Here is a 55,544-nt window from a genome sequence, read left to right as displayed (position 1 = left end):
GCCGCTGCCGCCATCGCCGTCATCGTCGCCGCCGCATCGGCGTCATCGAGTTCGCGCACGAGGTCCAGCATCAGGGAAAAGTCGTCCCGGTCCAGCGACTTGGGCGGCATCTTGAGGAAATACCCCTCGTCGAGGAAGAGCTCGAGCGCGCCGTCCACCACCTGCCCCGTCGCCGCCAGGGCACCGTCGCGGTCGCAATCGAGGCCGCGGCGCTCTGCCATCAGGTCGTTGAGCGGAGCGTTGGCCGGCCCGGTGTCGAAGGCCAGGAGCGCGCCCGGCTCTTCGGGCGCGGCATGGCGCGGGTCCACCCAGGTGAGGTTGCCCACCCCGCCGAGGTTCAGGAACGCCAGCGGTGCGTCGGCGCCGATCCACTTGGCGCAGGCGAAGTGATAGAACGGCGCCAGCGGCGCCCCCTCCCCGCCCAGCCGCACGTCGTTGCTGCGGAAATCCCAGACCACCGGCACCCCCAGCGCCTGCGCCAAAGCGTCGCCGTCGCCCAGCTGGTGCGTGCCGCGACCGTGCGGGTCATGCGCCAGCGTCTGACCGTGAAAGCCCATGAGTTCGGCCCCCTCATGGCCCGAGAGCGCCTCGATATGCGCGCTCTGGATCACCTCCAGCGCTGCCTCCAGCCCCGGCCCTGGCCAGCGCCCCAGAACGGCGCGCAACTCGGCGCGCTCGGCCTCGGAATAGGGGCGGTAGTCGGACGGGCCGAAGTCGGCGATGGTTTCTCCGTCGGTGCGCAGCATCGCCGTATCCACACCGTCGAGCGAGGTGCCCGACATCGCCCCCAGCGCCCAGATCGCCCCGCTGCCCAACATGGTCTTTTCCTTCGCCCGTCCGGTCACTATAGCTTTGCGCGACAGTAATGCGTTTCGACCGGGGGGTGAATCCCTCTTCGCAGCATCCGGCCACACTGGCCGCCCCGGTCCGAGTCGCCTCACGCACCACCCCGAAGGGAACCGACCATGACCTACCATCCCAAATCGGACTTCATGCGCGTCATGATGGAGCGCGGCTTTCTGGCCGACTGCACCGATTACCAGGGCCTCGACGAGGCGCTGTCGAAAGGCGTGGTCACCACCTACATCGGCTACGACGCCACGGCGAAATCGCTGCATGTGGGCCATCTGCTCAACATCATGATGCTGCGCTGGCTGCAGAAGACCGGCCACCAGCCGATCACCTTGATGGGCGGCGGCACCACCAAGGTGGGCGATCCGAGCTTTCGCGCGGACGAACGCCCGCTGCTGACGCCGGCGCAGATCGACGAGAACATCGACGGGATGAAGCAGGTCTTTGCCAAGTACCTGACCTACGGGACCGGGCCGACCGATGCCCTGATGCTCAACAATGCCGAGTGGCTCGACGGGCTCAACTACCTCGAGTTCCTGCGCGACATCGGGCGGCATTTCTCGGTCAACCGGATGCTGAGCTTCGAGTCGGTGAAATCGCGGCTCGACCGCGAACAGTCGCTGTCGTTTCTCGAGTTCAACTACATGATCCTTCAGGCCTACGATTTCCTCGAGTTGAACCGCCGCTACGGCTGTCTTTTGCAGATGGGCGGGTCGGATCAGTGGGGCAATATCGTCAACGGCATCGACCTCACGCGCCGGGTGCTGGACCACGAGATCTACGGCCTGACCTCGCCGCTGCTGACCACCTCGGACGGCCGCAAGATGGGCAAGTCGGCGGGCGGCGCCATGTGGCTCAATGCCGACATGCTGAGCCCGTATGAATTCTGGCAGTTCTGGCGCAATACCACCGATGCCGACGTGGGCCGGTTCCTGAAACTCTACACCGAATTGCCGGTCGAGGAATGTGACCGGCTGGGCGCGCTCGAAGGGTCCGAGATCAACGACGCGAAGATCCGGCTGGCCAACGAGGTGACGACACTCTGCCACGGCGCGGTCGCGGCGGCGGCGGCCGAGGCCACGGCGCGCGAGGTCTTCGAAAAGGGCGGCGTGGGCGACGACCTGCCGACGCTGGAACTGACCCCGGACGAGGTGTCGGACGGCATTTCAATCGTGCAGGTGCTGGTGCGCGCGGGGTTGGCGAAGTCGGGCAAGGAGGCCAAGCGCCTCATCGCCGAAAACGGCGCGCGCATCGACGATGCACCGCTCAGCGATGCGGGGCTGATGCTGGACGCGGGCACGCTGGCGGCGCCGGTCAAGCTCAGCGCCGGGAAAAAGCGCCACGCGCTGGTCAAGCTCGCGGGCTAAAGCAGAAGCTCGGCCAGCGAAAGCAGAACGAACGGCACCGACAGCACCGCCGCCAGCAGCAGGGCGGCGGCGCGGGTCGGGCGCGGCGGTGTGATGTTGCGGGGCATGGCACCTTTTAACCATACCTTAGCTTTTCATCCGGTTAATCCCGGCATGTCTGCCGCGTCCCCGCCCCCGCGTCCCCTGCCGCAATCGCCCGAATATGCGCGCCTGTTGCACCACTTGCGCGTCGAGGCACAGTGGCGCGATCTGCCCGGCGGCCGTTGCCTCGTGCAATCCCGCCGGTTCGGGCCATTGGGGCATGTGTCGCTGATTTCGCGCGGGCCGGTGACCGCGGCGCCGCAGGCGGCGCTCGACGGGCTGCGCGCCCTCGCCGCCACCTGCCCCGGCCCGCTGGTCGTGAACGCCCCGGCGCTTGACGCGGACGGGCTGCGCGATGCGGGCTTCTGGCCGCTGCTGACCCCCGCCACCGTGGGCCTGGTCCGCCTCGGCGCGCAACCGCAGATGCGCGCCCGCCTCAAGGCCAAGTGGCGCAACCGCCTTCGCCGGGCCGAAGCGGCCGGGCTGCAGGTGACCCTCCGCCCCCTGCCCGACCGGCATTGGCTGCTGGAGGCCGAGGCGCGGCAGCAGAAGGCCCGCCGATACCGCGGCGCGCCACCGGACCTCTGGACGGTCTACAACCGCGTCAATCCCGGCCAGGCGCTGGTTGTCGAGGCGCAGCGCGGGTCCGAGCCGCTGGCCGCGGGCCTGTTCCTGCTCCACAACACGACCGCCACCTACCAGATCAGCGTGACCCTGCCCGAGGGCCGCGCCGCCTCGGCGATGACGCTGATCCTGTGGCAGGCGATGACCGCGCTCGCGGCGCGCGGGATGCACTGGCTCGACCTCGGCACGCTCGACACGGTCCACGCCCCGGGCCTTGCGCATTTCAAGCTGGGCACGGGCGCGCAGGCGAAGACCTTGGGTGGCACCTGGCTGCACCTGCCCTGGCTCGCCCCGGTCGCACGCCGGCTGCCCACCGCGCTTTGCCACTGATACCGCTGCGGACGCTCCTTATGAATGTGGCGCGACACTTTTCGACTGTTGGGCCGGGAGGCCCGGACGCCCCAGGTCCGAAGCTGCGAAGCGCGCAAGTCCAAGGAAGACCCATGCCATCCAGGGCCGCAGAACGCATGCACATGCAATAGGGCGATGCGCCGCCTCCCATCTCCCCTTCATCTTGCCTCCCGCAAGTTTTGCTTTGCAAAACTCGCGGTAAAACCTCCGGGGAGCGCGAGGGGCTGGCCCCTCGCTTCTCCGGGGGGAAAATCGCCATCCACCGCGACCGGCCGGGACCGCGCGGCACGACGTCACTCGGTGACGGTCACCGTCTCCATGACGTCCGGCGCGCCGATCACGGCGCCGTTCCGGCCCTCGCCGCGCTTTATCGCGTCGAGCACATCAAGCCCCTCGGTCACTTCGCCGACGACCGTGTAGTCGCCGTTCAGGAACTCCCCGGGCGCGAACATGATGAAGAACTGCGAATTGGCCGAGTCGGGGTCCTGCGATCGGGCCATGCCGACCACGCCGCGTTCGAAGGACAGATCCGAGAACTCTGCCGGCAGGTCCGGCAGGTCCGATCCGCCGCGCCCGGCCATGCTCATGTCGCCGCCCGAGCGGCCGAATTCCACGTCGCCGGTCTGCGCCATGAAGCCGTCGATCACCCGGTGGAAGACGACACCGTCATAGGCGCCCTGCTCTGCCAGCGTGGTGATGCGCTCCACGTGCTGCGGGGCCACGTCCTCGAATAGGTCGATGGCGATGGTGCCGTTGGCCTCGCCCGCGACCTCGATCTCGATACCCGTGGCCAGCGCCGGGGTGGCGGCGACCAAGGCGGCTGCACAGACGAGATTACGCATCGGCGGCCACCTTGACCGAAATCATCCGGTCGGGCTTTGCGGGCGGTTCGCCCTTGGTAATGGCATCCACGTGCTCCATCCCGGAAATCACCCGGCCATAGACCGTGTATTGCCCGTTGAGGAAATGGTTGTCCTTGAAATTGATGAAGAACTGCGAATTGGCGGAATTCGGGTTCTGGCTGCGGGCGGCCCCCAGGGTGCCCCGATCGTGCGGCAGCTTGGAGAATTCCGCCGGCAGGTCGGGCAGCTCGGATCCGCCGGTGCCCGCCGCGCGCAGGTTGAAATCCTTTTCCATGTTGCCATTGGCCACGTCGCCGGTCTGCGCCATGAACCCGTCGATCACCCGGTGAAAGCAGACGTTGTCGTATAGACCGGCGCGCGCCAGGTCCTTCATGCGTTCGGAATGCTGCGGCGCCACTTCGGGCAGCAGTTCGATGACGACGGTGCCGCCGCTCAGTTCCATCAGGATGGTGTTCTCGGGGTCTTTGATATCGGCCATGTAATGCTCCTTGGCGTTGTCTGGACCTTAGGTAGAGGCCACCGCGGCGAATGCCAAGCCGTGCATTGACCTCTGCGCCGCGACCCGCCACACCTGTCCCGACCGCAGACAGACCCGGAGAGACGACATGGCCTGGAAAACGCTCGACCAGATGGACCTGAACGGCAAGCGTGTGCTGACCCGCGTCGACATCAACGTGCCGGTCGAGGATGGCCGCGTCACCGACGCCACCCGGATCGAGCGCATCGCGCCCACCGTGAAGGACATCCTCGACGCGGGCGGCATCCCGGTGCTGCTGGCGCATTTCGGGCGGCCCAAGGGTGAACGCAACCTCGACATGTCCCTGCGGCCGCTGGTGCCCACGCTCGAGTCGGTCTTCGGCACCTCCGTGGCCTTTGCCGCCGATTGCGTCGGCCCCGCCGCCGAAGCCGCCGCCGGTGCCCTGCATCCGGGCGAGGTGCTGCTGCTGGAAAACACCCGTTTCCACGCGGGCGAAGAAAAGAACGACGCGGAGCTGGCCCAAGCCATGGCCAGGCTCGGCGATGTCTACTGCAACGACGCCTTCTCCGCCGCCCACCGCGCCCATGCCTCGACCGAGGCGCTGGCGCGGCTGCTGCCGTCCTGTGCCGGACGGCTGATGCAGGCGGAGCTCTCGGCGCTCGAGGCCGCCCTCGGCAATCCCGACCGCCCGGTGCTGGCGGTGGTGGGCGGCGCCAAGGTGTCGACCAAGCTCGACCTGCTGTCGAACCTCGTCGAGAAGGTCGACATACTGGTGATCGGCGGCGGCATGGCCAACACCTTTCTCGCCGCACAGGGGCTCGACGTGGGCAAATCGCTCTGCGAACACGAGATGACCGGCACCGCGAAAGAGATCGCCGATAAGGCCGCTGCGGGCGGCTGCGAGATCCTGCTGCCCCGCGACGTGGTGGTGGCGCGCGAGTTCAAGGCCGGTGCGGCACACGAGGTGGTCAAGGCCGAGGACTGCCCGGCGGATGCGATGATCCTCGACGCCGGTCCCGATTCGGTTGCGCATGTGGCACAGGCGCTGGACCGCGCGAAGACGCTGATCTGGAACGGTCCGCTCGGCGCCTTCGAGATCGCGCCTTTCGACGCGGCCACCAACGCCGCGGCGGCCCATGCGGCGGACCTCAGCCGCGCCGGCGAGCTGGTGTCGGTCGCTGGCGGCGGCGACACGGTGGCGGCGTTGAACAAGGCCGGGGCGGCGGAGAGCTTTACCTATATCTCGACCGCCGGAGGGGCCTTCCTCGAGTGGATGGAAGGCAAGACGCTGCCGGGGGTCGCTGCCCTCGGCTGATCGCCGATTGCAGGCGCCGGGATGCGAGGGGCGCCGCCCCTCGCGCTCCCCGGAGTATTTCCGGGCAGATGATGCTGCGGCGGTGCAACGCTTTGCTACAAATTTCCGACCGAGGATTCCCCCCGGGTCGGAGCTGTGCAAATCTGACGCGCAGGCCCCGACAGAGGCGCCGCAACGAGGCAGAGCATGACCCACCGACGCACCCGCCCGCCCTATGGCGCGCTGTTCTTCTTCGCCATCTGCTTCATGCTGGCGAGTTATTTCACCTTTGCCGCCGTGCAGGGCGATTATGGCGTCTTCCGCCGCGCCGAGATCTCGGTCGAGGCCAAGGATCTGCGGGCCGAGCTCGACGGACTCAACGCCGAGGTCGCGCGGATGGAGAACCTGACGCGGCGGCTGTCGGACGATTACCTCGACCTCGACCTGCTGGACCAGCAGGCCCGCGACGTGCTGGGCCTCATCCGGTCGGACGAGATCGTGGTGCGCTGAACGCCACGCCGCTGCCGCCGACCCCGGTCCGGCTGCGCACCGCCGATCACCGACTTTTGCCGCTTTGACAGGACCGCCGCGCGCGCCTAGGCTGATCGACACGGTTTAACGGTAAACGACCCCCGGGGAGGAGCGGCATGGCGGCCCGCAAGAGCACTTCGAAACCCGATGCCACAGCGGAGGAACTGACCGGCTACTACCGCGACATGCTGCTGATCCGGCGGTTCGAGGAAAAGGCCGGCCAGCTTTACGGGATGGGCCTCATCGGCGGGTTCTGTCACCTCTACATCGGCCAGGAGGCTGTCGTCGTCGGCCTCGAAGCGGCGGCGAAGGACGGCGACAAGCGCGTCACCTCATATCGTGACCACGGCCACATGCTGGCCTGCGGCATGGACCCGAACGGCGTGATGGCCGAACTGACGGGCCGCGCCGGGGGCTATTCCAAGGGCAAGGGCGGGTCGATGCACATGTTCTCGAAGGAAAAGGACTTCTACGGCGGCCACGGCATCGTCGGCGCGCAGGTGCCGATCGGCGCGGGCCTCGCCTTTGCCGACAAGTACAGGGGCACCGACAATGTCACCTTCACCTATTTCGGCGACGGCGCGGCGAACCAGGGCCAGGTCGCCGAGACCTACAACATGGCCGAGCTTTGGGACCTGCCGGTGATTTTCGTCATTGAGAACAACCAGTACGCCATGGGCACCAGCGTCAGCCGGTCCACCAAGAGCCCGGATTTCTGGGAACGCGGCGCCGCCTACGGCATCCAGGGCGAGGCGGTCGACGGCATGGACGTGCTGGCGGTGCGCGATGCCGGGCGAAAGGCCGTGAAGCACTGCCGGTCCGGCAAGGGTCCGTATATCCTCGAAATCAAGACCTACCGCTACCGCGGTCATTCCATGTCCGACCCTGCCAAGTACCGCACCCGCGAAGAGGTGCAGAAGATGCGCGAGGAACGCGACTGCATCGACCACGTCCGCAACCTGCTGCTCGAGGGCAAGCACGCGACCGAGGACGACCTCAAGGCCATCGACAAGGAGATCAAGGCCATCGTCAACGCCGCCGCCGAGTTTGCCCGCGAAAGCCCGGAACCGGATCTGGACGAGCTCTGGACCGATATCTATGCGACCGGGGAGGCGTCCTGATGGCAACCGAAATCCTCATGCCCGCCCTGTCCCCCACGATGGAGGACGGCACTCTGGCCCGCTGGCTGGTCAAGGAAGGCGACACCGTCAGCGCCGGCGACATCCTGGCGGAAATCGAGACCGACAAGGCGACGATGGAGTTTGAGGCGGTGGACGAAGGCACCATCGGCAAGCTGCTGGTGGCCGAGGGCGCGCAGGCGGTGAAGGTCAACACGCCCATCGCCCTGCTGCTGGAGGAGGGCGAAGACGCCGAAAACGCGACCGTCGACACCGCGCAGTCGCAGCAGCCCGCGCCGGCGGACAAGACCCTGACCTCGGAAAGCCAGCCCGCCGTCGGCAAGGACCACCCCTCGCCCGCGAAGGTCGCTGCCGCCACGCCCGAACCGGACTGGCCGCAGGGCACCAAGGTGAAGAAACAGACCGTGCGCGAGGCGCTGCGCGACGCCATGGCCGAAGAGATGCGCCGCGACGACACGGTATTCCTCATGGGCGAGGAGGTCGCCGAGTACCAGGGCGCCTACAAGATCAGCCAGGGCCTGCTTGAAGAGTTCAAATCGAAGCGCGTCATCGACACGCCGATCACCGAACACGGCTTTGCAGGGCTGGCGGTCGGCGCCGCCTTCGGCGGGCTGCGGCCCATCGTCGAGTTCATGACCTTCAACTTCGCCATGCAGGCGATGGACCAGATCGTCAATTCCGCGGCCAAGACGCTTTACATGTCCGGCGGCCAGATGGGCGCGCCCATGGTCTTTCGCGGCCCCAATGGCGCCGCTGCCCGGGTCGCCGCGCAGCACAGCCAGGATTACGCCGCGTGGTATGCGCAGATCCCCGGGCTCAAGGTGGCGATGCCCTATTCCGCCTCCGACGCCAAGGGTCTTCTCAAGACCGCGATCCGCGATTCCAACCCGGTGATCTTTCTCGAGAACGAGATCCTCTATGGCCGGTCCTTCGAGGTGCCGGTGCTCGAGGATTTCACCGTGCCCTTTGGCAAGGCGCGGATCTGGCGCGAGGGGTCGGACGTGACCATCGTCAGCTTCGGCATCGGCATGACCTACGCGCTGGAGGCCGCCGAAAAACTGGCACAGGAGGGGATCGAGGCCGAGGTCGTGGACCTGCGCACCCTGCGCCCGATGGATACCGAAACGGTGATCGCCTCCGTGCAGAAGACCAACCGCTGCGTCACCGTCGAAGAGGGCTGGCCGGTGGGCAGCATCGGCAACCACCTCTCGGCGGTGCTGATGACCGAGGCCTTCGATTACCTCGATGCGCCGGTGCTCAACTGCGCCGGCAAGGACGTGCCCATGCCCTATGCCGCCAACCTCGAGAAACACGCGCTGGTCACCACCGAAGAGGTGATCGCCGCCTGCAAGAAGGTCTGCTACCGGTGAAGCTCGACGTACAGGGACGTGACGTGGTCCAGGGCGCCTACCGGATTGAGACCGACGCGGGCCGCGTGCTGGTGCCCGAATGCCTGATGGAGGGCCTGCGCCCCGGCGAACGTCCGTCGCACCAGGAAGCCTACGAATGGATCGCCGCCCACAGCCGCCAGATTTGCCGCGCCATCGAAACCCTGACGGCCGGTCGACCCCCGCGACCGCCCTATGACCTCATCACCCTGCTTCATCTTGCCGAATAAACCTCCGGGGGTCCGGGGGCTGGCCCCCGGTTGAACAGTGCGTCCGGGGCCGGTCCCGGATGTTCCGGCCTCCGGAGGCTGACGCCCCGGCCCGTCGAAGATCACAAGGACCAGACAGATGCCGACCCAGATCCTGATGCCCGCCCTCTCTCCGACGATGGAAGACGGCACGCTCGCCAAATGGCTGGTGAAAGAAGGCGATACGGTCCAGGCCGGCGATATCCTCGCCGAGATCGAGACCGACAAGGCGACGATGGAATTCGAAGCGGTGGACGAAGGCACGATCGCCACGCTGCTGGTGGCCGAGGGCACCGGCGGGGTGAAGGTCAACACCCCCATCGCCGTGCTGCTGGAGGACGGCGAAAGCGCGGACGAGACAACGACGGACATCCCGCCCGCCGCAGCCTCCGCCGCCGCCACGCCTGCCCCCGCCGAACCGACGCCCGCAAGCCCTACATCGAAAGACACGCCTTCCGCGCCGCCCGCCCCTCACAAGGACGGCGACCGGATCTTCGCCTCGCCGCTCGCCCGCCGGATCGCCGCGCAGAAGGGCATCGACCTCGCGCAGATCGCCGGCTCGGGCCCGCGCGGCCGCATCGTCAAGGCCGACCTCGACGGCGCCGCTCCGACGACGCCCGCCCGGGCGGAGGAGGCCGCGGCCCCCGCCGCGGCGGCCCCGAAACCCGCCCCCGTGTCCGCCAGCCAAGTCGCCGCCGCGTACGAGGGCCGGCCTTACGAAGAGGTCCCGCTCGACGGCATGCGCCGCACCGTGGCCGCGCGTCTCACAGAGGCCAAGCAGACCATCCCGCATTTCTACCTGCGGCGGTCGGTGCGGCTCGACGCCCTGCTGGACCTGCGGACCCGCCTCAACGCGCAGCTTGAAACGCGCGACGTGAAGCTCTCGGTCAACGATTTCATCATCAAGGCCTGCGCCCTGGCGCTGCAGGAGGTGCCCGACGCCAACGCGGTCTGGGCCGGCGACCGCATCCTGCGGCTGGCGCCCTCGGACGTGGCCGTCGCCGTGGCGGTGGATGGCGGCCTCTTCACCCCCGTGCTGCGCGATGCCGAGGCCAAGACCCTCTCGGCGCTTTCCACCGAGATGAAGGACCTCGCCACCCGCGCCCGCAGCCGCAAGCTTTCACCCGCAGAGTATCAGGGCGGCAGCTTTGCCATCTCCAACCTCGGCATGATGGGAATCGAAAGTTTCGACGCGGTGATCAACCCGCCGCATGGCGCAATCCTCGCAGTTGGCGCCGGGATCAGGATGCCCGTGGTGCAAAAGGACGACAGCCTCGGCGTCGCCACGGTGATGTCCCTGACGCTGAGCGTCGATCACCGCGTCATCGACGGCGCGCTCGGGGCCGAACTTCTGGCCGCCATCGTCGCACATCTGGAAAATCCGCTGGCCATGCTTGCCTGAACCGCGTCGGCCTGCACGCGCCAGCATCCCTGCATCTTCGGTTTGAAAATMCCCTCGGGGGTGTGGGGGCAGAGCCCCCACGCGCGCCATGAGGCACGCCCGGTCTCAGGTGCCGCCGCGGATGAGGTGATCCATGCTGATCGACGGCTGCGCGCAGCCCGCTTCTCCGACGATGCGCGCGGGCACACCCGCCACGGTCTTGCAGGGCGGCACCTCTTCCAGCACCACCGACCCGGCGGCCACCCGACTGCAATTGCCGACGCGGATATTGCCCAGCACCTTGGCGCCCGCTCCGATCAGTACCCCGTCGCCGATCTTGGGATGCCGGTCCTCTTCTTCCTTGCCGGTCCCGCCCAGGGTCACCGAATGCAGCATCGACACGTTGTCGCCCACCACCGCGGTTTCGCCGATGACGATCGAATGCGCATGGTCGATCATGATGCCGCGCCCGATCCGCGCCGCCGGGTGGATGTCGACGCCGAACACCTCGGAGCAACGCATCTGGAACAGATACGCCAGATCGCGCCGCCCCTCGCGCCAGAGCCAGTTGGCGATGCGGTAGCACTGCACCGCCTGGAAGCCTTTGAAGAACATCAGCGGCTGCAGGAACCGGTGGCAGGCGGGATCGCGCTCGTAGACGGCGACGATATCGGCCCGCGCCGCCATGGCCAGTTCTGGATCGGCGGCATAGGCCTCGTCGCAGATCTCGCGCAGGATCTGCTCGGACATCTCGCCCGAGGCGAGCTTGAGCGAGATCCGATAGGCCAGCGCGCCTTCTATGGTGGGATGGTGCAGGACCGAATAATGCACGAGCCCGCCCAGCAGCGGTTCCTCGACCACCGCCTCCTCGGCCTCGCGCATGATGCGGGCCCAGACCGGGTCCAGTTCTGCGACTTTCGCGCGTGTCTTCGCCATGGCGCCTCTCCTTTGACAGCCGGAGTTTAGCAGATAGGCTCCAGAGGTGAAAACGCAAACCTTTGATGGGGTCCATGTCGGATTTCGATGACAAGACGCTGGCCGGGTTCCGGGCCCTGATCGCCGGGAAACTTCGGGACCTTGACGGCGAAGACGCGCGCGGCCGCGACGGCCAGGCGGTGGTGACGCTCGATCAACAATCCGTGGGACGGCTCAGCCGCATGGACGCCCTGCAAAGCCAGGCCATGGCCAAGGCCGGACAGGCCCGCCGCGACGGTCAGCGACGGGCGCTGATCGCGGCCCTGGACCGGATCGGCACGGGCGACTACGGCTATTGCGACGACTGCGGTGAGATCATCGCCCCGGCCCGCCTGAGACTCGACCCGACCGCCACACGCTGCATCGACTGCGCCTCGGGCCACTAGCCGTCATGAGACATCCGCACTCAGGAGTCGCCATCGTGGCGCCCCGGACTCTTCGCCCCTGCGCCCGCGCCGCTCCAAAGCCCCGCGCTGCCCTCACGCCCCTTCTTCGGTTCAAAATAACCCTCAGAGAGCACGAGAGACAGCGTCTCTCGTATCGCCCGGTCCGGGCGATACTGCTACGCCGATGCGCAAGCGCTTCGGGAGGTGTCTCTCGAACCGTCGTCTAAAAGCGATCCACCGTACGTGCTGCATCGACCTCGGGCCGACGATCCGTCCAGAAGATCACGGCGCGGCGTCGAAGGACATCCGCGCGAAGGGACCCGGACCGTAGCGCGCCGATATCTGCGCCACCGCGATCTCGACCGCGCCCTGCGCCAGGTCGGCCGCCTGCTGTGTCGCGCCGTAGGTCCAGGACGGTGCCGTGACGTCGACCTCGCGCAGCACCGTCTGGCCGCGCCGCACCCGCACCAGGTAGGCCTCGCGCTCCTCGCCCAGCGGCACTTCGGCACCGTCCCAGCTGTCGCCGTCGAGCCGCGTGCGGCGGATCCACTCGATGCGGTGGCCCTCCCCCACCGGCGTCGCCCGCAGGTGTGCCGGCGCATAGGGGCGCAGGCCGTTTCCGTCGAAGGCATGCACCTGGTAGGTGTAGCTCGGATCGTCGAAGCTGCGCCGCGCCGGACCAATTCGGAAATGCCGCGCCACCCGCCGCATCGCGGCCGCAAGGTCGATCTGCACCGGCACCTCGTTCAGCTGCACGACAGTCGACCCCGGCGCCCAGACCTCGGGCATCAGCCCGTCCGACCCGAACTGCCCGCGCAGCCGATGGCTGAGCTGCCACAGCCCGTCATCCACCATCTGCGCATCGCGAAACTGGAAAATCTCCCAATTGTCCGGGCTGCCGTCGCCGATGGCCGCCATGTTGCGCCCCGCCAGAAGCCCTGGATCGGTCGTGCTTTCCATCTGCCCATGCAGCATCCGCACCTGCAACCGGTCACCGCGGTCGATCCGCCCCGCCGGCGCATGGAAGAGCGCGGTTTCGGTCACCCCGACGCTGGCCTGCGCGGCGATGATCTGGTTCAGCGCGTAATCCGCATCGAGCGGCGCGTCGTAGACCGCGACGCTGCCGGGCCAGGGGTCGGCCAGGATCGCCAGATGCGGCGCATGCGGCACCTCGTCCCCGGTCATCAGCGGCAGGTCCAAAAAGATCGGTTCGACCGGCACTGCTGGGATAAAGGACCGGAGGTCTGCGCCCTCGTCGGGAAAGGTGGCGGGCAGGTAGGTGTCGGGCTCGATCCGAACCGCCTCGATCAGCTGCTGCCCGGTGACCTCGACCCGGTCGATGCGCGCCAGCGTCGGTCCTCTGTCCGACGGCAGCGACACGATGTCCCCCGCCCCCAGCGCCAGCTGCGACGGCGGCAGGGCGAATTTCAGCGTGTCGCGCGCCAGCCGTGCTTCGCTCAGCCAGCGTTCCAGAGTTTGCCGCCCCTCGGCGCGGGTCAGCGACAGCGCCAGGTCGCTTTCGGCCACGGCATGGGTCTCGTCGTCGGGCAGCACCGTTTCCTCGGCGACGATCCGGTGATCGCCGTCCGCCTCGACGAAGCGCAAGCGCACGCGGCCCGCCATCTCGGCTTCGGGGCCTCGGGTTTCCTGGATGCGACCCTCCACCTCCGGCGTGACCGCCAGCAACTCAAGATCAACCGGCGTCGCCCGCAGGCCGGTGCGCATGCGAAAGACCAGTTTGCCGCCGCGTTCGATCGCGTCGAAGCCATAGGCCAGCATCAGCGGCTGGATCGCCCGCCGTGCATCGGCCACCTCTGTGACGGCGTAGCCGCGTACGAATCCGTGCAACTGGCTCACGTCATAGTCTCGCAGGCCCGCCCGTTCGCAGATCTCGGCCACGACCGAAGCCAGCGTGCGCCCGGCAATGCGCCCGGTGATCCAGTGCCCGCGACGATAATTTCCGCCATCGCTCCAGAGCGTGTCGTTGCCCGGGAACCACGGATAGGGCCGCGCGTCCCAGGTCCAGACGAAGGCGCGCGACATGTCCAGCATCCGGCCTTCGTAGAGCTCGGCCGCCGGGTTGTTGGCCGGGTCGGACCAGTGGCTCAGCATCGCGCGCAGATATTGCCGCTGGATCAGCGGATCGCGCTGGCCGTCCGAGAAATACGGCAGCGCCGATTCCGAGGATTTGGGATCGACGAACTTGTTGGGCTGGTTGGTGCCCTTGTCGACCGCCGGGCAGCCCAGTTCGGTGAACCAGATCGGCTTCGACCCCGGCAGCCAGTCGGTGGGCTGTGCCTGCCGCACACCGCCGATGCGCTCGTAATGGCTTTGCGACCACCAGTTGCGGATGTCCTTGTAGCGGAACACCCACGCCTCGTCATGAGCGCCGTCGGTGATCGGGTCGCGGCGCTGGAAATCCCGTGCTTCGGGAGAGCTGTAGTACCAGTCGAACCCCTCGCCGCCCTCGATATTGGCGCGCAGGTAGTCGGCGTTGTAGATCGACTGCCAGCCGGCATCCGCATGGGCGTCGCCATCTCGCCAATCCGACAGCGGCATGTAGTTGTCTATGCCGACAAAGTCGATTTCCGGATCGGCCCAGAGCGGATCGAGGTGAAAGAAGACATCGCCCGACCCGTCCCGCGGCTGGTGGCCGAAATACTCGCTCCAGTCCGCGGCATAGCCGATCTTGACCTCCGGCCCAAGGATCGCGCGGACCTCGGCGGCAAGATCGCGCAGCGCGGCAACCGCGGCAAAGCCCGCGGCCCCACGGATTTGTGTCATGCCGCGCATTTCCGACCCGATGCAGAACGCCGCGACTCCGCCTGCCGCACGGCACAGGGCCGCGTTGTGCAGAATGAACCGCCGGTAGCTCCATTCCTCGGGGCCGGTGTAGCCCACGGTGGTCTGCCCGACAGCGCCGGGAAAATCCTGCGCCGACGCGCTGCCGAAAAACGCCGCGACCTCGGCATCCGCGGCGGCCGTGCCATCGGGCGACCCGTCACGCCCGGGCGCCACGCTCAGCGTGATGCGCCCGCGCCAGGGCAGCGGCGGCTGGTCCGCGGCGCCGGTATAGGGGTCCAGCAACCCGTTGCCCGCCATTTGATCCATCAGGATGAACGGATAGAACATCACCGCCTGGCCCTGCTCGGTCATCCGCCGGATGGCCTGGATCACCGACTGGTCCGTGGGCGTGCCACCATAGACCGGCCGGCCGCCCTGCTTCGGCACATCCTGCGCCGCCGCGCGCGTAAGCCCCGACACTATCCAGGGCATGTTTGCGCCGTCGAACTGCTTTTGTTCTACCTTCGGACGCAGGCGGCATTCGCCCACGCGCAGGTCGTCGCCGAACCAGCTCACCACCAAGGACACCGCGCCGCAATTCGGCGCCTCGTCCTGCAACTGGCGCAGCGAGACGTTGAAATCCGGTTCTTCGGCGGGCGAATTGACATTGGCCAGCCCGCTCGAGCCCTTGCCGTACTTGATCACCGCCGGTTCCGTGGCCAGCGCATATTCGCCGGTGCCTGGGATCATCGCCACGCCGCGCACCGCGCGGGTGACATCCTCGGGGTCTGACTGGTCGGGCCGGGTCACTTCGAAGTTGAACTGCGGGATGCGGTTGCCGAAGGCCGCGAGCTGCAGATCCTCTATCACAACATAGGCCGTGCCGCGATACGCCGGGACCGTACCGGTACCTTCGACCGCCTCGATCTTGGGATCGGGCAGCTGGTCGCGACTGCCGGTATAGACCCGCATGTTGAGGTCGCGCAGTGGGATCTCTGCGCCATCCGCCCAGACCCGGTTGACCCCGGTGATCTCGCCCTCGCAAAGCGCCAGCGCCAGGCTCACAGAATAGCTGTAGCTCTTGACCTTGGGCTGGCTCGGCGCGCCCTTGCCGCCGCCGCCCCCGCCGCTCTTCTTCACATGCTCGCGAAACTCGGTGGACCAGATCACGTGGCCGCCGACCCGCATCCGCCCGTAGACCTGCGCGATGGCGGTGCCTTCGCCCGCGCCCGTGAGGCGGAACCGGTCGACCCGGCCGGTCTCGACCGTCTCGGCGCCCTGCCCCATCAGCCGCTGGTCCAGCGCCCGGCCCAGCGTCGCGCCGACGAACCGGCCCACCGCGACCGAGGACAAGCCCAGGACCGAACCGCCCAGCGACCCGCCGACAGCCGCGCCAACCGCGGAAAACAGGATCGTCGCCATTCAAAGAACCTCCGTTGGAAAGGCGAAGCGCGCCGCGATGCGCCGCCGCCAGGGCGCGCTGAGCGCGCTTTCGATCACCCCGTGGCCGGAATAGGCATGCACAAAGGCCGCCGCCGCCCCGGTGTCGGATTGCAGCCCAAGGTGCTTGGCCACCGACCCGTCGCGCATCCGGAAGAGCAGCACGTCACCGGCCGCCTCGTCCCCGCGCGGCTTGGGCCGCAGGTGCCGCCGGGCCGCGATCCACAGACGCTCTTCGCCCTGCGGTTCGGACCAGTCCATGGTGTAGGCCGGCACCGCCTCGGGCTCCGCCCCCAGCACCTCGCGCCAGACGCCGCGCAAGAGCCCAAGGCAATCGCTGCCCGCCCCACGCCTCGAGGCTTGGTGCACGTAGGGCGTGCCGATCCAGCCGCGCGCAGCGGCAACGATGCGTTGGCCTTGACTCATCGGCGGCTCCCACCGGACTGGCTCTTGGCATTGGTGGGGTGGACCATCAGCCAATCGTCTTCGGGAATGTCCGGGAAGCCCTGAAAATTCAGCAAGTTGTTGAACTTGAGCCGACAGGTCTCGAACCGCTTGTCGCAGCCCGCAACGATCCGCACCACGTCACCCGCCTGCAGGTCTGCCCGCAGCGGCTCCCAGAGCTCGATCACCCGCGCGCCGGTGCCATCGACCCGGTCGCGTTTGATCGTGCCGCTCAACCCCTTGGCAGCGCCGCTCAGCACCTCGGCCCGCCCGCGCTGGAACCAGTCGGCCTCGAAACCGCTCAGCGGCCCGAAATTCAGCACACGCGCGCCATCGGTCTCGACCAGGGCCGCCTCGTGCGTATAGCCCGGCACCGTCACGGCAAAGCCGCAGCGCGCATCCCCCAGCACGGCGGTGCAGGGTTTCTGGAACACCCGCCCCACCGGCCGGTTCAGCGCCTCGGACAAACCGCGCAACTCGGCGTGAAACGCCCCGCCCGAGCGGCGGATTTCCCCGATCGTGCCGCGAAACAGCACCTGCCGCTGCGCCACGTCCTGCCAGTTCACCAGCCAGGCGGTGACCGTCGCACCGTCGAACCGCCCGGCCTTGATATCGTCCTCGCGGATCGCATCGGAGCTCAGGCCGCCCATCGCCTCGGTATTGTCCACCGACAGGCCGGTGCTCTGCTGCAAGGCCATCGCCGTGAGGCCGGTGTCGGCACGAAACGTCAGCCCGTCGAAGACAAGGTCGCCGTCGTGATCGGTGAAGCCCAGCCGCAGCCCGTCGGTGCGGGTCACCTCCCAGGCCCGGGCCACGCTGGTCAGGCCGGTCCGCAGATGCGCGGCGAGATCGCTGTTCATCTCCATCAGACCCGCACCTCGACCACCGGCACGTCCGGAACCTCGCCCGCCTGGAAACTGGCGACGCTGGTGCGGATGCGGTCGGCGTCGAACCGCACCGGCACGTCGAATTCGAACCCGGCGCTGATCTCGACTTCGGCCACCGGCGGATGCGCGAAGGTGATGACGCCACTGGAGGTGTCGACCTCGTAATCGAAACCCTCGCGCTGTTCGTCCGACTGGATACCGGCCCGCACCGTGCCTGCCACCGGCTTGGTGATCGGCCGCTGGTAGGCCACCCCGCCCGAGCGATAAATCTTGGTGAGCTGGAACTCCGTCCGCACCCCATCGGCGATGGCGATGACCTGGTCGTCGTAACGAACCTTCCCCGACGGCTTGCAGGATTTGAAGTCCGACCAGTCTTTCCAGCGGAACCCGTAAAGCTGCCCGCGCCGCGCCTCGAAAAAAGCGATCAACTCGGCAATATCGTCGAGCGAGCGCATCCCCAGCCCGGCGTCATAACGGCGGCGGGCGTGTTGCCACGGCGTGTTGCGCTCTTCTGAACCGTTGGTCAGCGTCACCACGTCGGTGCGCCGCTCCGGGCCGCCCATGGACCCGAAGCTCAGGCTCGCCGGGAATTGAACTTCGTGAAAATTCATGCCTGTCTCCTTGGCTCGGCCGTTGGATCGGATCAGCGGTTGCGCGCGCCGCGGCTCAGCGCCCGGCCCATCTGCGCCGCGATCTGGCTCTGGCTGCGCTGGAAACCCTGCACATCCGGCGTCTGTATGTTCATCACCACGGTCACCGGCCGTCCGCCGCCCTGCGCGCGCACGCCCAGCGACCCGTCCGGTCCACGGCTCAGCGGCATGATCGCCTCGGGCCCCGCCTCGCCCATCAGGCCCATGCCGCCACGCATTGGAAAGGTCGTCGGGCCGCTGACCACGCCACCCGTGGCAAACGGCACCACCCTTCCTTGCGAGAAGCCGCCGCCTTTCTCGAACCCGGTGAACCCGCCGAAGAGCGCCGACGCACCGGCGCTGAACAGCCCGCTGACGTGATCCGCCACCGGCTTCACCGCCGCGCGATACGCCGTGTCGATCAGCGACTTCGCCACCAGGTCCAGCGCGCCCGACAGCTTCATGCCGTCCAGGACCACCCCGTCGATGGCCCGGCTCAACCCGCGGCTCAGGCTGCTTTCCAGCTTCGACACGTTGCGCCCGGTGTCGGAAAATGTCTGGTGAATACGCGTGAGTTCAGCATTGAACCCCTGCGCCATACCCGCAGCGCCACCAAGCGCGGTCTCCAGCGCCTGCACCTGGTCTTCCATGGTCTCGACTTCAGTCATCGCCCGTTTCCTTGATCCTGTCCGGATAGGCCGCCACAAGCTCATCGAGCCGCGCCCGTCCCATCGGCGCCGCGCCCGAGCTTTCGCCCAGCAACAGCTGCAATTCCGCCGGTGTCAGCGCCCAGAACTCTTCCGGGCGCAGACCCAGCCCGCGCATTCCAGCGCGCATCAGGACGGGCCAGTCAAAGCCCGTCATCGGCCCCTGCCCCAGGCAGCATGAAGGCCCGCGCCAGCAGCTCCGCCGCCGCCCGCGCTGCAGCCATCGGCCCGCCAGCGATCTCGGCCTGCAAAAGGTCCGTGCCGCGCCCCTGCCAACCCGCACCGCGCAACCCCGCGACCACCAGCGCCAGCACATCGCGGCTGCTGAACGCGCCGGACTCGAACCGCTGCACCAGATCGACAAGCGACCCGCTTTGCAGCTCCGCCTCCAGCTCCGCCAGCGCGCCCAGCGTCAGCCGCAGCGTCTGCGGCTTGCCGTCGATCACCAGCTCGACCTCTCCGCGCCAGGGGTTGACCATGGCTCAGACCGCCTCCACGAAGACCAGCTGCCCCGCCGAGGCCAGCGACACCTCGTATGTGGCCTCGCCGTTGTGCGACCCGCCGTATTCGATGCTGGTCAGCTGGAAAGCGCCCTCGACGGTGCCGAAATTGGGGATGATGATCTGGAAATCCGGCGTCTCGCCGTCGAAAAAGATCTGCCGGGCGCGTTCGTCCGTGTCGGCATCGCGAAAGACCCCCGAGCCCGAGATCGCGGCGCTCTTGACACCCGCCCCGGTCAGCAGCTCGCGCCAGCCCCCGGCGCTGTCGAGGGTCGTCACGTCCACGGTCTCGGCGTTGAAGGTCACGCGCGTGGCGCGCAGCCCCGCCATGGTCTGGAACTGCCCGTCGCCGGTCAGGTCCACCTTGACCAAAAGGTCCTTGCCATTCTGTGCAGGCATTGCGTCTCTCCTCGAGTGCAGGGCGGACGATGCCGCCGGTCAAAATCCTCCGCCACGCGGATCAGTCGTCGCTCACGCGGGCGCGGAATGTCATCTCGATCCGCCGCAGCCCGCCGCTCTCTCGACGTGCCCGAGCGCGCAGGAACCTCAGACTCACCAGGCTGCCGCGGCTCAGGCTCAGTGGCGCATCGACCAGCGCATCGCTGACCTCTGCGGCCGCGTCCTTGGCCGCCTGGAACCCCGCGCCTTCCGTGATCACCGCGACGGTGAAGTCGTGCCAGGCGCCGCCGCCGCTGCCGTCCGAGGCGTCGCGGACCTTTTCGGCACCCAGCGTGACGTAAAGCTCGGGCGGCGTCCCCGCCGGCAGCGCATCGTAGATATGCCCGCCCGTCAGCGTCATCAGCGCATCGACGGACGCCAGGCGCTGATAGACCGCGGCCTGCAGCGCCGCCGTGTTGCCATAGCTCATGCCGCCACCTCCTCTTGCGCATAGCAGGTCAGGTACCGGCCCTGCGCATCTGCCTCGGTCACCGCCTGGATCGCCCAGAGCCGCACGCCCAGACGAAACCTCTGCCCCGGCTGCGGCCGCGCGCCGTGGCCCTGCTGCGCGCCGCGCACGACGATGCGGTAGTTCGCCGTAGCAAGCGCCCCCGCCTCGCCGGTACTCTCGCGCCCGCTGCGCGGCAACAGCGCCGCCCAGACGGTGCCCATCTCGGTCCAGGAGGTCGTCCAGCCGCCCGCGCCATCGGGGCTGGTCTCGGGCGCCTCCAGAACCAGCGCGTGCCTGAGATCGGGCCGCTTCATGACGCGAACCCGATGCGCATCGGCTGGTAACGGGCGATCAGGCTCGAGACGCCGAAGGGCATGCAGCCCTGCGCCAGGGCGGTTTCATCCCGGTACTCGTGGTAATGCGCCGCCAGCAGCAGCACCGCCTGCGCGAGATCGGCGGGCAAGTCGCCCAGATCGGCACCGAACCCCGCCTCGAACCGCACCTCGACGGCCCCCGCCGTGGGCACCTGCGGCAAGGCGGTGCCGGTGGGCAGCAGACGCGGCGCCGACGCATCCCGCTCCAGCCAGTAGTGCGCCGGATCGACGACCTGCGACACGCCCAGCCGGTCCACCAGCGCGACCTCGGTGATCGCCGTGACCGGCGCCAGCGGCAGAACCTGCGCGGACGGATCGCCCCAGGCCGTAAGCGTCAGCAGAAAACCACGCGAAATCAGCGCCTTGCCAGTCCGCACCTCGATCGCCGAAACAGCCGCCCGCAGAAAGGCGATCAGAACCGGGTCCTGCAGATCGTCCTCGGCAAAGCCGGTTCCCAACCGCAGGTGACGCTTGAGGACATCCAGCGGAAGCGCCGCGTCGGGGATCGTCGTCTCTTCGACTAACATCATCTTTCTTCTCCGAAATCCCATCTCCGCTCCGACAACGGAGCCTAGGTGGGCACGCACCTCTCACGTTGTTCGGACGGAGGGGCAGCTAGACAACGCAAGCTGTCACTCGGTGCGCGCCCCATGACGGCGGATCCCGAGGAACCCGCCGCCATGTTCACGGTCCCGCCTACGACACGGCGCAGCGCAGCAGCTTGATCGCGGCGAAATCGCTGACGTCGCCACCGACGCGCTTGGTGGCGTAGAACAGCACATGCGGCTTGGCGCTGAACGGATCGCGCAAAACCCGCAGGTCGGGACGCTCGGCGATCGTGTAGCCGCTGCCGAAATCGCCAAAGGCGATGGCATCGGCGCCGCTGGCGATGTCCGGCATGTCTTCGGCGATCAGCACCGGATACCCCAGCAGACGCGCCGGCTCCCCCGCGGCAAAGCCATCGGACCACAGGTGACGGCCGTCCGCATCCTTGAGCTTGCGCAGCGCCCCCGCGGTCTTGGAGTTCATCACGAACGTCGCACCGGCGCGGTACTGCGCCCCCAGCGCATAGACCAGGTCGATGATCGCGTCGCCGTCACCGACGCCGCCATCGACGCCGGTGGGCACGTAGCCGATGTTGCCCCAGGTCCAGACATCGTTGTCGACCGTGTCGTGATCGAGGTAGCCGCGCGGCTTGTCGACGCCGTCGCCGCTGACAAAGGCCGCCGCCTCGGCACGGGCGAACTTGTCGGCGATGCGGCCCGCAAGCCAGGCCTCGATGTCGAAGGCGCTGTCGTCCAGCAGCCGCTGGCTGGCCTTCGGCAGCGCGTTGAGCTCGTAAAGCGGGATCGAGATGCGCTCGATGGTCGGCGTCCCGGTCTCCGTCGTCGCGGTCGTTTCGTCGGCCCAGCCCGCGCCTGCGTCGTTGCGGTCGATCAGCACGTCGAAGGACGACGCCTCGACGTTGACCACGTTGGCGATGGCCCGGATCGAGGCAGTCGCCGCCAGCACCGATTTCACCGTTTCCGCGGTCACCGGATCGACGAGATAGCCGCCCTCGCTGTTGACGGCAGTGCTCAGCGCCTTGCCTTCCAGCTCCAGCCCGCGCATCCCGTCATCGTCACCGGTGCGCAGGTAGGCGTTGAACGCCTTCTGGTGAGGCGCCTCGGTGTCAGCCGAGACAGACAGCGCGGGGCGCGTCGCGGATTTCCGATCAAGCATGGTCAGTCGCTCTTCCTGTTGTTGAAGCTTTTCGTAAAGGTCGGCCCGCAGGCCCTTGATATCCCAGACAAGTCCCGCCACGGCGGTGCTCACCCGGGTGAACGGAGACGAATCTTCCCCGTTCCGAGAATGGATCTCGGCTGTACTCATCGAGTTGGTCCCGTTGTTAGGGGCGCCGCGGCCTCAGCCGCCCGCCATCTCCCGGCGCGCACCTTCCAGCGCCTGCGCCAATTCACGCAGCGCGGCATCCGCCGGGCTCTCGCCCTTGGCCGCCACCCGCGCACTGGGCAGCATCGGGAAGGTCACCAGCGACACCTCCCAAAGCTCCAGTTCGGTCAAGAGCCTCTGGCCCTTGTCGTTCTTCGTGGCCCGCACCGTGCGATAGCCGATCGACAGCCCGTCGATCGCGCCCGCCGCGATCAGCGCCGCTGCCTCCCGGCCCCGCGCCACGCTGTCGAGCAGACGCCCCTTGACGTACAGGCCGCGCGCATCCTCGCGCACCTCGTCCCAAATGCCGATGGGCTGCGCCGGATCGTGCTGCCACAGCATCTTGACCGCCCGGCCTTCGATCCCCAGCCGTTTCAGCGAAGCTCCGTAGGCCCCGGCATGCACCACGTCGTTACCCTGGTCGCAGGCACCGAACAGGCTGGCATAGCCCTCGACCTTCAACCCGTCCTTGACGGTCAGCTCGCCGCCCGTCGGGCAAAATTTGCGCTCAAGTTCCATGTTTCGTCCTTTCATCCGCCCTCGGGCACGTTTTCCTCGAGGAAAACGGACCGGAAAATTCGAATTTTCCGCGCAAGACTTTCCCCGGAAAGTCTTGGCAAAATTCCCGTGGAATTTTGGACCCCGCTCAGGGCACCACGTCCAACACACTCTGAAGCGCCTGCGCCAGGATCACCCCGACGATGCCGTAAACGGTGAGCCACAACCGCCGCTCCAGCCGCTCCATCAGCGCCTCGATCCGGTCAAGCCGTGCGGTCAGGGTTTCGAACATCACCGCGCTCACCCGTTCATGCGCCTCGAGCCGCAGGCCCGGCGCGCATTCGAAGGCTTCGAATCCCGGCCGCGGCTCACCCATGATCCGCCTCCAGCACCGGCAGCCCCAGAAGCACCCGCTTCTCCGCCGCCGTCAGGAAATTGGCGCCCGCGATCCGCGCCCATTGCGCATCCCGCTCGGCCGCCAGCGCCGGCACCTTGTCGAGATCCGGCCCGAGCTCCAGCGCCTCGCCCAAATGCCCCGACAACCACTCGCCCAGGCGCGCCGTGACCCGCGTCGCCAGCGGCAGGACCGTCAGGCGGTAGAACGCCCGGTGCGCCTCCTGGTAGTTGGCGAATGTCGCCTCGCCGGGAATTCCCAGCAGCATCGGCGGCACGCCGAAGGCCACCGCGATCTCGCGCGCCGCCGCTTCCTTGGTTTTCTGGAATTCCATGTCGGCCGGCGAAAACCCCATCGGTTTCCAGTCCAGTCCGCCTTCCAGAAGCATCGGCCGCCCGGCATTGCGCGCGCCCTGGTGATGGGTCTCCATCTCGCTGACCAGCCGCTCGTACTGGTCCCGGCTCATGGTGCCCTGCCCGTCGGCAGACTGGTAGACGATCGCCCCCGACGGCCGCGCCGCGTTGTCCAGCAATCCCTTGGACCAGCGCGAGGCGGCATTGTGGACGTCCAGCGCTTGCGCCGCCGCCTGCATCGGGCTGAGCCCGTAATGGTCGTCCTGGGGATGAAAGCTTTTCACGTGACAGATCGGCGACACCGTTCCGGTCACATCGAACCGGTGCTTGCGCCCGCCGACACTGTATTCATAGGCCACCGGCCAGCCATCGCGCCCCGGCACCAGCCGCATCCGGTCCGACCGCAGCACATGCAGTTCCACCGGCACGCCGCTTTCGCCGCTCACCGCCTCGACATAGCCGTCGCCGGACAAGAGCAGCTGGCCATAGAGCGCCTCGAGCAGTTCCGCCCGGCCTTGCCCGGCGTTGGGCTGCTGCACCAGCCGCATCAGCGGATGGGTTTCGTAGCGCTGCCGGGCATCCTGCAACACCAGCGGCAGTGCCGCCGCGGCTTCAGCGATCAGCTTGACCGCCCGGAATGCCACCGGATTGCCGATGAAACCGGTCTTGCTCAGCGACACGGTGTCGCGCGCCGACCAGGCCACGCGGCCGGTCGAAAGATGCGCCACCACCGGCCCGGTGGCCGAGGCCTTTGCCTCGGGCACCTCCGCCGAGGCTGCCTGCTGCCGCAAGAACTGAAATACCATGCCGTCGCTCCTCGTATTGCCTGGCCGGGGCGCCCGTCCCGCCATGGGCCGCATCAGCCCGCCTTCGAGAAGCAATCTATGGAGCCAGCCTTAACGCCGGCTGATGTCACCGCACGGTGCGGCGCGACCCTTCGCAACACCACATACGCAAAGCGCCCCCGGATCTCTCCGGAGGCGCTTTCATGTCGTCGAAAGGGTTGGGCTCAGTTGGCCTGACGCCGCAGGAAGGCGGGGATCTCGATCCGTTCCTGATCCGGATCGGCTTCCGGCTCGATCATCGGATCGGGCTGGCGGCGGGCCTGCACCGGCGGCTGCTGGCGACGCGGCGCCGGGGCGGCGGCCTCCTGGCCGTGGCCGGTCATGCGATTGATCAGGCTGTTGATGCCGAACCGCGGCTTTTCGCCCTCGTGGGCAGGCTGGGCTGCGGCGCGCGGCTGCTGCGCCGCGGCCTGCGGCTGCTGCGGACGGGCGCGGGACGCCGCCTGCTGCAAGCGGGCCAGGGCCTCGGGCGACGGGGTGCCGGGCGCCGGTGCGCGCGGCGCGACAAAGCTCTCGGCCTCGGCTTCGATCTCTTCTTCGCGCGGCTGGAACGCAGCGACCTGCGGCTTGTAGGCCGGCGGCGGCAGACCGTCGTCGGCGGTTGCGGCGTCGTCCTGCGCATCGTCGAAGATGGTTTCCATCTGCTCGTTCGCGGCATGACGCTCGGCGCCCATCCCCTCGAACAGCGAGGGCTCGTCCTCTTCGTATTCCGGCTCGGCCCGGCGCGCGGCGACCTGCGGGCGCTCCTGGACCGGTGCGGGCGCAGGCTCCGGCGCCTTCTCGATCGCGGCGGCGGGCGCCTCGGCCTGGCGCAGCGGCTGTGCCAGGGACCGGCGCGGCACCGGAATCTCGGTGTTCACGTCGACCGCGTCGATGCCGGTGGCCACGACCGATACGCGCATCCGGCCTTCCATCGTGTCGTCGAGGGTCGAGCCGACGATGATGTTGGCATCGGTGTCCACTTCCTCGCGGATGCGGTTGGCCGCCTCGTCCAGCTCGAACAGCGTAAGATCGTGCCCGCCGGTGATATTGATCAACACACCCTTGGCCCCGCGCAGCGAAATCTCGTCCAGCAGCGGGTTGGCGATCGCCTTCTCGGCGGCCTGGATCGCGCGATCCTCGCCGTCGGCCTCGCCGGTGCCCATCATCGCCTTGCCCATCTCGTCCATCACCGCGCGCACGTCGGCGAAGTCGAGGTTGATGAGGCCCGGACGCACCATCAGGTCGGTCACGCCCTTGACGCCCTGGTAAAGAACGTCGTCGGCCATCGAGAAGGCCTCGGTAAAGGTCGTCTTCTCGTTGGCGAGACGGAACAGGTTCTGGTTCGGAATGATGATCAGCGTGTCGACGACCTTCTGCAGCGCCTCGACGCCGTCCTCGGCCTGCTTCATCCGCTTGTTGCCCTCGAACTGGAAGGGCTTGGTCACGACGCCGACGGTCAGCACGCCCAGCTCCCGCGCGGCCTGCGCGATGATCGGCGCCGCTCCGGTCCCGGTGCCGCCGCCCATCCCGGCAGTGATAAAGCACATGTGCGCGCCCGCCAGATGATCGACGATCTGTTCGATGCTTTCTTCTGCGGCAGCGGCGCCGACGGAGGCCCGTGCGCCTGCGCCAAGACCTTCGGTGACCTTCACGCCCAGCTGAACCTTGCTGGTGGACTTGGACTGCTGAAGCGCCTGCGCGTCGGTGTTGGCGACCACGAAGTCGACACCATCCAATTCCTTGTCGATCATGTTGTTGACCGCGTTGCCACCGGCACCGCCTACGCCAAACACCGTGATCCGGGGCTTCAAGTCTTCTTGTCCGGGCACCGAAAGGTTCAAAGTCATGATCTGTCCGCCTGCTGTTATGGCCCGTTCAGGCCTTTTATGCACCTATTCCCGCACAGTATTAACGATTTCGGCCCTTTTCGTCACGCGAAAAACGTCCGATTAACACCATATATGGCATTTTTTTGACGTGCGCCTGCGGGATATTGCCGACACATCAAGATATCGTTGTTACCAGTTGTCACGAAACCATTTTACCGCTTTCATAATCGATCTGCCGGCGTAGCGTTCGACCGGAATTTCGAAATCCCACCACTCATCCTGCGGGTGAGCGGCGAAAAGACACAGCCCGACCGCGCTTGCGAATCCCGGTCCGGTGGCCGCCTGCGGCAGCCCGTGCACCCGCAGCGGCCGACCGAGTCGCACCTGTTGTCCAAGGATTTTCGACGCCAGCCCGTCCAGCCCCGGAATCTGGCTGCCGCCACCGGTCAGAACGATCTGCTGGCTGGGCAGGTGTTCGAAACCGGCCACGTCGAGCCGCGCGCGCACCTCTTCGAGGATTTCCTCGACCCGCGGCCGCATGATACCGATCAGCTCGGCGCGGCTGACCGTACGACGGTCGTGATGCCAGTCGCCGGTGTCGCCGCCGATCTCGATCATCTCGCGGTCATCCATGCCGGTGGCGACGACTCCGCCGTAAAAGGTCTTGATCCGCTCGGCTGTGGCCATCGGCACCGACAGCCCCATGGAAATGTCGCCGGTGACGTGATCGCCGCCCATCCGCACACTGTCCGCATAGATCATGTGCTTTTTCATGAAGATCGACACACCGGTCGCGCCGCCGCCCAGGTCGATGCAGGCCGCGCCCAGCTCCTGCTCATCCTCGACAAGCGACGAGATGCCGCTGGCATAGGCGGAACTTGCGATACCGGCCAGTTCCAGGTCGCAGCGCTTCACGCAATGTGCGAGGTTCTGGATCGCCATGGCATCGACCGTCAGCATGTGCATGTCGGTGCTCAGGGTCTGCCCGATCTGTCCACGCGGATCGGCAAGGCCCGACCGGTGGTCCAGCGCAAAGTTCACCGGCTGCGCATGCAACACCTCGCGCCCCGGACTGAAATCCGGCACGTCGCAGGCGCTCAGCACCCGGGCGATGTCCTGCTCGCTGACCATCGTGTCGGCGATATCGACCTTGCCCTCCAGCCCGTAGCTGCGCGGCTCGGCCCCCGAGAAACAGGCGATGACGTGATCCACCCGGACCTGCGCCATCTTCTGCGCCGCCTGCACCGCGGTGCGAATGGCGCGCTCGGTTTCGCCCATGGCGTCGATCTCGCCGAAATGCACGCCGCGCGACCGTGTCGTCGCCGCCCCGATCACCCGGAACCCGGATTGCCCGGCCAGCGACCCGATGCCGTCGGTTTCGAGGCTGCGGTCGGTGCCGTCAAACCTCAGCACCAGGCAGGCGATCTTGGAACTGCCCACGTCAAGGATCGCGATCACGCCCCTTTGCATCGCCACCTTGCGCATGTTGCGCATGGCCCGCTGGGATTCATATAGTTCGATCATTCCGTTCTGTTCCCTACCTCGATCGACGTGATCCGCCACCATTCCTGCACCGCGTGGCCGTTCATCCGCAGCGTCGGACGCTGCGGCAGCCGCAGGTCGACCGTCGCCAGGTCGCGGGCCAGCATGTCTACCGCCTGGTCCATCGCAATCGCCCGCTCGAGCGCCAGCACAGCGCCCTCCTCGGGCAGCTGGATGCGCTGCTGGCGGTCCAGCACCACGTCCCAGCGCCGCGCACCGACCCGTACGAATCCCCGCAACCGCGGCCAGAGCGGCCGCGCCGCTTCCAGCAACGCACGGGCTTCGGCCACATGCCCATCCGCCCCCCGGCCCGCGATCACCGGCAGGTCCGGGTAATCGCCGCGCGCGGTGGCGGGGCCGACGTAGACGCCGCCCTTGTCCAGCATCAAAAGCCCTTCGGAGGTCCGCCAAAGCGCCGCCGGTACGCGTTCGGTCACTTCGACCTGCAGCACCCCGCCCTGCCGGATGCGCAGCCGCGCGCTCTCCACCGCGTCCAGCGCCACGACCTTCGCGCGCATCGCATCGAGGTCGAGGTCGAAGGACGACACCGGGAACCGCACCGGCAGAACCGTGCGAATATCGGCCGAGACGCTTTCGCTCGCGCCGTCGACGGCCATCAGCTTGACCATGAATTCGGGGCGCTGCTCGATGGCCGCGCGGGCATCGGCAATGACTCCGTGGAAAGCGTCGCGATTTTCCGGGATCGAGAACCACCAGGTCGCGCCGCCAAAGGCCACCGCAAAGGGCAGGCCCACCCGCAGCAGCAGCCGGTAGGCCGGCGTCAGCATCACCCGCTGCAGGCGATAGCGCAGCTTCGACGGGGCGGGGTCCGGTCGGCTCACCTGTTGCACGAGGCATCCTCCACCATCCAGGCGCACATCTCGCCGAACGAGATGCCGACGCATTCCCCCTGCTCGGGGCTCAGCGAGGTCGGGGTCATTCCCGGCTGCGTGTTCGTTTCAAGCAGTACCAGCCCCGCAAGGCCCTTGCTCTCGTCCCAGCGGAAATCCGTGCGACTCACGCCCCGGCACCCCAGCGCCGCGTGTGCGCGCAATGCGTAGTCGAGGCAGGCGTCGAAAATGTCCTGCGGGATTTCGGCGGGCACCACATGGCGCGACCCGCCGGGCTTGTACTTGGCATCGTAATCGTACCAGCCGTCGGTCAGGATATCCGTGACTGTCAGTGCCCGGTCGCCCATCACCGTGGCGGTCAGTTCGCGCCCCGGCGCGAAAGCCTCGACCATCACCGTCCCGGGCATGTCGTCCGACAGCTGCGGCGGGCCGTTGGCGGCCTCCTGCACCAGGTAGACCCCGACACTCGATCCTTCGTTGTTGGGCTTGACCACGTAGGGCGGCGTCATCACGTGCCCCGCCATGACCTGAGACTTGGGTGCCAGTAGGCTCTCCACCACCGGGAGACCGACGGCGCGGTAGACGTCCTTCGACCGTTCCTTGTCCATCGCCAGCGCCGAGGCCAGCACGCCGGAATGCGTGTAAGGCAGCCGCAGCCATTCCAGCACACCCTGCACGCAGCCATCCTCGCCCCAGCGTCCATGAAGTGCGTTGAAAACGGCGTCGGGCGCGGCGTCCTGCAAACGCGTCACGAGGTCGGGGCCGGCATCGACCTCGATCACCTCGTATCCCTGATCCCGCAAAGCAGCGGCGCATTCGCGCCCAGAGCTCAACGACACCTCGCGCTCGGCCGAGGGTCCGCCCATCAATACCGCCACTTTCGGGAATGCCCTGCTCGACATCCCAAACCGCCTCAATGTCCCGGGGCTTTGCCCCTTGTTCTTGGTTGCAACCTGCCTGTGGTCGCTCTTTTCTGCCGGGCGTTTTCGCCCTTATTCCTGCGCCGGTTCCCCGATGCGCATGATTTCCCAGTGTAACTCTATTCCGCTGTGTTGGAAAACCTTTTTTCGCACCTCTTCGCCCAATCCCTCCAGATCGGCCGCCGTGGCCGTGCCGGTGTTGACAAGGAAGTTCGAGTGCATCTCGCTCATCTGCGCCCCGCCCCGGCGCGCGCCGCGCATGCCGGCGTCGTCGATGACCTTCCAGGCCTTGAGATCCTGGCTGTCATCGGCGCGCCCCGTGCTGGAAAACCCCGCCGGATTGCGGAAAGTGCTGCCCGCGGTGCGGTCTTTGGTCGGCTGGCTGGCATCGCGGCGGGCCAGCTGATCCGTCATCTTGTCGGCCAGCGCGTCCGGATCGCCCGGCACTCCCTCGAATGTCGCCTCGACAATCACCCAGCCCTCGGGCAGTCGGGTCTGCCGATAGGCGAAATCCAGATCCTGCGCCGTCACGGTGACCAGCGCGCCCTCGCGCGTCACCGCCGTCGCCTCGACAAAGACATCCGCGACGTAAGAGCCGTAGCAGCCGGCGTTCATCCGCACCGCGCCGCCGACCGACCCGGGGATCGTGCGCAGAAAGGTCAGGTCCACCCCCGTCTCCGCCGCGCGCCGCGCCACATGCGCATCCAGCGCCGCCGCTCCGGCCGTCACGCGCGTTCCCTCGACCTCGATCGCGTTGAACCCCCGCCCCAGCCGAATGACCACCGCACGCAAACCGCCGTCCCGCACGATCAGGTTGCTGCCGACCCCCATGGGAAAGACCGGCACCTCAACGTTCAGGCCGCCCAGGAAGGTACAAAGGTCCTCGACATCGGCGGGCTGGAACAGCACATCCGCCGCTCCGCCCACGCGCAGCCACGTCAGCTCCGACAGCAGCTTTCCGGGCGTCAGCCGCCCCCGGGTCTCGGGCAGATCATGGATCATGCCGCCCTGCTAATCCGCGGGGGCGGCGGTGGCAAGCCCCGCGCCGCCCGATCCGGGCCCGGAACGGATCATGCCCCGCCCCGCCTGCGCCGCAACCAGCCCAGCAGGGCGCCAAGTCCGCCGCCCAGCAGGACCGGCGCGCAGATCAGCGTCGCGAAGATCGCATAGCCGATCCCGTCCCAGCCGGTCTGCTGCCGCCCGGCCCAGATCGCCCAGGCCGCCGCCGCCACGACCATCAGCGCCGCCGCCAGGACGACAGCGCCAAGCCGCTGCAAGAGCGCCCAGCGCGCCACGATCAGCGCCGCGACGAAACAGACAAGAGGCAGGACATAGACCATCGCCGCCAGTCTGCCCCATCGCGCAGCGGCCGATCAACAGAAACCGTAGGACCTCAGGCGCCGCGCCCCACCCGTGCCTGCAGCCAACGCCAAAGATAGCGGACCGGCCAGCGCAGAACGGACATGCCCGCCGCCAGCGCCAGCAGCCCGATCCAGGGTCCGTTTTCCCACGTGACGTAGCCCAGCAGCGGAATGCCCAGCGCGATGAGGATATAGGCCCGCGTCCAGTGATGATCCCGCGACGGGATCATCGCCAGCACGTTCGCCGACAGCGCCCAGAGCAGGGCCAGGATCAACGAGGTATTCATTCCGGCCTCTCCGGCTGTGCCCCGCGCAGGCGGGCCAGGAAATATTTCAACGGGTTGCGGAACATCGACACGACCGCCGCAAGGCACAGGCCAAAGACCGCGCCGCCGTGCACATGGCCCAGCCAGGCCAGCAGGACCGGCGCCGTCACCAGCAGCGCCAGCCCCGGCACGTATTGCCGCCGCATCGGCAGCAATGCCGTAAGGGTCGCGGCAAGCACCCAGAAACAGGCCGTGACCAGCGCCGCGCTCATGGCACGAGCCCGATCTTCATCTTGCCCCTAAACCTCCGGGGGAGTCGCCCTCCGGGCGACGGGGGCAGCGCCCCCGGCAACCCCGCCGCTCTCACGAGGCCAGGCGTTTCGGCAGGCCGTTGGCCCAGGCCGAAATCGTGCCCGCACCGAGGCAGACCACCATGTCGCCCGGCCGCGCCTGTTCGCGCACCAGCCGTTCAAGGTCGTCCTCGTCGACGATGGCCCGCGCATGCCGGTGACCGTGCTGGATCAGCCCCGCGACCAGGTCGTCACGGCTGGCGCCTTCGATCGGGTCCTCGCCGGCGGCATAGACCTCGGCGATGGCCACCACGTCGGCCTCGTTGAAACAGGCGCAGAAATCATCGAAAAGCGCACTCAACCGCGAATACCTGTGCGGCTGATGCACCGCGATCACCCGGCCCTCGGTGGCTTGGCGCGCCGCCTTGAGCACGGCTGCGATCTCCACCGGATGGTGGCCGTAATCGTCGATGATGGCGACGCCGTTGACCTCGCCCACGCGGGTGAACCGTCGGTTCACCCCGCCGAACCCGGCCAGCGCCGCGCGGATCTCTTCGCGCTTCATGCCCAGATGCCGGGCCACCGCCACGGCGCTCAGCGCGTTGCTGACGTTGTGATCGCCCGGCATCGGCAGGCTGCATCCCTCGATCTTCGTACCCTCCGCCTGCAGCAGGATGTCGAAATGCGCCACGCCCTTTTCGTAGCGCAGGTTCACCGCACGCACGTCCGCCTGGGCGTTGAAGCCGTAGGTCACCACCCGCCGGTCGGTGACCCGGCCCACCAGGCGCTGAACCTCTTCATGGTCGGTGCAGCAGACGGCCAGGCCATAGAACGGGATATTGCTGACGAATTCGTAAAAACCGCGCCGAAGGCTATCGAAATCGCCCCAGTGCTCCATGTGCTCGGGGTCGATGTTGGTGACGATGGCGATGGTCGCGGGCAGACGGTTGAAGGTGCCGTCGCTCTCATCGGCCTCCACCACCATCCATTCGCCGGTGCCCATGCGGGCGTTGGACCCGTACTTGTGGATGATGCCGCCGTTGACGACGGTGGGATCGAACTTGCCTTCGTCCAGCAGCGCCGCCACCATCGTGGTGGTCGTCGTCTTGCCGTGGGTGCCCGCCACCGCGATGTTGGACTTGAGCCGCATGAGCTCCGCCAGCATCTCGGCCCGCCGCACCACCGGCATGCCGCGCCGGCGCGCCTCGTCAAGCTCGGGATTGCCGGCCTTGATCGCCGAAGAGATCACCACGACCTCGGCCGACTCGAGGTTCTCCGCCGCCTGCCCTTCGAAAATATGCGCGCCGAGGCTCTCCAGCCGGTCGGTGATCTTCGACCGCTTGAGGTCGGACCCCTGCACCACGTAACCGTGATTGAGCAGCACCTCGGCAATGCCCGACATGCCGATGCCGCCGATCCCGACGAAGTGGATCGGGCCCACATCCCCGGGCAGCTTGGTTGCGGCGCTCATCACGGCACCTCCTGGTATTTTTTCAATTTTCATCTGCCTCGCCTCCGTTATGATCCCCGACCTCACCATGGGCCAGGTATTGCACGAGCGCGGCCAGTTCCTCTGCCGCCCCGGGTTTCGATACGGCCAGCGCAGCCTGGGTCATGTGCAATGCGCCGTCCGGATTGTCCAGAATCGCCAGGATCGCGGCGGTCAGATCGTCGATGCTCAGTTTCGATTCCGGGATCCGGATCGCCGCCCCCGCCTCGACCAGCTGTCGGGCATTGGCGGTCTGGTGATCGCCGGTTGCCGCGGCAAAGGGGATCAGGATCGACGGACGTCCGATCACGCTGATATCCGCCACGCTGCTCGCACCCGAGCGCGAGATCACCAGCTGCGCCTCGGTCATCCGGGTGGGAATGTCGGTAAAGAACGGCTGCACATCCGCGTCGATGCCGTTCTGCGCGTAGAACTCCGCCACCCTCTCCGCATCCTCCTCGCGGGCCTGGTGGCTGATCCGCAGGTGCCTGAGTGCCGCCATCGGCAGCGCCGCGATGGCCGGCGGCACCACGTCGCTCAGGATGCGCGCGCCCTGGCTGCCGCCGATCACGAGGATCGACATCGGGTAGTCGCCGGGCACGATGTAGCCCGCCCCGGCCCGGTCGCGCACCGCCGCCCGCACCGGATTGCCCACATGCACGCCCTCGACGCCCTCGGGCAGGTCGGTGGGCCAGGTGCCGCAAGCCACGAGGTGCACGCGGCTGGCGAACAGCTTGTTCACCCGGCCCAGCACGCCATTCTGTTCGTGGATCATCCGCGGCAGCCGCAGCAGGGTCGCCGCCGCCAGCGCCGGGATGCTCGGGTAGCCGCCGAAGCCCACCACCGCATCGGGCCGGTCCCGGCGCATCCGCGCCGCCATGCCAAGGACGCCGCCCGCGATCTTGAACGGCACGCCCAGCTTCGCCGCGAGGCCGCCGCGGGCGAAGGTGGCGCTGCTCACCTCCTCGATCTCGACCGCGTCCGGAAAGCCGCCGGTGTAGCGCGCGCCGCGGGCATCTGTGCTCAGCTTCACCCGCCAGCCCTGGCGCAGCATCTGTTCCGCCAGCGCCTGGGCCGGGAACATGTGCCCGCCCGTGCCGCCTGCGGCGATCACCAGAAGCGGCTGTCGGTCCGTCTGTGCCATATGCCTCACGCGTAGGGTGGGTTTGCAACCCACCGTCCCTGCTTGCTACCGCGGCCTGCCCCGCAGAATGTCGCCTATCTCGCCCTGCGGACGCACCCGTGTAAAGGCCAGCAGCATGCCGACGGCAATTCCGCCCGCGATCAGCGAAGATCCGCCGTAGCTGACGAACGGCAGCGTCATGCCCTTCGCGGGCAGCAGCCGCACCGCAACGCCCATGTTGATCATCGCCTGCACGCCGAACATGCAGGCCAGCCCCGTGCCCGCCAGCCGGATGAAGGGATCGCGCTCGCGCATCAGCCGGATCAGGCTGCGCACCACGATGGCCGCGTAAAGCGCGATGATGCAAAGCACCAGAACCAGCCCGTATTCCTCGGCGGCCACGGCGATGATGAAATCGGTGTGCGCATCGGGCAGAGACCATTTCACCTGCCCCTCGCCGACTCCGACGCCAAAGAACCCGCCCTCCTGGATGGCGTTTGTCGCGTAGCCCAGCTGCGTCGTCGGATCGACCTCGGGGTTCAGGAAACCGTCGATCCGGCGGGCGAAATGCTCGGAATTCTCGTAGGCGAAGGTGCCTGCAAGGACCACCATTCCAGCGATGCCCACCAGAAGCAGCATCGGCGCTCCGGCAACGAAGTACATGACCCCCCATCCAAAGAGCACGAGGCACGCCTGGCCGAAGTCCGGCTGCAGCGCCAGCATCAGCACGATGGCGATGGCCAGCGAGAACGACCAGAGCTTGCCCGGCGGGCCATTGATCTCCTGGCTCGCCGCCATCATCCAGGCGGTGACGACCACGAAGCCGGGCTTGAGGAATTCGCTCGGCTGCAACGACGCGAAGCCCAGCGAATACCAGCGCACCGCCCCCTTGCCGAAATCCGTGCCGAAGATCGGCAGCAGCGCGATCGCCACGAAGGAGATCAGGAACCCCACCACCGCGACCCGCCGCACCACCTGCGGCGACATCATCGACATCAGCACCATGACCGTCAGCGCAAGCCCCCCGAAGAAAGCCTGCCGCTGCACGTAGTGAAAAGGCTGCAGGTTGTTGCGCTCGGCCAGCGGCGGCGAGGCCGCGAGCCCGAGCAAGAGGCCGATCCCGAACAGGATCAGAATGCAGGACAGCGACCACTTGTCGACCGTCCGCCACCACTTCGGCAAGACCGGTTCGCCGTCGCGCACCGGAATCGTGCCATAGACCATCTCTGTCATATGCCGCCCGCCTTCACTGCCTCGTGCCGCCCGGTTTTCCGGGTCTGACGCGCAGTCTAACGACTTTGGCCGAATCCCGCCACATAAATCCGCCCCCGGCACCCCACCGCGATCTTGCGCCGCTGTGCGCGGCATGGTTCAGAGACCCATGCAGATCGCCACCCTGATCCTCGGCGCCGGCGCTGCCGGCATGATGTGCGCCGCCCATGCCGGACCGGGCACGGTGGTCATCGACCATGCCCGCAATCCCGGCGAAAAGATCCGCATCTCCGGCGGCGGGCGCTGCAATTTCACCAATCTCGGCGTCGATCCCGCGTGTTTCGTTGGCCGGAATCCGCATTTCCACAAGAGCGCCCTCAGCCGCTACACCCAGTGGGATTTCCTCGACCTGGTGCAGAAGCACGGCATCCCCTGGCACGAAAAGACGCTGGGCCAGCTTTTCTGCGACACCTCCGCCCGCGACATCATCGCCATGTTGCGGGCCGAGATGGCGGGGGCCGAACTCTGGCTCTCCACCGCCCTGCGCGACCTGCGCAGGACCGACGCAGGCTTCGCAGCGCGCGTTGAGAAAGACGGACAAGCCATTGATTTGGGGTGCAGAAACCTCGTTATTGCCACGGGCGGAAAGTCCATACCCAAGATGGGCGCCACGGGTCTGGCATATGACATCGCCCGGCAGTTCGACCACCCGGTGACCGAGGTGCGCCCGGGCCTCGTACCCTTCACCTTCCCCGAAGGCCGGTTCTCCGCGCTGGCCGGTGTCGCCACCCCGTCCCGCGTCACCGCCGGCGGCACCAGTTTCGACGAAGCGCTGCTCTTCACCCATCGCGGCCTATCCGGTCCGGCGATGCTTCAGGCGTCAAGCTACTGGCGTGAAAGCGAAAGTCTTGAAATCGACCTGCTGCCGGGTCAGCCCTTGGCGCAACTCCTGCGCGATGCGCGGCAGCAGTCCGGCAAGCGCGCCCTGACCACCGAACTCGCGCGGCACCTGCCCGCGCGGCTGGTGGACTACCTCGGCCAGACGCTTGACCTCAAAGGCAATCTCGCAGATCTCAGCGATGCCCGCATCGACGCGCTGGCCGAGGCCTTGCATCATTGGCACCAGCGCCCCTCGGGCACCGAAGGCTACCGCACGGCAGAAGTGACGCTGGGTGGCATCGACACATCAAGCCTGTCTTCCAAGACCATGATGTCGAACAGAATTCCGGGCCTCTACTTCATCGGCGAAGCGGTCGATGTCACCGGCTGGCTCGGCGGCTACAACTTCCAGTGGGCCTGGTCCTCGGGCTGGGCTGCGGGGCAGGCCATCTCGGAAGATCAGCGCATAAGCCCCTGAACTTTGTCGATAAAATCCTCTCCACGCTTCTCGAAATTGTCGTACTGGTCAAAACTCGCCGCCGCCGGGGCCAACAGAACCGTCTCGCCCGGTTGCGCCTCCGCGGCTGCACGCGCGACGGCCGTTGCCATATCGGTGCAAATCTCCGCGTCGAGCCCCTGCAATCCCAGCGAAAATTGCGTCGCCTCCCGCCCGATCACGTAGGCCTTGACCACATGATCGAAGCCGGGCGTCAGCGCCTCCAGCCCGCCTTCCTTCTGCAGCCCGCCGCAGATCCAGCGGATGCGGTCGAAGGCCAGCAACGCCTTGAGCGCCGAGTCGACGTTGGTCGCCTTGGAATCGTTGACGTAGGTCACTCCACCCACCTCCGCGACGATCTGGCTGCGGTGCGGCAGACCGGCAAAGCTGTGGAATGCCGCTTCGATCTGGCGCGGTGCCAGTCCCAAGGTCCGGCAGGCGGCATAGGCGGCGCAGGCGTTCTGGTGGTTGTGCGCGCCCGGCAAGCCCTTGACCTGCCGCAGATCGATCGCCGCCACCTGCTTGCCCTTGCGCCACTCGGTCAGGAACCCCTTGCGCGCAAAGACGTCCCAGCCCGGCCCGCTCAGCTTCTGCCCCGACGACACGCGGATCACCCGGTCGTCGCCGCGCCCGGCGCTGAGCTGGTTGACCAGGTAACGCCCCTCATTCTCGTCCACACCGATCACCGCCCGATCCGGCCCGCCTTCGGCAAATAGGCGGCGCTTCGCGGCGAAATACCCCCCAAGCCCACCGTGCCGGTCAAGGTGGTCGGGCGAGAGGTTGGTGAACACGGCAACGTCGGGCGTCAGCGCCCGCGCGAGGTCGGTTTGGTAGGAGGACAACTCCAGCACCACCACGCCGCCATTGCCCGGCGGATCGATGTCCAGAACCCCGCGCCCGATGTTGCCCGCCAGCTGGGTTTCGCGGCCCGACGCCACGAGAATGTGGTGGATCAGCGCCGCCGTGGTGGATTTGCCGTTCGACCCAGTGACCGCCACGACCTTGGGGATCGTGTCGAAATCGTCCCAGGTTTCCGTGCCAAGCGACTGGAAGAACAGGCCGATGTCGTTGTCGACCGGCACTCCCGCCGCCCAGGCGCGGGCGATCACCGGGTTGGGCGCGGGATAGAGATGCGGAATGCCGGGGCTCACCGTCAGGCAGGTCACGTCATCGAAGCCACCGTCGCGGCCCAGGTCCCGGACCTCGAACCCCTCTGCCTCGGCCTTTTCGCGCGCCGCCGGCGTATCGTCCCAGCAGACCGGCACGGCTCCGCCCGCCCGCAGGCTGCGCGCCGCCGACAGGCCGGAGCGTCCGAGCCCCAGAACCGCCACCACCTGACCGTCGTATCCCTTGACCGGAATCATCGCATGCACCCCCGCTGCCCGTGCCGAAGCGTTACCTCATTCCGGCGGCGGGTCACAATCCCGCCGCTCGCCGTCGTGGGGGGCCAGCCCATAACGCGCCGCCATCCGCCAGACATGATCCGGCACCATGTTCTTGACCCGCGCCGGATGCACCCGCCGCAGGTGCAGGATGGTCTCGATCGCCTTCATCTCCACCCGCGCCCGCGCGAATTCGAGACCGCGCGGCCCGATCCGCGGCTGCAGCCAGGCCACGATGGGCCGCACCCAGCCCGGCATCCGCCGCAGCGGCAGCCCGCCCGCCGCGCGCTCGGTGTTGGCTAGGAACCCCCGCACCGCGCCTTCACGCTTGCCCTTGTCCGTGAGCGAACGCACCTGTGCCCGCGCGCCCAGCTGCGCCCAGGCATCGGCGCCGCGCTGGTTGCGGAGGATCACCCACTGATCGCCGTCGCCGCCCATGTAGCCCACGGTGATGTCCGCCAGCCGGTTCGTGTAATCCACGCAGGTCTTGCAGGTCATCGGGAAGAAATCCGCCGGCAGGTCCGACAAAGGCAGCTGCAGGAACGGGATGAACCGTGGCCTGCGCCCATCGTCGAAGCGCAGCTCAACGCGATAATCGGCGCGGAACTCGAGGTAGGAAATCCGCTCCGGCCGGTCGTCCAGCCGCGCAAGAAACTCATGAAACCGGGCCGTCGTAGTGTTGTCGGAACAGGGCGTGCCGATCACCGTGATCGCCTCGAACCCAAGTTCCGCCTCCAGCGCCCGCAGCGCGTAGACTTGGCAGGGGATGCCCACCACGGCGATACGATTGTATCCGGCGGCGCGCGCAGGCTCCAGCAGCGCCAGCAGCGGGCCGAACCCCATGCGCATTCCCCGGCAGGCGGCCATCGCGTCCGGCTCGGTCACCAGCACCGGCAGCGGTTTCCAGCGGTCCTCCGGGTCCGGTGCCGTGGCCAGCACCGCCTCCACCGCGCCGCTGCGCAGCATGTCCGCCGCCAGCGCCGTGGTCAGCCCGGTCCATTGCGCGCGCTCCGCGGGCGGCGACAGCCGCGCCCGGTGCATGGCCAAAGTCACACCGAAGAACGCCTCGTCGCCTTCGGCACCCGCTTCGCGGCCGTGCACCGTGCGTTCCAATGCTGGATAATCGGGCTGAATGAACTGGCAGGCGCGCCCGCAGGCCTTGCCGTCGCCCATCCGCGACACGCCGCAATCGGTGCACAGCCCGGGCCGCGCCGCGCCGCCAAGCTGCGGCACCTCGATCCCATCAGGCGTCACGTGGCTGGACATCTCCTTGCCGGAGGCGGTGTTCTTGCCTGCAGAGCGGCCCGCCGCCACCTCAGCGGACTTTCAGCGTGGCCAGACCGATGATCGCGAGGATGAGCGAAATGATCCAGAACCGGATCACGATCTGCGGCTCGGCCCAGCCCTTTTTCTCGTAGTGATGATGGATCGGCGCCATCAGGAACACGCGCTTGCCGGTGCGCTTGAAATAGAGCACCTGGATGATCACCGACAGTGCCTCCACGACGAAGAGTCCGCCGACGACGCCCAGCACGATCTCGTGCTTGGTAGCGACCGCGATGGCCCCCAATGCGCCGCCCAAGGCGAGCGACCCGGTGTCGCCCATGAAGACCGCCGCCGGCGGCGCGTTGTACCACAGAAAGCCAAGGCCTCCGCCGACGATCCCGGCGGTGAAGATCAGGATCTCGCCGGTGCCCGGCACGTAATGCACGTCGAGGTAGTCGGTAAAATCGACCCGGCCCACCGCGTAGGCGATGACACCCAGCGTCGAGGCCGCGATCATCACCGGCATGATGGCCAGACCGTCAAGCCCGTCGGTCAGGTTTACCGCATTCGCGGCGCCGACGATGACGATCATCGCGAAGGGGATGAACAGCACGCCCAGGTGGATCAGCGTATCCTTGAAGACCGGCAGCGCCAGTTCATAGCTCAGCTCCGCCGGATGATAGGTCGCGGCCCAGAACCCGGCGACCCCGGCGATGATGAAGCCCAGCAGCAGCCGCACCTTGCCCGACACGCCCGCCGAGGTCTGCTTGCGCACCTTGGCGTAATCGTCGGCAAAGCCGATGGCGGCAAAGGACATGGTGACGAACAGGATCATCCAGATATAAGCGTTGTCGAGCCGCGCCCAGAGCAGGGTCGAGGTCAGCAGCGCCCCCACGATCAGCAGCCCCCCCATGGTCGGCGTACCGGCCTTGATGAAATGCCCCTCCGGCCCGTCGCTGCGGATGGGCTGGCCCTTGCCCTGGCGCCGCCGCAGCACGTTGATCAGCGGCGGCCCGAAGATGAATCCGAAGACCAGCGCCGTCAGGAAGGCCCCGCCCGCCCGGAAAGTGATGTAGCGAAAGAGGTTGAAGACATCCCCGCCATCGGACAATTCGGTCAGCCAGTACAACATCGCTCGGGGTTCCTTCAGGTCTCGTACGGGGCCGCGCCTTGGCCCATTTTGCGGATCGCGTCAACCACGGCGCCCAGCCCCATGCTGAGGCTGGCCTTGACCAGCACCACGTCGCCGGCATCCAGCTCGCGCGCGACGCCCTCGGTCATCTCCCGCGCCGTTTCGACCCAACGGCCGCGCTTTTCTTCGGGGAGCGCATCGTAAAGGTGCCGCATCAACGGCCCGGCGCAATGCACCCGGTCGATCCGCACCATCGCCGGAAGCGCCGCCAGCTCGGCGTGCAGGTCGGCCTCGGTGCGGCCCAGCTCGCGCATGTCGCCAAGGTAGGCGATCCGCCGCCCGCGGCTGACGCGGCCGACGTCGTTGGTCACTTCCGCCGCCGCCAGCACCTCCAGCGCTGCCCCCATCGAGGCGGGGTTGGCGTTGTAGGCATCGTCGATCAGCTCCAGGGTCATGCGCGTGTCGACCAGGTCGAGCGAGATCACCTCGCGCTGCCCGCGCCCCGCGCCAGGATGCCACTGGCCCAGCGCAATCAGAACCAGCGCGCGGTCCAGCCGCAGCGCTCCGGCCGCGGCGATGACCGCCAGCGCATTGACGGCGAAATGCCGCCCCGGCACGGCTACCTTGTAAAGCAGCGGCGTGCGCCAGGCCCGGGCATGCACCACGGTGACCGCATCGCCGATACGCACCTCCGTGGCGCGGTGATGGCAGGCGGGCGCCTCGCCAAAGGTCACCACCCGGCCCGCCCGCGCCCGCGCCAGGCCGACCATCAATTCCGATGTCTCCAGATCGCCTTTCACGATCGCGGTGCCGCCGGGCTCCAGACCCTCGAAAATCGACGCCTTTTCCCGCGCGATGCCCTCGAGGTTTTCGAAGGCCGCCAGATGCGCCGGCGCCACGATGGTGACGATGGCCACGTGCGGCCGCGCCATGCGCGCCAGCGGCGCGATCTCGCCAGGATGGTTCATGCCGATCTCGATCACCGCGAACTCCGCATCCCGCGGCATCCGCGCCAGCGTGAGCGGCACGCCCCAGTGGTTGTTGTAGCTGGCCTCGGCCGCATGCACCCTGCCTTGCGCGCCCAGCACCGTGCGCAGCATCTCCTTGGTCGAGGTTTTGCCCACCGACCCGGTGACCGCCACCACCCGCGCCCGGCTTCGCGCGCGGGACGCCACACCCAGCGCCTCGAGCGCCGCCTGCACGTCGTCGACCAGCAAGAGCGGCGCATCCGCGGACACGCCCTCGGGCACGCGGCTCACCAGCGCCGCCGCCGCACCCTTTTCAAGCGCTTGGGCGACGAACTCATGCCCGTCGCGCGCCGCCGTGAGCGCCACGAACAGGTCGCCGGGCTGCAAGGTCCGCGTGTCGATCGACACGCCCGAGGCCTGCCAGTCCGGCCCGCAGCTGCCGCCCGTCGCCGCCACCGCCTCGTCCCGCGTCCAAAGGGTCATCTCCGAGTCCCCGCTTCATCTTGCCAATAAACCTCCCGCCGGAGGCTCCGGCGCGTCAACCGGGCGTACCGCTCCGCCCCGCTCACGCCAGTTTCCCGTCAAGCGCCGCCACCGCGACGCTGGCCTGCTCCGCGTCGTCGAAGGGAAACACCGTTTCACCCACGATCTGCCCGGTCTCGTGGCCCTTGCCGCAGATCATCAGCGCATCGCCCGGCTCCAGCGCATCGACACCGCGCAGGATCGCCTCGGCCCGGTCGCCCACCTCGGTCGCCCCGGGTGCCCCGGCCATGACCGCGGCGCGGATGGCGGCGGGGTCCTCGGTGCGCGGATTGTCGTCGGTGACGATCACCAGATCCGCATGCTCGGTCGCGGCCTGCCCCATCAGCGGGCGCTTGCCCGCGTCGCGGTCGCCGCCGGCGCCGACGATGGCCACCAGCCGGCCCATCACATGCGGGCGCAGCGCCGAGAGCGCGGTCTTCACCGCGTCGGGCGTATGGGCATAGTCGACAAAGACCGCGGCCCCGTTATCGCGAGTCGCGGCCAGTTGCATCCGGCCGCGCACGGTGCCCAGAAGCGGCAGCATGTCGAAGACCTGATCGGCCTCGGCGCCGCAGGCGATGACCAGGCCCGCGGCCAGCAGCACGTTCTCGCCCTGGAAGCCGCCGATGAGGTTGAGCCGCAGCTGCCGCACGCGGCCCTGCCAGCGGATGCGGATTTCCTGCCCCGTCGCATCGAAGCGCTGCGCCATCAGGCACAGATCCGCCCCCTCGGCCCCGCCCACGGTGATCAGCGTCTGCCCGCGCGCCTGCGCAATGGCCGCGATGTCGACGCCGCGGGCGTCGTTGATGTTCACCACCGCGGTGCCATCCTCGCCCAGCACCCGCGCAAAGAGCCCTGCCTTGGCGGCAAAGTAGTCGTCGAAGCTGGCGTGGTAATCCAGGTGGTCCTGGGTGAAATTGGTGAACCCCGCCGCCTTCAGCGTCACCCCGTCCAGCCGCCGCTGCTCCAGCCCGTGCGACGAGGCTTCCATCGCCGCGTGATCGACCCCGGCCTCGGCGGCACCCGCCAGCATCCGGTGCAGGGTGATCGGCTCGGGCGTCGTGTGCTTCAGGGGCGCCTGCCAGTCGCCCTCGACCCCTGTGGTGCCCAGGTTGACCGCGCGCAGCCCCAGCTCCTGCCAGATATGCCGGACAAAGGTCGCCACGGAGGTCTTGCCGTTGGTGCCGGTCACCGCCACCACCGTGTCGGGCTGCGCGCCGAACCACAGCGCCGCGGTATAGGCCAGCGCCTGGCGCGGATCGGCGGCGATGACGAGCGCCGCGTCCGACACGGCCAGCTCGGCCCTTGCGATCTCGGCGCCCTCGGCATCGGTCAGGATCGCCGCCGCGCCCATGCGCAGGGCGTACTGGATATACTCCCCGCCATGCACCCGCGTGCCCGGCAACGCGGCAAAAAGAAAGCCGTCCCGGACCTCGCGGCTGTCCACCGCAAGGCCGGTGACCCGCGCCTCGCGGCCCGCTCGGGCCGTCAGACCCAGGTCTGCCAAGGATTTCACCTGATCGCGCATCGTTCCCCCATGGCGGTGTTATGCCCCGAATGCCTCTTTCCGACAGGGAAAGGCTGGTTCAGTTCCCCGTCAGAACGATGCCCGCCACTTGCCCCGGTTCGACCTCTGGACGCAAGCCCAGAAGCGGGGCGATGCGCCCGATCATCTCGGCGGCGACCGGTACGGCGGTCCAGCCGGCGGTGCGGCGCGGCTTCGACCCCGAGGTCTCGACCGGCTCGTCCAGCGTCACGATCAGGGTGTATTTCGGATCGTGCGCGGGAAAGATCGTGGCGAAGGTGGCGATGACCTTGTCCGAATAGTAGCCGCCCCCGCGCTCCTTGGGTTTGTCAGCCGTGCCGGTCTTGCCGCCGACGTGGTAGCCCGGCACCTCGCCAAAGCTCGCCGTGCCCTCGGTCACCACCTTGCGCAGCATCAGCCGCGCCGCGGCGGCGTTGGCTTCCGACAGCACCCGGTCGCCCAGCTGCGGCCCGCGCTGCTTGAGCAGCGTCGGCTTGACCACGCGCCCGCCGTTGGCGATGGCCGCATAACCCGCCGCCAGATGCAGGGGCGAGGTGCTGATGCCGTGACCGTAGGAAATCGTCACCGTGCTCAGGTCGGTCCATTTCGAGGGCAGAAGCGGCGCGCCGCCCTTGGCCTCGACGATCTCGAACGGGGTCGGTTCGAAAAAGCCCAGCGATTTCAGGAACGCCTGCTGCCGCGTCGGCCCGATCGCCAGCGCCAGCTTGCCGGTGCCGCGGTTCGAGGAATGCACGATGATGCCCTCGACGGTCTGGTCCTTGTAGTTCTTGCCGTTGAACTCGCCGATCCGGTGGCCGCCCACCGAAAAGGGCGGCGATGTGTCGATCACCGTGTTGGCATGGACAAGACCCAACTCCATCGCCTGTGCCGCGGCGAAGATCTTGAAGGTCGAGCCCAGTTCGTAGACGCCCTGCACCGCGCGGTTGAACAGCGGGCTGTCGCTGGGGCTGCCCTGGGTCGGCGCACGCGGGCGGTCGTTGGGATCGAAATCCGGCAGTGACGCGATCGAGATCACCTCGCCGGTATGCACATCCATGAGAACCGCCGCGGCCCCCTTGGCGTTCATCAGCTTCATGCCGCCCAGCAGCACCCGTTCGGTCGCCGCCTGCACGGTAAGGTCCAGCGACAGCTCCAGCGGCGCGCCTTCGCGGGCGGGGTTGCGCAACTCCTCGTCGAAGAACCTCTCGATCCCGGCGGTACCGATCACCTCGGCGGAATGCACGCCTTCGCGGCCGAAGCTCGATCCGCCCAGCACATGCGCGGCCAGCGATCCGTTGGGATAAAGCCGCATCTCGCGCGGCCCGAACAGCAGCCCCGGCTCGCCGATGTCATGCACCAGCTGCTTCTGCTCGGGGCTGAGTTTCTTGCGAACCCACAGGAACTTGCGCTTGCCGGTGAAGTCCTTCAGCAGCTTTTCCTCGTCGAGGTCGGGAAAGATCGCCGCCAGCGCAGCCGCGGCGCGCTCGGGTTCGATCATCTGTTGGGGATGCGCGTAAAGGCTGTGGGTCTCCATGTTGGTGGCGAGGATCCGCCCGCGCCGGTCGACGATATCGGCGCGCTGCGCGACGATCGAGGCGCCGGCGGCCTGGGCGCGCGGCTCCTGCGGTTCGGAGGCGGCCAGCATGCCCATGCGCAGGCCGACGACCGCGAAGGCGCAGAAGAACAGCATGCCCATGACCAGCAGCCGCCCCTCGGCCCGCATCCGCGCGCGGTCGCGCATCTGTTCGTGGCGGATGCGCAGGTTCTCGCGTTCGATGGCATCGGGATTCTCGCCGTTCCGGCGGGCTTCGAGGATGCGCGCCAGCGGGCGCAGAGGCGTGCGGATCATGGCTCAAGGGCTCCTGAACTGGAGACGTCGACGGGGTTGGTGATTTCGATCTCGGGCGGGGCCGGGTAGGCCACCTGGTCGATGCGTCCGAACTGGTCGGGCCGCAGCGGCAAAAGGCCCAGGCGCTCGAAATTGATCTCCGCGAGGTCGCGCAGCCGGTCGGGGCGGTTCTGGTAGGCCCATTCGGCGCGCAGCACCGCTAGCCGTTCGCGCGCGGCGCCGATTTCGCGTTGCAGGTCCTCCACCTTGGACAGCGTCGCCTGGGTCTTGTAATTCTCGTGGTAGGCCCAGAAGGCCAGACCGATCACCCCCATGAAGGTGGCGATATAGAGCAGCGTCCGCATCAGCGTGTCCCCTTTATCTGCGGCGTGGCAATGGCAGCGGCGTCGACCTCGCCGGCCGGCGCATCGGTGCGGCGCGCGACCCGCAGCTTGGCCGAGCGCGCCCTTGGATTTTCATCCAGCTCGTCCTTGTCCGGTCCCACCGCCTTGCGCGTAACCAGGTCGAACTGCGGTTTTTCCGTTTCGAGAACAGGGGCGTAGCGGTTGGCATTGCCGGTCTGGCCCGCCCGCACCTGAAGGAAGCGCTTGACCATCCGGTCCTCGACCGAATGAAAGCTCACCACCGCCAGCAATCCACCGGGGCGCAGCGCCCGCTCGGCGGCCATCAGGCCTTGGTAGAGCGCGCCGTATTCGTCGTTGACCGCGATGCGCAGCGCCTGAAAGCTGCGCGTCGCCGGGTGGCTCTGGCCCGGTTTCGACCGCGGCAGGCAGGATTCCACCAGCTCCGCGAGTTGCAGCGTGCGGGTGATCGGCGCCTCGGCCCGCGCGCGGACGATGCTCTTGGCGATCCGGCGCGAGGCGCGCTCTTCGCCGTAAACGTACAGGATATTCGCCAGCTCCGCTTCGCCCGCCTCATTCACCAGATCCGCCGCCGACGGCCCGTCCTGGCTCATCCGCATGTCCAACGGCCCGTCGCGCATGAAGGAAAAACCGCGCTCGGCCAGGTCCAGCTGCATCGAGCTCACGCCGAGATCCAACACCACGCCATCGACGCCGCTGGCGACCTTGTCCATCTCGGCGAAATTCGCCTCGGCCAACTCCAGACGCCCGGCGAAATCGCCGATCCAGTCCGCGGCCATCCGATGCGCCAGCGGGTCGCGGTCGATGCCGATGACCTTGTCGGCCCCTGCCTCCAGCAATCCGCGCGCATAGCCGCCCGCGCCGAAGGTGCCGTCGATCCAGACCCCCTCTACAGGCGCAACCGCCCGCAGAAGCGGGCGCAGCAGGACGGGCACATGGGGTTTGCGGTCCGGGGTATGCGCCTCGGTCGCCATGACCTAGCCCCCCTGAACGCCATCGAGGAAGCTCAGAGGATCGAAGTCCTCCGGCAGCTCGTCCAGCCATTCCTCGGTCTTGGCGACCTCTTCTTCCTCGTAGGTCTCGGGCTTCCAGATCTGGAAGGTGTCGCCGTTGGCAATGAAGAACGCCTCGCTTTCGAGGTCGATCTTGGACCGCAGCTTTGCCGGCAGCACCAGCCGCCCGGTTTCATCCACGTTGGTGGGAAAGCTCTGCCCGTGGAAAAGCCGCTGCAGCATCTTGCGCTCGTTCGAGCCGCGCGGCAGGGCGTCGATCTTGGAGTCCACCTCCTCGATCGCTTCCATCGTGTAGCATTCCAGGTATTTGCGGCGGTGATCGCCATAGACGATGACCAGTTCGGGGTTCAGCCCGTCGGTCCAGTTCGGGTCGGACGCTTCCAGTACACGGCGAAAAGAGGCCGGGATGGACACCCTGCCCTTTGCATCCACCTTGTGGTGGCTTTCACCTCTGAACCTGCGACCCACTGTCCCGTAAGTCCTTGTTTAGTCCCCCTGAAATGAAAACGACGGGTTGATCCGCTGCCACTGATCAACCCGCCGCCCTCGTCCCGCTGTGCGGGGATGTCCGACTGCGCGCGCCACCTGGGGGGATGTCTGCTCGCCCGCGCGCCGGATCTCTTGGTTCGATGAAAGTCGGGGCCTGTATGAAACCTGCCGGTTTTCTTTTTTTGGTTTGGGAGTTTGCCGTCGGGGTTCTTGGGGACCCCTTCGTCTTTCCCGCCTCTCATTCGATGGACTATGGATGCCATGGGAATTCATGGGTGGCAACTGTTTTTTATGGGAAATCGGCACGAGATGTTGTTTCGAGCCACCCCTGAAAACCACATCTTGGGGGCTTATCCACAGGCTTTTTGGAATACCTTGCGTAGATTACAAGAATTTTATCTATATATAGTATTTTCTGAGCTTCGTAAAAAAGTCCCACGGTTTCCCAAAAAATCTGCCACTGCCGGCGGTTTTCCGTGCTTAGCAGAGCGGGAGTCGCACAAAAACCCCGAAATTCGATTCGAATCTGCCAAGTCGCCCCGCGATTCCCGCCGCGTCGCGACTGCGCTCCACGTGGCTCCCATGCATTCCCATGGCCTCGGCCCATTCCGTCCCATCGCGTCCCATGGCACCACACGCGCCGCCTGCGTGCGCCATCCCGTCGCAATCGCACTTGCTTTTGATCCGGCGCAGGTCTACCCCCGGCGCATCTTGGTTCCGGGTGGCGACGTCCGGTGAAAAGGGAACATCGGTGCGCGGGGCCTGGCTTCGCTACTCCGGGACTGCCCCCGCAACTGTGAGCGGCGAGCGTGGTCGGAACATGCCACTGGGGACAACCCCGGGAAGGCCCGACACATGCGACGACCCGCAAGTCAGGAGACCTGCCAGGATGATCACCCTTCCGGGACGCGGGGCGCGTCCGGGCAACGGTTCTCCGTAGTGGTGGCACTCTTTCACCGTCTGCGGAGGGGGCCGTCCCTTTCCGAAGGCACCATCAAGTCCAGGGCCGCCCATCGCGGCCCAAGCCCGGAAAGCATCCCATGCATCGTATCCTGTCTTCCGTGTCGATCCTTGCCCTGACCGCCCTGCCCGCCGCGGCGCAGGATGTCATGGACCTCGACATGATCACCGTCTTCGCCAACCAGACCGACACGCCGCTGTCGCGCACCGGCACTTCCGTCGACATCATCGACGAAGACGAGATCGAAAAGACCCCCAGCGCCTCGCTGTCTTCGGTCATCTCGCGGACGCCCGGCGTGACCTTCACCCAACCCGACGGCCCGGCGGGTCTCTCTTATAGTGGCGCCAACTACGTCCGCCTGCGCGGCCTCGACCAGAAATACGCGCCGGTCCTGCTGAACGGCATCGACATCTCCGACCCCTCGGCCACCCAGACCAGTTTCGACTGGAAGAACACCCTTCTCGGCGGCATCAGCCGGGTCGAGGTGGTCAAGGGCTCGCAATCGGCGCTCTACGGCTCCGAGGCGGTCGCGGGCGTGATCGCCCTCACCGCCGCCGACGCGCCCGACGCGCCGGGCCGCGAAGGATCGGTCGCCGCAGAGGTCGGGTCCTTCGGCACCGCCAGCGCCACGCTCAGCTTCGGTGCCGCCACCGAAAACGCCGGTATCGCGGTCACCGCATCGCGGGTGCGCACCGACGGCATCAGCGCCTTTTCCGGCGACAGCGAAAAGGACGGCTTTGCCGGCGGGCAGTATTCCTTCGACGCCTATTACCGGGTCACCCCGGATGTGAAGGTCGGCCTCACCGGCTTTGCCTTCGATTCCAAGTTCGACTACGACCCCGGCGCCAACACCGGCGACACGCTGCAACGCGGCCTGCGCGCCTATGTGGAGGCGCAGACCGGCGCGGTGTTCCACGAATTCGACATCTCGCGCTTCACCACCGAACGCGAGGCGCCGCTGTCCTTCACCCCGTATTTCGAAGGGGAACGCGACAAGATCGGCTACAACGGCACCTGGACGGCGACCGACGCCCTGACCGTGTCCTTCGGCGCCGACTGGACGCGCGAAACCGCCGACAGCTTTACCGATGACGACGTCATCGTGCGCGGCCTCTTTGCCGAAGCGCAATACGCGGCAACCCCCGACCTCGACCTGTCCCTGTCGGTGCGCCACGACGAGAATTCCGAATTCGGCGGCTTCACGACCGGCCGCGCCGCGCTGAGCTGGCGCGCGACCGACAGCCTGACCGTCCGATCGAGCCTCGCCAACGGCTTCCGCGCGCCTGCGCTCAACGAACTGTTCGGCCCGTTCGGCGCCAACCCGGACCTCGATCCAGAGCAAAGCCGCAGCTTCGATTTCGGCGTTGAGCACAGCTATGCCAACGGCGCCACGGTCACGGCGACATTCTTCTATACAGAAATCGACGACCTGATCCAGTACACCACCGCCTACAACCAGGTGTCGGGCACCTCGGTCTCCAAGGGGCTGGAACTGTCGGGCAGCCTGCCCGTCACCGACCGCGTGACCCTGACCGGTGCCTTCACCTATACCGACGCGCGCGATTCCAATGACGACCCGCTGCAGCGCGTGCCGCGTTATGCGCTGGATCTGGGCGTCTCGGCAGACATCACCGACCGCCTCAGCGCCGCCGCCAGCCTGCAACGCAGGGCCGACCTGCCGGCGACCTTCGGCGCCACCGGCTTTACCGCGCAGGAAGTGGACGATTACACCGTGGTCAACGCACAGCTCGGCTATGCCTTCGACAACGGTGTCGATGCCTATGTCCGCGTCGAGAACCTGTTCGACACCGACTACGAGCCGATCCCGGGCTACGAAACCTCGGGCCGCGCCGCCTATTTCGGTCTCCGTGCCTCTTTCTAAGGGCATAACGCTTGCCGCCGCGCTGGTCCTGACCGGTGCGGCGGCGCTGGCCGACGCGCCGCGCCGTGTCGTGTCTCTGAACGTCTGCACCGACCAGCTGGCGCTGCTGCTGGCCGCACCGGAGCAGCTCGTGTCGGTGTCTTCCCTCGCCCGCGACCCGCGCACCTCGGCCTATGCCGACCGCGCGCAGGACGTGCCGGTCAACACCGGGAAGGCGGAAGAGGTCGTGCTGCTCGATCCCGACCTTGTCCTTGCGGGCACGTTCTCTACGCAGGCGAGCCTGTCGATGCTCGAACGGCTGGGCTACGCCGTCGCCCGCTTCGCGCCGGTCTCGTCGCTCGAAGACGCCCGCGCCAACATCACCCGCATGGGCGCGCTGCTGGGCCGCGAAGAGGCCGCTGCGGATCTGCTGGCCGATTTCGACACCCGCCTCTCCGCCCTGTCGGATGCCGAACCACCGCTGCCCCGCACCGCGCTTTACGGCCCGCGCGGCACCAGCGCCGGTCCGGGCACCCTGTCGGGCCAGCTCATCGCCCGCGCCGGCCTGCGCAACATCGTCACCGAGGACTACGGCCGCACGCTCCCGCTCGAAGAGCTGATCCTCGCCGACCCCGATCTCATCCTCGTTGGCGCGCCCTACAGCGGCCATTCCGAGGCGACGGCGCTGCTCGACCACCCGGCGCTTCGGGACACCGGCGCGCTGCGGCAGCTGTCGGACGGCGCCAACTGGGTCTGCGAAACTCCGGCCCTGCTCGATGCGCTGGCCGAACTGCGGGACATGCGCCGCGACTGGCAGGCGGCGCAATGACGCTGTTCGCGAGCCTCACCGCCCTGCTGCTGGCGCTCTTCACCGCCTCGCTCTGCATCGGCAGCGCGGCGCTGACCCCCTGGAACAGCTTGCCCGCGCTCTTTGGCCTCGGCGATCCTTTGACCGTGCTCATCATGCAGGAAATCCGCCTGCCCCGCGCGCTGCTGGCGGCGCTGGTCGGCGGGTCGCTGGGCCTCTCGGGTGCCGCGATGCAGGGCTACCTGCGCAACCCGCTGGCCGAGCCCGGGCTGATCGGCGTCTCGGGCTCCGCCGCGCTCGGCGCGGTGATTGCCTTGCAAACCGGCATCGCCGCGCTCTTCACCCTGGCGCTGCCGCTGATGGCGCTGGCCTTTGCCCTGGGCTCGGTGGGGCTGATCCTGATGCTCGCCGGGCCGCGCGGGGCGTCGCTGACGCTGATCCTCGCCGGCATCGCCATCTCGGCGCTCGCCGGCGCGCTCACCTCGCTGGTGCTGAACCTGTCACCCAATCCCTACGCCGCCTACGAGATCATGTTCTGGCTGATGGGATCGGTCGCCGACCGGTCGATGACCCACGTGACCCTGGCCCTGCCGGTGATGGCCGTAGGCTGGGTGCTGCTGGCCACCTTGGGCCGCGGCCTCGACGCGCTGACCTTGGGAGAGGACGCGGCGGAATCGCTCGGGGTGTCGCTGACCACCCTGCGCCTGCGCCTGCTGGGCGGAACCGCCGCCGCCGTGGGCGCGGCCACTGCCGTCACCGGGGCGGTGGGGTTCGTGGGCCTTGTCGTGCCACACCTGCTGCGCCCGCTGACCGGCGCGCGGCCCTCGACCCTGCTCGGGGCCTCGACCTTGGGCGGCGCGTCGATGGTGCTGGCCGCCGACCTTGCCGTGCGGCTTGTGCTGCCGTCGAAGGACCTCAAGCTGGGCGTGGTCATGGCGATCATCGGAGCGCCGCTCTTCCTGCACCTCATATACAAGACACGGAGGGAGATCCTGTGACGCTCCTGTCCGTGCAGACCCTCACCGTGCGGCGCGGGCAATGTCCGGTGGTCGACCACGTGTCCTTCGGCATCGCGCCCGGAGAATGCGTCGGCCTTATCGGCCCGAACGGATCGGGCAAGACCACCTTGATGCGCGCCGCGCTCGGCCTCCTGCCGCATGACGGCCACAGCAGCCTGTCCGACCCGCGCACCCGCGCCCGCACCGCCGCCTGGTTGCCGCAGGAGCGTGCCATCGCCTGGCCGATGCCGGTCGAGGCGATCGTGACGCTGGGCCGCCTGCCGCATCTGCCGCGCTCGGGCCGCGTCTCTGATGCGGACCAGGCCGCCATCGACCGCGCGCTGGAGCGCACCGGCCTCACCGGGTTCCGCCAGCGCACGGCGACCGAGCTGTCGGGCGGCGAACAGGCCCGCGTGCTCATCGCCCGCGCGCTGGCGCAGGACACGCCGCTCTTGATGGCGGACGAACCCATCGCCGGGCTGGACCCCGCCGCGCAACTGGCCACCCTGGGTGTCTTTTCCGATCTCGCCAAGGCGGGGCGCGGCGTGCTCACCTCGCTTCACGACCTGTCGCTTGCGGCGCGCTACTGCACCCGGCTCCTGCTGCTGAGCCAGGGGCGGCTGGTGGCCGACGGCCCGCCCGCAGAGGTGCTGACCCCGGAAAACCTCGCCCGCGTCTTCCACCTGCGGGCCCGCGTGCTCCAGACCGAGGACGGCCCTCTCTTCCAGCCGCTGGACGTATTGCCATGACCGGACCAAGCCGCATCGTCTGCCTGACCGAAGAAACGGTCGAAACGCTCTACCTGCTGGGCCAGGAGCATCGCATCGTCGGCGTCACCGGCTATGCCGTGCGCCCGCCCCGCGTGCGCCGCGAAAAGCCGCGTGTCGGCGCTTTCACCTCGGCGGATGTGCCCAAGATCGTCGCGCTGAAACCGGATCTCGTGCTGACCTTCTCGGACCTGCAGGCCGACATCGCCGCCGACCTGATCCGTCAGGGCATCGAGGTCCATTCCTTCAACCAGCGCGACGTGGCGGGCATCCTGCGGATGATCCGCACCCTCGGGCGATTGATGGACTGCGCCGAAGCAGCGGACACGCTGGCGGCAGGCTATGAGACCCGGCTGGCCGACCTTCGCGCCCGACCTCTTGCCAGCCCGCCAAAAGTCTATTTCGAGGAATGGGAAGACCCGATCATCACCGGAATCGGATGGGTGTCGGATCTGATCGAGATCGCGGGCGGCACCGACTGCTTCGGCCACCTCGCGGGCGAACAGGCCGCGAAGGACCGCATCACCGATCCCGCCAATGTCATCAAGGCGGCCCCCGACATCATCATCGGATCGTGGTGCGGCAAGAAATTCGCGCCGCACAAGCTGACGGCCCGCCCCGGCTGGGACGCGATCCCGGCGGTGAAATCGGGCCGGATTCATGAGATAAAGTCGCCGCTCATCCTGCAACCCGGCCCGGCCGCGCTGACGGACGGGCTGGACGCGCTCTGCGCCATCATCCGAAAGGACGGCCCATGCTGACCCCCCTCTCGCAGCTTCTCGACCTCGGCGGCCCGGCGCTCTGGGTCATCGCGGCGCTGTCGGTGATCACACTGGCGTTGATCCTGTGGAAGCTCTGGCGACTGTCGCGCATGGGCGCCTGGCGCCGCGGCCCGGCAGAGGCGGCGCTGGCGCGCTGGCCCGCCGATCCCGAGGCCGCGCTTGCGATGCTCCAAGGCCGCAGCGGCCTGCGCGCCCGTGTGCTGCGCGCCGCCATGACCGGCCTGCGCGCGGGCGATCCGGAGGCCGCCCGCGAGGAATGCGCCCGCATCGCCCGCGCCTGCCTGCGCGATGCCCGCGAAGGGTTGCGGGCGCTCGACCTCATCGTGACCATCGCGCCGTTGATCGGCCTCTTGGGCACGGTGCTGGGCATGATCGACGCCTTCCAGGCGTTGCAGGACACCGGCGCGCGGGCCGATCCCGCGGCGCTCGCCGGCGGCATCTGGGAGGCGCTGCTGACCACCGCCGCGGGCATGGGTGTGGCGATTCCCGCCTCCATGGCGCTGAGCTGGCTGGACAGCGTCGCCGACGGCCTCGCGCATGATTTCGAGGACATGGCGACGCGGCTCTTCAACACGCCCGCTGCCGCCTTGGCCGCCTGATGCTGTCGCTGCCGCAGCCCCAGCGCCGCCGCAGGCCCAGCCTCACGCCGATGATCGACGTGGTGTTCCTGCTGCTGGTGTTCTTCATGCTTGCCGCCCGGTTCGGCGCGCCCGACGCCATCGGCACCGGCATCGCAGGAAGCGGCGGCGACTGGTCCGGCCCGCCCCGTCTGGTGACCCTGCGGCCCGGCACGCTGCTGCTCAACGGCCAGCCGGTCGCTGCCGACGCCCTGCCCGCGGCGCTCTTGGCACTGATGCAGACCCCCACCGACCCGGTGCTGCTGCGCCCCGAGGCGGGGGCAGACGTGCAGGCGCTGCTCGACCTCATGACGCAGCTGCGCGCCGCCGGGCTGACCGGCCTCAGCGTGGTGGAGTAGCCGATGATCCGACGCCGTCCGCCTCTCGTGGCCCCGACACCGCGCCGCCGCGCGTCAGAGCCGGTCGTGCCGATGATCAACGTGGTCTTCCTGCTGCTGATCTTCTTTCTGATGACCGCGCAGATCGTGCCGCCGGACCCGTTCGGCATCAGCCTGCCCGAAGCGGCGGGCGACACGCCGGACGAGGCGGCCCCTCTCTATATATCCGCCAGCGGCGAGACTGCCTTTGCCGACCTGCGCGGCGATGCGGCGGTACGCGCGGCAGCCGAGGCCGGGCCGGTCAACCTGCATGCCGACGCGGCGCTGGAGGCGGTGGCGCTGGCGCGGCTGTTGCGGGACCTGCAAGAGGCCGGAGCGGACACAGTGCAGATCGTCACCCTGCCGGGGGCGCCATGATCCGGCTGGCCGAAGCGGTGGTGTTCCTGGGCATCGCCGGCGCGCTGCACCTTGCGGCGCTCGGCATGTCCCAGGGTGACGCGGGCGGTGCCTCCGGGGGCGACGAGGGCGCGGCCAGCGTGACGCTGCAAGCCGCTCCCGAACACCTGGCGGCGCTCGCCCGGCAGTGGGAGCAGCCGCCGGAAACCGCAACGGTGGCCGAGCGTGCGACGCCCGCTCCGCCGGACAGCGCACCGGCGATGTCACCGATGGCGGACCCGGCACCGCGCGCGCCGCGGTCCGAGGCGCTCGCCTCGCCGCCCCGCGACACCGCCCCGAGCGCCGATACACGGCTACCCGCCCCGCGGAGCATCGCCTCCGGCCCGCCTACGGCCCCGGCGACGCCGGGTCTGCCCGCACCGACCCTCCCGCAATCCGAGGGACAGAGCGACACCGCGCCGCAACGGCAGGCGCCCGCGCTGGCCATGCAAATGCCACAGCCGGACGCGCCGCTGGCAGACACGGGCCCCGCTGCACCGCGCCATGCGCCGACCGCCTCGCTCCGGCCGGAACCCCGCCCCGAGGAACCSGCTCCACGGGCCGCCTCGCCACGCGCCGCCCCGGCGCAGCCCAGCGC

General features: G+C 68.0%; 57 protein-coding genes, 1 pseudogene and 1 riboswitch (1 of these 59 running past the window's edge). Of the genes and pseudogenes, 19 read left to right on the top strand and 39 right to left on the bottom strand.

What is annotated here, in order from left to right; genetic code table 11:
* Positions 1-818, bottom strand: partial view of an anhydro-N-acetylmuramic acid kinase gene (locus tag DU478_RS04570; protein WP_114509773.1) — the 5' portion only. It extends 274 nt beyond the left edge of the window; the window shows 818 of its 1,092 coding nt (coding positions 1-818); it begins with the start codon at positions 816-818; its stop codon lies off the left edge, out of view.
* 147 nt (positions 819-965) lie between these two features.
* Between DU478_RS04570 and tyrS the strand changes: the two genes are divergently transcribed.
* On the top strand, positions 966-2,219 hold the full coding sequence (gene tyrS, locus DU478_RS04565) for a tyrosine--tRNA ligase (protein ID WP_114509772.1): 1,254 nt from the start codon (positions 966-968) through the stop codon (positions 2,217-2,219).
* 153 nt (positions 2,220-2,372) lie between these two features.
* Positions 2,373-3,254: a GNAT family N-acetyltransferase gene (locus tag DU478_RS04560; RefSeq protein WP_114509771.1), complete on the top strand. Its 882-nt coding sequence runs from the start codon at positions 2,373-2,375 to the stop codon at positions 3,252-3,254.
* A 314-nt stretch (positions 3,255-3,568) separates the two neighbouring features.
* On the opposite strand, the gene DU478_RS04555 is transcribed toward DU478_RS04560, so the two are convergent.
* Both DU478_RS04555 and DU478_RS04550 read right to left on the bottom strand, forming a co-directional pair.
* Positions 3,569-4,117 carry a peptidylprolyl isomerase gene (locus DU478_RS04555; protein WP_114509770.1) on the bottom strand — a complete coding sequence of 183 codons (549 nt, stop codon included), beginning with the start codon at positions 4,115-4,117 and terminating at the stop codon, positions 3,569-3,571.
* Positions 4,110-4,616, bottom strand: coding sequence for a peptidylprolyl isomerase (locus DU478_RS04550; RefSeq protein WP_114509769.1), 507 nt, complete (start codon positions 4,614-4,616; stop codon positions 4,110-4,112). Before DU478_RS04550 ends, DU478_RS04555 begins: the two co-directional genes overlap by 8 nt.
* Before the next feature lie 127 nt (positions 4,617-4,743).
* Between DU478_RS04550 and DU478_RS04545 the strand changes: the two genes are divergently transcribed.
* The 6 genes from DU478_RS04545 to DU478_RS04520 all read left to right on the top strand — a co-directional run bounded on the left by DU478_RS04545 (position 4,744) and on the right by DU478_RS04520 (position 10,618).
* A complete protein-coding gene (locus DU478_RS04545) occupies positions 4,744-5,931 on the top strand; it encodes a phosphoglycerate kinase (RefSeq protein WP_114509768.1) in 1,188 nt (395 codons plus the stop codon).
* Positions 5,932-6,117: 186 nt separating this feature from the next.
* Positions 6,118-6,420 carry an FtsB family cell division protein gene (locus DU478_RS04540; protein ID WP_114509767.1) on the top strand — a complete coding sequence of 101 codons (303 nt, stop codon included), beginning with the start codon at positions 6,118-6,120 and terminating at the stop codon, positions 6,418-6,420.
* Positions 6,421-6,557: 137 nt separating this feature from the next.
* Entirely contained in the window at positions 6,558-7,562 is a 1,005-nt protein-coding gene (gene pdhA / locus DU478_RS04535) for a pyruvate dehydrogenase (acetyl-transferring) E1 component subunit alpha (RefSeq protein WP_114509766.1), read from the top strand.
* Entirely contained in the window at positions 7,562-8,950 is a 1,389-nt protein-coding gene (locus DU478_RS04530) for a pyruvate dehydrogenase complex E1 component subunit beta (RefSeq protein ID WP_114509765.1), read from the top strand. Before pdhA ends, DU478_RS04530 begins: the two co-directional genes overlap by 1 nt.
* Positions 8,947-9,198 (top strand): hypothetical protein, encoded by a 252-nt coding sequence (locus tag DU478_RS04525; protein ID WP_233501111.1) that lies wholly within the window; start codon positions 8,947-8,949, stop codon positions 9,196-9,198. Before DU478_RS04530 ends, DU478_RS04525 begins: the two co-directional genes overlap by 4 nt.
* A 118-nt stretch (positions 9,199-9,316) precedes the next feature.
* Positions 9,317-10,618, top strand: coding sequence for a pyruvate dehydrogenase complex dihydrolipoamide acetyltransferase (locus DU478_RS04520; RefSeq protein WP_114509764.1), 1,302 nt, complete (start codon positions 9,317-9,319; stop codon positions 10,616-10,618).
* A gap of 105 nt (positions 10,619-10,723) precedes the next feature.
* On the opposite strand, the gene cysE is transcribed toward DU478_RS04520, so the two are convergent.
* Positions 10,724-11,533 carry a serine O-acetyltransferase gene (cysE, locus tag DU478_RS04515; RefSeq protein ID WP_114509763.1) on the bottom strand — a complete coding sequence of 270 codons (810 nt, stop codon included), beginning with the start codon at positions 11,531-11,533 and terminating at the stop codon, positions 10,724-10,726.
* A gap of 74 nt (positions 11,534-11,607) precedes the next feature.
* Between cysE and DU478_RS04510 the strand changes: the two genes are divergently transcribed.
* Positions 11,608-11,958 (top strand): TraR/DksA family transcriptional regulator, encoded by a 351-nt coding sequence (locus DU478_RS04510; protein WP_325048087.1) that lies wholly within the window; start codon positions 11,608-11,610, stop codon positions 11,956-11,958.
* Positions 11,959-12,240: 282 nt separating this feature from the next.
* Here DU478_RS04510 and DU478_RS04505 read toward each other — a convergent pair whose 3' ends face one another.
* The 26 genes from DU478_RS04505 to ftsW form a co-directional block, all read right to left on the bottom strand.
* Complete coding sequence (locus DU478_RS04505; RefSeq protein ID WP_114509761.1) at positions 12,241-16,164, bottom strand: baseplate multidomain protein megatron; 3,924 nt, start codon at positions 16,162-16,164, stop codon at positions 12,241-12,243.
* Positions 16,165-16,608, bottom strand: coding sequence for a C40 family peptidase (locus DU478_RS04500; RefSeq protein WP_114509760.1), 444 nt, complete (start codon positions 16,606-16,608; stop codon positions 16,165-16,167).
* Positions 16,605-17,492 (bottom strand): DUF2163 domain-containing protein, encoded by an 888-nt coding sequence (locus DU478_RS04495; RefSeq protein WP_233501110.1) that lies wholly within the window; start codon positions 17,490-17,492, stop codon positions 16,605-16,607. Before DU478_RS04495 ends, DU478_RS04500 begins: the two co-directional genes overlap by 4 nt.
* Positions 17,492-18,124, bottom strand: coding sequence for a DUF2460 domain-containing protein (locus DU478_RS04490; RefSeq protein WP_114509758.1), 633 nt, complete (start codon positions 18,122-18,124; stop codon positions 17,492-17,494). The genes DU478_RS04495 and DU478_RS04490 overlap by 1 nt, the downstream gene beginning before the upstream one ends.
* A 32-nt stretch (positions 18,125-18,156) precedes the next feature.
* Positions 18,157-18,810: a phage tail tape measure protein gene (locus tag DU478_RS04485; protein WP_114509757.1), complete on the bottom strand. Its 654-nt coding sequence runs from the start codon at positions 18,808-18,810 to the stop codon at positions 18,157-18,159.
* The gene (locus tag DU478_RS04480; protein WP_114509756.1) at positions 18,803-19,006 is read right to left on the bottom strand and encodes a rcc01693 family protein; all 204 of its coding nucleotides are present in this window, start codon (positions 19,004-19,006) and stop codon (positions 18,803-18,805) included. Before DU478_RS04480 ends, DU478_RS04485 begins: the two co-directional genes overlap by 8 nt.
* The gene (locus DU478_RS04475) at positions 18,993-19,328 is read right to left on the bottom strand and encodes a gene transfer agent family protein (protein ID WP_114509755.1); all 336 of its coding nucleotides are present in this window, start codon (positions 19,326-19,328) and stop codon (positions 18,993-18,995) included. The genes DU478_RS04480 and DU478_RS04475 overlap by 14 nt, the downstream gene beginning before the upstream one ends.
* 3 nt (positions 19,329-19,331) lie before the next feature.
* Positions 19,332-19,748, bottom strand: a complete 417-nt coding sequence (locus DU478_RS04470; RefSeq protein WP_114509754.1) for a phage major tail protein, TP901-1 family — start codon at positions 19,746-19,748, stop codon at positions 19,332-19,334.
* Between the two features lie 61 nt (positions 19,749-19,809).
* Positions 19,810-20,217 (bottom strand): DUF3168 domain-containing protein, encoded by a 408-nt coding sequence (locus DU478_RS04465; RefSeq protein WP_114509753.1) that lies wholly within the window; start codon positions 20,215-20,217, stop codon positions 19,810-19,812.
* The gene (locus tag DU478_RS04460; protein WP_114509752.1) at positions 20,214-20,552 is read right to left on the bottom strand and encodes a head-tail adaptor protein; all 339 of its coding nucleotides are present in this window, start codon (positions 20,550-20,552) and stop codon (positions 20,214-20,216) included. Before DU478_RS04460 ends, DU478_RS04465 begins: the two co-directional genes overlap by 4 nt.
* Positions 20,549-21,142, bottom strand: a complete 594-nt coding sequence (locus DU478_RS04455) for a head-tail connector protein (protein ID WP_114509751.1) — start codon at positions 21,140-21,142, stop codon at positions 20,549-20,551. Before DU478_RS04455 ends, DU478_RS04460 begins: the two co-directional genes overlap by 4 nt.
* A 166-nt stretch (positions 21,143-21,308) precedes the next feature.
* The gene (locus DU478_RS04450) at positions 21,309-22,484 is read right to left on the bottom strand and encodes a phage major capsid protein (protein ID WP_114509750.1); all 1,176 of its coding nucleotides are present in this window, start codon (positions 22,482-22,484) and stop codon (positions 21,309-21,311) included.
* Between the two features lie 33 nt (positions 22,485-22,517).
* Entirely contained in the window at positions 22,518-23,060 is a 543-nt protein-coding gene (locus DU478_RS04445; protein WP_114509749.1) for an HK97 family phage prohead protease, read from the bottom strand.
* Positions 23,061-23,187: 127 nt separating this feature from the next.
* Positions 23,188-23,415 (bottom strand): GTA head formation protein, RCAP_rcc01685 family, encoded by a 228-nt coding sequence (locus DU478_RS04440; protein ID WP_114509748.1) that lies wholly within the window; start codon positions 23,413-23,415, stop codon positions 23,188-23,190.
* Entirely contained in the window at positions 23,408-24,592 is a 1,185-nt protein-coding gene (locus tag DU478_RS04435) for a phage portal protein (RefSeq protein ID WP_114509747.1), read from the bottom strand. The genes DU478_RS04440 and DU478_RS04435 overlap by 8 nt, the downstream gene beginning before the upstream one ends.
* Positions 24,593-24,795: 203 nt before the next feature.
* A complete protein-coding gene (ftsZ, locus tag DU478_RS04430; RefSeq protein ID WP_114509746.1) occupies positions 24,796-26,460 on the bottom strand; it encodes a cell division protein FtsZ in 1,665 nt (554 codons plus the stop codon).
* Between the two features lie 171 nt (positions 26,461-26,631).
* Positions 26,632-27,966 carry a cell division protein FtsA gene (gene ftsA / locus DU478_RS04425; protein ID WP_114509745.1) on the bottom strand — a complete coding sequence of 445 codons (1,335 nt, stop codon included), beginning with the start codon at positions 27,964-27,966 and terminating at the stop codon, positions 26,632-26,634.
* Positions 27,963-28,835, bottom strand: coding sequence for a cell division protein FtsQ/DivIB (locus tag DU478_RS04420; RefSeq protein WP_233501109.1), 873 nt, complete (start codon positions 28,833-28,835; stop codon positions 27,963-27,965). Before DU478_RS04420 ends, ftsA begins: the two co-directional genes overlap by 4 nt.
* Positions 28,823-29,701 (bottom strand): D-alanine--D-alanine ligase, encoded by an 879-nt coding sequence (locus DU478_RS04415; RefSeq protein ID WP_233501108.1) that lies wholly within the window; start codon positions 29,699-29,701, stop codon positions 28,823-28,825. The genes DU478_RS04420 and DU478_RS04415 overlap by 13 nt, the downstream gene beginning before the upstream one ends.
* A gap of 126 nt (positions 29,702-29,827) precedes the next feature.
* Complete coding sequence (gene murB / locus DU478_RS04410) at positions 29,828-30,757, bottom strand: UDP-N-acetylmuramate dehydrogenase (RefSeq protein WP_114509742.1); 930 nt, start codon at positions 30,755-30,757, stop codon at positions 29,828-29,830.
* Positions 30,758-30,825: 68 nt separating this feature from the next.
* Positions 30,826-31,095 (bottom strand): hypothetical protein, encoded by a 270-nt coding sequence (locus DU478_RS04405; protein WP_114509741.1) that lies wholly within the window; start codon positions 31,093-31,095, stop codon positions 30,826-30,828.
* A gap of 53 nt (positions 31,096-31,148) precedes the next feature.
* Entirely contained in the window at positions 31,149-31,403 is a 255-nt protein-coding gene (locus tag DU478_RS04400) for a DUF2484 family protein (RefSeq protein ID WP_114509740.1), read from the bottom strand.
* Positions 31,400-31,654, bottom strand: a complete 255-nt coding sequence (locus DU478_RS04395; RefSeq protein ID WP_114509739.1) for a DUF2484 family protein — start codon at positions 31,652-31,654, stop codon at positions 31,400-31,402. The genes DU478_RS04400 and DU478_RS04395 overlap by 4 nt, the downstream gene beginning before the upstream one ends.
* A gap of 91 nt (positions 31,655-31,745) precedes the next feature.
* Positions 31,746-33,143, bottom strand: a complete 1,398-nt coding sequence (murC, locus tag DU478_RS04390) for a UDP-N-acetylmuramate--L-alanine ligase (protein WP_114509738.1) — start codon at positions 33,141-33,143, stop codon at positions 31,746-31,748.
* Between the two features lie 22 nt (positions 33,144-33,165).
* Positions 33,166-34,305, bottom strand: a complete 1,140-nt coding sequence (locus DU478_RS04385; RefSeq protein WP_114509737.1) for a UDP-N-acetylglucosamine--N-acetylmuramyl-(pentapeptide) pyrophosphoryl-undecaprenol N-acetylglucosamine transferase — start codon at positions 34,303-34,305, stop codon at positions 33,166-33,168.
* 45 nt (positions 34,306-34,350) lie between these two features.
* A complete protein-coding gene (gene ftsW / locus DU478_RS04380; RefSeq protein ID WP_114509736.1) occupies positions 34,351-35,517 on the bottom strand; it encodes a putative lipid II flippase FtsW in 1,167 nt (388 codons plus the stop codon).
* Between the two features lie 148 nt (positions 35,518-35,665).
* On the opposite strand from ftsW, the gene DU478_RS04375 reads away from it, so the two are divergent.
* A complete protein-coding gene (locus DU478_RS04375; RefSeq protein WP_114509735.1) occupies positions 35,666-36,853 on the top strand; it encodes a BaiN/RdsA family NAD(P)/FAD-dependent oxidoreductase in 1,188 nt (395 codons plus the stop codon).
* Here the strand turns inward: DU478_RS04375 and murD are convergent.
* From murD to mraZ, 9 genes are all read right to left on the bottom strand, one after another.
* The gene (gene murD, locus DU478_RS04370; protein ID WP_114510216.1) at positions 36,835-38,235 is read right to left on the bottom strand and encodes a UDP-N-acetylmuramoyl-L-alanine--D-glutamate ligase; all 1,401 of its coding nucleotides are present in this window, start codon (positions 38,233-38,235) and stop codon (positions 36,835-36,837) included. The genes DU478_RS04375 and murD overlap by 19 nt on opposite strands.
* A 36-nt stretch (positions 38,236-38,271) precedes the next feature.
* A complete protein-coding gene (locus DU478_RS04365; RefSeq protein ID WP_114510215.1) occupies positions 38,272-39,519 on the bottom strand; it encodes a Coenzyme F420 hydrogenase/dehydrogenase, beta subunit C-terminal domain in 1,248 nt (415 codons plus the stop codon).
* Positions 39,520-39,568: 49 nt separating this feature from the next.
* On the bottom strand, positions 39,569-40,651 hold the full coding sequence (gene mraY / locus DU478_RS04360) for a phospho-N-acetylmuramoyl-pentapeptide-transferase (RefSeq protein WP_114509734.1): 1,083 nt from the start codon (positions 40,649-40,651) through the stop codon (positions 39,569-39,571).
* A gap of 14 nt (positions 40,652-40,665) precedes the next feature.
* Positions 40,666-42,102 carry a UDP-N-acetylmuramoyl-tripeptide--D-alanyl-D-alanine ligase gene (locus DU478_RS04355; RefSeq protein ID WP_114509733.1) on the bottom strand — a complete coding sequence of 479 codons (1,437 nt, stop codon included), beginning with the start codon at positions 42,100-42,102 and terminating at the stop codon, positions 40,666-40,668.
* 82 nt (positions 42,103-42,184) lie between these two features.
* Entirely contained in the window at positions 42,185-43,669 is a 1,485-nt protein-coding gene (locus tag DU478_RS04350) for a UDP-N-acetylmuramoyl-L-alanyl-D-glutamate--2,6-diaminopimelate ligase (RefSeq protein ID WP_114509732.1), read from the bottom strand.
* A gap of 58 nt (positions 43,670-43,727) precedes the next feature.
* Positions 43,728-45,515 (bottom strand): peptidoglycan D,D-transpeptidase FtsI family protein, encoded by a 1,788-nt coding sequence (locus tag DU478_RS04345; protein WP_114509731.1) that lies wholly within the window; start codon positions 45,513-45,515, stop codon positions 43,728-43,730.
* Positions 45,512-45,859: a cell division protein FtsL gene (gene ftsL / locus DU478_RS04340; protein WP_114509730.1), complete on the bottom strand. Its 348-nt coding sequence runs from the start codon at positions 45,857-45,859 to the stop codon at positions 45,512-45,514. The genes DU478_RS04345 and ftsL overlap by 4 nt, the downstream gene beginning before the upstream one ends.
* A complete protein-coding gene (rsmH, locus tag DU478_RS04335) occupies positions 45,859-46,851 on the bottom strand; it encodes a 16S rRNA (cytosine(1402)-N(4))-methyltransferase RsmH (RefSeq protein ID WP_114509729.1) in 993 nt (330 codons plus the stop codon). Before rsmH ends, ftsL begins: the two co-directional genes overlap by 1 nt.
* Positions 46,852-46,854: 3 nt before the next feature.
* On the bottom strand, positions 46,855-47,358 hold the full coding sequence (mraZ, locus tag DU478_RS04330; protein ID WP_114509728.1) for a division/cell wall cluster transcriptional repressor MraZ: 504 nt from the start codon (positions 47,356-47,358) through the stop codon (positions 46,855-46,857).
* 716 nt (positions 47,359-48,074) lie between these two features.
* Positions 48,075-48,282, top strand: a riboswitch (cobalamin riboswitch).
* Between the two features lie 137 nt (positions 48,283-48,419).
* Between mraZ and DU478_RS04325 the strand changes: the two genes are divergently transcribed.
* The 9 genes and pseudogenes from DU478_RS04325 to DU478_RS04285 all read left to right on the top strand — a co-directional run.
* Positions 48,420-50,222 (top strand): TonB-dependent receptor plug domain-containing protein, encoded by a 1,803-nt coding sequence (locus DU478_RS04325; RefSeq protein WP_114509727.1) that lies wholly within the window; start codon positions 48,420-48,422, stop codon positions 50,220-50,222.
* A complete protein-coding gene (locus tag DU478_RS04320) occupies positions 50,209-51,030 on the top strand; it encodes an ABC transporter substrate-binding protein (protein WP_233501107.1) in 822 nt (273 codons plus the stop codon). The genes DU478_RS04325 and DU478_RS04320 overlap by 14 nt, the downstream gene beginning before the upstream one ends.
* Positions 51,027-52,007, top strand: coding sequence for a FecCD family ABC transporter permease (locus DU478_RS04315; RefSeq protein ID WP_114509725.1), 981 nt, complete (start codon positions 51,027-51,029; stop codon positions 52,005-52,007). Before DU478_RS04320 ends, DU478_RS04315 begins: the two co-directional genes overlap by 4 nt.
* Complete coding sequence (locus tag DU478_RS04310) at positions 52,004-52,756, top strand: ABC transporter ATP-binding protein (protein WP_114509724.1); 753 nt, start codon at positions 52,004-52,006, stop codon at positions 52,754-52,756. Before DU478_RS04315 ends, DU478_RS04310 begins: the two co-directional genes overlap by 4 nt.
* Positions 52,753-53,535: a cobalamin-binding protein gene (locus DU478_RS04305; protein WP_114509723.1), complete on the top strand. Its 783-nt coding sequence runs from the start codon at positions 52,753-52,755 to the stop codon at positions 53,533-53,535. The genes DU478_RS04310 and DU478_RS04305 overlap by 4 nt, the downstream gene beginning before the upstream one ends.
* On the top strand, positions 53,529-54,155 hold the full coding sequence (locus DU478_RS04300; protein ID WP_114509722.1) for a MotA/TolQ/ExbB proton channel family protein: 627 nt from the start codon (positions 53,529-53,531) through the stop codon (positions 54,153-54,155). The genes DU478_RS04305 and DU478_RS04300 overlap by 7 nt, the downstream gene beginning before the upstream one ends.
* A complete protein-coding gene (locus tag DU478_RS04295) occupies positions 54,155-54,532 on the top strand; it encodes an ExbD/TolR family protein (protein WP_114509721.1) in 378 nt (125 codons plus the stop codon). Before DU478_RS04300 ends, DU478_RS04295 begins: the two co-directional genes overlap by 1 nt.
* Before the next feature lie 3 nt (positions 54,533-54,535).
* On the top strand, positions 54,536-54,928 hold the full coding sequence (locus tag DU478_RS04290; protein ID WP_114509720.1) for an ExbD/TolR family protein: 393 nt from the start codon (positions 54,536-54,538) through the stop codon (positions 54,926-54,928).
* Positions 54,925-55,544 (top strand): annotated as a pseudogene (locus tag DU478_RS04285) (hypothetical protein); the annotation flags it as partial. The gene DU478_RS04290 and the pseudogene DU478_RS04285, both read left to right, overlap by 4 nt.

It is taken from the genome of Thalassococcus profundi (assembly GCF_003344785.1).
Lineage (GTDB): Bacteria > Pseudomonadota > Alphaproteobacteria > Rhodobacterales > Rhodobacteraceae > Puniceibacterium > Puniceibacterium profundi.
Note: the sequence above shows the minus strand (reverse complement) of the source record. Positions and strands in the feature narration are given on the sequence as shown.

Coding starts and splice junctions, on each gene's coding strand:
- DU478_RS04300 (WP_114509722.1), top strand. CDS start 53,529: ATGCTGACCCCCCTCTCGCAGCTTCTCGACCTCGGCGGCCCGGCGCTC.
- DU478_RS04395 (WP_114509739.1), bottom strand. CDS start 31,654: ATGAGCGCGGCGCTGGTCACGGCCTGTTTCTGGGTGCTTGCCGCGACC.
- DU478_RS04505 (WP_114509761.1), bottom strand. CDS start 16,164: ATGGCGACGATCCTGTTTTCCGCGGTTGGCGCGGCTGTCGGCGGGTCG.
- rsmH (WP_114509729.1), bottom strand. CDS start 46,851: ATGGCGACCGAGGCGCATACCCCGGACCGCAAACCCCATGTGCCCGTC.
- DU478_RS04475 (WP_114509755.1), bottom strand. CDS start 19,328: ATGGTCAACCCCTGGCGCGGAGAGGTCGAGCTGGTGATCGACGGCAAG.
- ftsW (WP_114509736.1), bottom strand. CDS start 35,517: ATGACAGAGATGGTCTATGGCACGATTCCGGTGCGCGACGGCGAACCG.
- DU478_RS04365 (WP_114510215.1), bottom strand. CDS start 39,519: ATGTCCAGCCACGTGACGCCTGATGGGATCGAGGTGCCGCAGCTTGGC.
- DU478_RS04480 (WP_114509756.1), bottom strand. CDS start 19,006: ATGACGGGCTTTGACTGGCCCGTCCTGATGCGCGCTGGAATGCGCGGG.
- DU478_RS04550 (WP_114509769.1), bottom strand. CDS start 4,616: ATGGCCGATATCAAAGACCCCGAGAACACCATCCTGATGGAACTGAGC.
- mraY (WP_114509734.1), bottom strand. CDS start 40,651: ATGTTGTACTGGCTGACCGAATTGTCCGATGGCGGGGATGTCTTCAAC.
- DU478_RS04450 (WP_114509750.1), bottom strand. CDS start 22,484: ATGAGTACAGCCGAGATCCATTCTCGGAACGGGGAAGATTCGTCTCCG.
- DU478_RS04465 (WP_114509753.1), bottom strand. CDS start 20,217: ATGAGCTATGGCAACACGGCGGCGCTGCAGGCCGCGGTCTATCAGCGC.
- DU478_RS04445 (WP_114509749.1), bottom strand. CDS start 23,060: ATGGAACTTGAGCGCAAATTTTGCCCGACGGGCGGCGAGCTGACCGTC.
- DU478_RS04495 (WP_233501110.1), bottom strand. CDS start 17,492: ATGGAGATGAACAGCGATCTCGCCGCGCATCTGCGGACCGGCCTGACC.
- DU478_RS04485 (WP_114509757.1), bottom strand. CDS start 18,810: ATGACTGAAGTCGAGACCATGGAAGACCAGGTGCAGGCGCTGGAGACC.
- murC (WP_114509738.1), bottom strand. CDS start 33,143: ATGAGCGCCGCAACCAAGCTGCCCGGGGATGTGGGCCCGATCCACTTC.
- DU478_RS04345 (WP_114509731.1), bottom strand. CDS start 45,515: ATGATCCGCACGCCTCTGCGCCCGCTGGCGCGCATCCTCGAAGCCCGC.
- DU478_RS04350 (WP_114509732.1), bottom strand. CDS start 43,669: ATGCGCGATCAGGTGAAATCCTTGGCAGACCTGGGTCTGACGGCCCGA.
- DU478_RS04520 (WP_114509764.1), top strand. CDS start 9,317: ATGCCGACCCAGATCCTGATGCCCGCCCTCTCTCCGACGATGGAAGAC.
- ftsL (WP_114509730.1), bottom strand. CDS start 45,859: ATGCGGACGCTGCTCTATATCGCCACCTTCATGGGGGTGATCGGTCTG.
- DU478_RS04500 (WP_114509760.1), bottom strand. CDS start 16,608: ATGAGTCAAGGCCAACGCATCGTTGCCGCTGCGCGCGGCTGGATCGGC.
- DU478_RS04415 (WP_233501108.1), bottom strand. CDS start 29,701: ATGGGCGGACCCTCGGCCGAGCGCGAGGTGTCGTTGAGCTCTGGGCGC.
- ftsZ (WP_114509746.1), bottom strand. CDS start 26,460: ATGACTTTGAACCTTTCGGTGCCCGGACAAGAAGACTTGAAGCCCCGG.
- cysE (WP_114509763.1), bottom strand. CDS start 11,533: ATGGCGAAGACACGCGCGAAAGTCGCAGAACTGGACCCGGTCTGGGCC.
- DU478_RS04385 (WP_114509737.1), bottom strand. CDS start 34,305: ATGGCACAGACGGACCGACAGCCGCTTCTGGTGATCGCCGCAGGCGGC.
- DU478_RS04405 (WP_114509741.1), bottom strand. CDS start 31,095: ATGGTCTATGTCCTGCCTCTTGTCTGTTTCGTCGCGGCGCTGATCGTG.
- DU478_RS04290 (WP_114509720.1), top strand. CDS start 54,536: ATGATCCGACGCCGTCCGCCTCTCGTGGCCCCGACACCGCGCCGCCGC.
- DU478_RS04540 (WP_114509767.1), top strand. CDS start 6,118: ATGACCCACCGACGCACCCGCCCGCCCTATGGCGCGCTGTTCTTCTTC.
- DU478_RS04440 (WP_114509748.1), bottom strand. CDS start 23,415: ATGGGTGAGCCGCGGCCGGGATTCGAAGCCTTCGAATGCGCGCCGGGC.
- DU478_RS04400 (WP_114509740.1), bottom strand. CDS start 31,403: ATGAATACCTCGTTGATCCTGGCCCTGCTCTGGGCGCTGTCGGCGAAC.
- pdhA (WP_114509766.1), top strand. CDS start 6,558: ATGGCGGCCCGCAAGAGCACTTCGAAACCCGATGCCACAGCGGAGGAA.
- tyrS (WP_114509772.1), top strand. CDS start 966: ATGACCTACCATCCCAAATCGGACTTCATGCGCGTCATGATGGAGCGC.
- DU478_RS04490 (WP_114509758.1), bottom strand. CDS start 18,124: ATGAATTTTCACGAAGTTCAATTCCCGGCGAGCCTGAGCTTCGGGTCC.
- DU478_RS04455 (WP_114509751.1), bottom strand. CDS start 21,142: ATGATGTTAGTCGAAGAGACGACGATCCCCGACGCGGCGCTTCCGCTG.
- DU478_RS04510 (WP_325048087.1), top strand. CDS start 11,608: ATGTCGGATTTCGATGACAAGACGCTGGCCGGGTTCCGGGCCCTGATC.
- DU478_RS04470 (WP_114509754.1), bottom strand. CDS start 19,748: ATGCCTGCACAGAATGGCAAGGACCTTTTGGTCAAGGTGGACCTGACC.
- DU478_RS04435 (WP_114509747.1), bottom strand. CDS start 24,592: ATGGTATTTCAGTTCTTGCGGCAGCAGGCAGCCTCGGCGGAGGTGCCC.
- DU478_RS04555 (WP_114509770.1), bottom strand. CDS start 4,117: ATGCGTAATCTCGTCTGTGCAGCCGCCTTGGTCGCCGCCACCCCGGCG.
- murD (WP_114510216.1), bottom strand. CDS start 38,235: ATGATTCCGGTCAAGGGATACGACGGTCAGGTGGTGGCGGTTCTGGGG.
- DU478_RS04545 (WP_114509768.1), top strand. CDS start 4,744: ATGGCCTGGAAAACGCTCGACCAGATGGACCTGAACGGCAAGCGTGTG.
- DU478_RS04315 (WP_114509725.1), top strand. CDS start 51,027: ATGACGCTGTTCGCGAGCCTCACCGCCCTGCTGCTGGCGCTCTTCACC.
- DU478_RS04295 (WP_114509721.1), top strand. CDS start 54,155: ATGCTGTCGCTGCCGCAGCCCCAGCGCCGCCGCAGGCCCAGCCTCACG.
- DU478_RS04560 (WP_114509771.1), top strand. CDS start 2,373: ATGTCTGCCGCGTCCCCGCCCCCGCGTCCCCTGCCGCAATCGCCCGAA.
- murB (WP_114509742.1), bottom strand. CDS start 30,757: ATGATCCATGATCTGCCCGAGACCCGGGGGCGGCTGACGCCCGGAAAG.
- DU478_RS04355 (WP_114509733.1), bottom strand. CDS start 42,102: ATGACCCTTTGGACGCGGGACGAGGCGGTGGCGGCGACGGGCGGCAGC.
- DU478_RS04305 (WP_114509723.1), top strand. CDS start 52,753: ATGACCGGACCAAGCCGCATCGTCTGCCTGACCGAAGAAACGGTCGAA.
- ftsA (WP_114509745.1), bottom strand. CDS start 27,966: ATGATCGAACTATATGAATCCCAGCGGGCCATGCGCAACATGCGCAAG.
- DU478_RS04375 (WP_114509735.1), top strand. CDS start 35,666: ATGCAGATCGCCACCCTGATCCTCGGCGCCGGCGCTGCCGGCATGATG.
- DU478_RS04460 (WP_114509752.1), bottom strand. CDS start 20,552: ATGAAGCGGCCCGATCTCAGGCACGCGCTGGTTCTGGAGGCGCCCGAG.
- DU478_RS04325 (WP_114509727.1), top strand. CDS start 48,420: ATGCATCGTATCCTGTCTTCCGTGTCGATCCTTGCCCTGACCGCCCTG.
- DU478_RS04530 (WP_114509765.1), top strand. CDS start 7,562: ATGGCAACCGAAATCCTCATGCCCGCCCTGTCCCCCACGATGGAGGAC.